At 56.1% G+C, this 56076-nt stretch carries 53 protein-coding genes and 22 pseudogenes (2 of these 75 only partly in view); 51 read left to right on the forward strand and 24 right to left on the reverse strand.

Translation table 11 applies throughout. From position 1 onward, the window contains the following. On the forward strand, positions 1 to 673 hold the 3' portion of the coding sequence (locus SOPEG_RS11750; RefSeq protein WP_025245487.1) for an Rpn family recombination-promoting nuclease/putative transposase. 254 nt of this gene lie to the left of the window's left edge; 673 of the gene's 927 nt are visible here — the last part of the coding sequence; its start codon lies beyond the left edge, outside the window; the stop codon is at positions 671 to 673. Positions 674 to 842: 169 nt separating this feature from the next. On the opposite strand, the pseudogene SOPEG_RS24720 reads toward SOPEG_RS11750, so the two are convergent. Then, a pseudogene (locus SOPEG_RS24720) lies at positions 843 to 2053 on the reverse strand (IS256 family transposase). A 167-nt stretch (positions 2054 to 2220) separates the two neighbouring features. Beyond that, a pseudogene (locus SOPEG_RS27500) lies at positions 2221 to 3242 on the reverse strand (IS256-like element ISSoEn2 family transposase); the annotation flags it as partial. Between the two features lie 163 nt (positions 3243 to 3405). Between SOPEG_RS27500 and istA (SOPEG_RS11775) the strand changes: the two are divergent. Both istA (SOPEG_RS11775) and istB (SOPEG_RS26335) read left to right on the forward strand, forming a co-directional pair. Beyond that, a pseudogene (istA, locus tag SOPEG_RS11775) lies at positions 3406 to 4956 on the forward strand (IS21 family transposase). Positions 4957 to 4967: 11 nt separating this feature from the next. Beyond that, positions 4968 to 5717: pseudogene (gene istB, locus SOPEG_RS26335) on the forward strand (IS21-like element ISSoEn3 family helper ATPase IstB). A gap of 208 nt (positions 5718 to 5925) precedes the next feature. Here the strand turns inward: istB (SOPEG_RS26335) and SOPEG_RS11790 are convergent. From SOPEG_RS11790 to SOPEG_RS28280, 5 genes are read right to left on the reverse strand one after another with little or no spacing between them, the layout of a single operon-like run. After that, positions 5926 to 6426: a hypothetical protein gene (locus SOPEG_RS11790; protein ID WP_335333605.1), complete on the reverse strand. Its 501-nt coding sequence runs from the start codon at positions 6424 to 6426 to the stop codon at positions 5926 to 5928. After that, on the reverse strand, positions 6426 to 6821 hold the full coding sequence (locus SOPEG_RS11795) for a gp16 family protein (protein ID WP_051420005.1): 396 nt from the start codon (positions 6819 to 6821) through the stop codon (positions 6426 to 6428). Before SOPEG_RS11795 ends, SOPEG_RS11790 begins: the two co-directional genes overlap by 1 nt. Next, complete coding sequence (locus SOPEG_RS30880; RefSeq protein WP_081742986.1) at positions 6805 to 7116, reverse strand: 3'-5' exoribonuclease domain-containing protein; 312 nt, start codon at positions 7114 to 7116, stop codon at positions 6805 to 6807. The genes SOPEG_RS11795 and SOPEG_RS30880 overlap by 17 nt, the downstream gene beginning before the upstream one ends. Next, on the reverse strand, positions 7014 to 7535 hold the full coding sequence (locus tag SOPEG_RS11800; RefSeq protein ID WP_051419652.1) for a 3'-5' exonuclease: 522 nt from the start codon (positions 7533 to 7535) through the stop codon (positions 7014 to 7016). The genes SOPEG_RS30880 and SOPEG_RS11800 overlap by 103 nt, the downstream gene beginning before the upstream one ends. A gap of 21 nt (positions 7536 to 7556) precedes the next feature. Next, positions 7557 to 7721, reverse strand: a complete 165-nt coding sequence (locus SOPEG_RS28280; protein ID WP_158382388.1) for a hypothetical protein — start codon at positions 7719 to 7721, stop codon at positions 7557 to 7559. A 26-nt stretch (positions 7722 to 7747) separates the two neighbouring features. On the opposite strand from SOPEG_RS28280, the pseudogene SOPEG_RS11805 reads away from it, so the two are divergent. From SOPEG_RS11805 to SOPEG_RS28785, 11 genes and pseudogenes are all read left to right on the forward strand, one after another. Next, positions 7748 to 8518, forward strand: a pseudogene (locus SOPEG_RS11805) (IS5 family transposase); the annotation flags it as partial. A gap of 53 nt (positions 8519 to 8571) precedes the next feature. Beyond that, a pseudogene (locus SOPEG_RS11810) lies at positions 8572 to 9780 on the forward strand (IS256-like element ISSoEn2 family transposase). Positions 9781 to 10097: 317 nt separating this feature from the next. Continuing rightward, positions 10098 to 11021, forward strand: coding sequence for an IS5-like element ISSoEn1 family transposase (locus SOPEG_RS11815; RefSeq protein WP_025245496.1), 924 nt, complete (start codon positions 10098 to 10100; stop codon positions 11019 to 11021). Between the two features lie 56 nt (positions 11022 to 11077). Then, positions 11078 to 11248 (forward strand): annotated as a pseudogene (locus tag SOPEG_RS24735) (tyrosine-type recombinase/integrase); the annotation flags it as partial. Positions 11249 to 11468: 220 nt separating this feature from the next. Continuing rightward, on the forward strand, positions 11469 to 11726 hold the full coding sequence (locus SOPEG_RS27515) for a hypothetical protein (RefSeq protein WP_148297064.1): 258 nt from the start codon (positions 11469 to 11471) through the stop codon (positions 11724 to 11726). Then, on the forward strand, positions 11723 to 12133 hold the full coding sequence (locus SOPEG_RS22920) for a hypothetical protein (protein ID WP_025245497.1): 411 nt from the start codon (positions 11723 to 11725) through the stop codon (positions 12131 to 12133). Before SOPEG_RS27515 ends, SOPEG_RS22920 begins: the two co-directional genes overlap by 4 nt. Before the next feature lie 264 nt (positions 12134 to 12397). Next, positions 12398 to 12745, forward strand: coding sequence for a purine nucleoside phosphoramidase (hinT, locus tag SOPEG_RS11825; protein ID WP_025245498.1), 348 nt, complete (start codon positions 12398 to 12400; stop codon positions 12743 to 12745). Between the two features lie 16 nt (positions 12746 to 12761). Continuing rightward, positions 12762 to 13139 carry a YcfL family putative periplasmic lipoprotein gene (locus SOPEG_RS11830; RefSeq protein ID WP_025245499.1) on the forward strand — a complete coding sequence of 126 codons (378 nt, stop codon included), beginning with the start codon at positions 12762 to 12764 and terminating at the stop codon, positions 13137 to 13139. Positions 13140 to 13160: 21 nt separating this feature from the next. Next, positions 13161 to 13745, forward strand: a complete 585-nt coding sequence (gene lpoB, locus SOPEG_RS11835) for a penicillin-binding protein activator LpoB (RefSeq protein ID WP_025245500.1) — start codon at positions 13161 to 13163, stop codon at positions 13743 to 13745. 16 nt (positions 13746 to 13761) lie between these two features. After that, positions 13762 to 13995, forward strand: a complete 234-nt coding sequence (locus tag SOPEG_RS28780; protein WP_051419654.1) for a protein kinase family protein — start codon at positions 13762 to 13764, stop codon at positions 13993 to 13995. Between the two features lie 60 nt (positions 13996 to 14055). Continuing rightward, positions 14056 to 14355 carry a hypothetical protein gene (locus tag SOPEG_RS28785; protein ID WP_025245502.1) on the forward strand — a complete coding sequence of 100 codons (300 nt, stop codon included), beginning with the start codon at positions 14056 to 14058 and terminating at the stop codon, positions 14353 to 14355. Here the strand turns inward: SOPEG_RS28785 and istB (SOPEG_RS11845) are convergent. Further along, a complete protein-coding gene (gene istB / locus SOPEG_RS11845) occupies positions 14352 to 15101 on the reverse strand; it encodes an IS21-like element ISSoEn3 family helper ATPase IstB (RefSeq protein WP_025245503.1) in 750 nt (249 codons plus the stop codon). The genes SOPEG_RS28785 and istB (SOPEG_RS11845) overlap by 4 nt on opposite strands. 11 nt (positions 15102 to 15112) lie before the next feature. Continuing rightward, positions 15113 to 16664 (reverse strand): annotated as a pseudogene (gene istA, locus SOPEG_RS11850) (IS21 family transposase). 193 nt (positions 16665 to 16857) lie between these two features. Here istA (SOPEG_RS11850) and SOPEG_RS11855 point away from each other — a divergent pair. The 11 genes and pseudogenes from SOPEG_RS11855 to SOPEG_RS11895 all read left to right on the forward strand — a co-directional run bounded on the left by SOPEG_RS11855 (position 16858) and on the right by SOPEG_RS11895 (position 22698). Then, positions 16858 to 17070, forward strand: a complete 213-nt coding sequence (locus tag SOPEG_RS11855; protein ID WP_025245504.1) for a hypothetical protein — start codon at positions 16858 to 16860, stop codon at positions 17068 to 17070. An 81-nt stretch (positions 17071 to 17151) separates the two neighbouring features. Next, complete coding sequence (locus SOPEG_RS11860) at positions 17152 to 17412, forward strand: hypothetical protein (RefSeq protein WP_038468687.1); 261 nt, start codon at positions 17152 to 17154, stop codon at positions 17410 to 17412. Further along, complete coding sequence (locus SOPEG_RS30230) at positions 17409 to 17696, forward strand: 3'-5' exonuclease (protein ID WP_051419660.1); 288 nt, start codon at positions 17409 to 17411, stop codon at positions 17694 to 17696. The genes SOPEG_RS11860 and SOPEG_RS30230 overlap by 4 nt, the downstream gene beginning before the upstream one ends. Before the next feature lie 40 nt (positions 17697 to 17736). Further along, positions 17737 to 17979 carry a 3'-5' exoribonuclease domain-containing protein gene (locus SOPEG_RS30235; RefSeq protein ID WP_158382390.1) on the forward strand — a complete coding sequence of 81 codons (243 nt, stop codon included), beginning with the start codon at positions 17737 to 17739 and terminating at the stop codon, positions 17977 to 17979. Between the two features lie 10 nt (positions 17980 to 17989). After that, a complete protein-coding gene (locus tag SOPEG_RS11870; RefSeq protein WP_025245506.1) occupies positions 17990 to 18859 on the forward strand; it encodes a DNA adenine methylase in 870 nt (289 codons plus the stop codon). Continuing rightward, the gene (locus tag SOPEG_RS28285) at positions 18837 to 19523 is read left to right on the forward strand and encodes a hypothetical protein (RefSeq protein ID WP_158382392.1); all 687 of its coding nucleotides are present in this window, start codon (positions 18837 to 18839) and stop codon (positions 19521 to 19523) included. Before SOPEG_RS11870 ends, SOPEG_RS28285 begins: the two co-directional genes overlap by 23 nt. Beyond that, on the forward strand, positions 19490 to 20023 hold the full coding sequence (locus tag SOPEG_RS22950; RefSeq protein ID WP_335334096.1) for a replication endonuclease: 534 nt from the start codon (positions 19490 to 19492) through the stop codon (positions 20021 to 20023). Before SOPEG_RS28285 ends, SOPEG_RS22950 begins: the two co-directional genes overlap by 34 nt. 47 nt (positions 20024 to 20070) lie before the next feature. Beyond that, entirely contained in the window at positions 20071 to 20994 is a 924-nt protein-coding gene (locus SOPEG_RS11880) for an IS5-like element ISSoEn1 family transposase (RefSeq protein WP_025243834.1), read from the forward strand. A gap of 24 nt (positions 20995 to 21018) precedes the next feature. After that, a pseudogene (locus SOPEG_RS11885) lies at positions 21019 to 22092 on the forward strand (replication endonuclease); the annotation flags it as partial. Between the two features lie 56 nt (positions 22093 to 22148). Beyond that, entirely contained in the window at positions 22149 to 22493 is a 345-nt protein-coding gene (locus tag SOPEG_RS11890) for a DUF4406 domain-containing protein (RefSeq protein WP_236851457.1), read from the forward strand. Next, positions 22486 to 22698, forward strand: a complete 213-nt coding sequence (locus tag SOPEG_RS11895; protein WP_025245510.1) for a TraR/DksA C4-type zinc finger protein — start codon at positions 22486 to 22488, stop codon at positions 22696 to 22698. The genes SOPEG_RS11890 and SOPEG_RS11895 overlap by 8 nt, the downstream gene beginning before the upstream one ends. 72 nt (positions 22699 to 22770) lie before the next feature. Here SOPEG_RS11895 and SOPEG_RS11900 read toward each other — a convergent pair whose 3' ends face one another. Together SOPEG_RS11900 and SOPEG_RS30595 are read right to left on the reverse strand one after the other, a co-directional pair. Beyond that, on the reverse strand, positions 22771 to 23025 hold the full coding sequence (locus SOPEG_RS11900; protein WP_236851863.1) for a hypothetical protein: 255 nt from the start codon (positions 23023 to 23025) through the stop codon (positions 22771 to 22773). Then, complete coding sequence (locus SOPEG_RS30595; protein WP_335333622.1) at positions 22973 to 23122, reverse strand: helix-turn-helix transcriptional regulator; 150 nt, start codon at positions 23120 to 23122, stop codon at positions 22973 to 22975. The genes SOPEG_RS11900 and SOPEG_RS30595 overlap by 53 nt, the downstream gene beginning before the upstream one ends. A gap of 148 nt (positions 23123 to 23270) precedes the next feature. Between SOPEG_RS30595 and SOPEG_RS11905 the strand changes: the two are divergent. Next, a pseudogene (locus SOPEG_RS11905) lies at positions 23271 to 24187 on the forward strand (Rpn family recombination-promoting nuclease/putative transposase). Between the two features lies 1 nt (position 24188). On the opposite strand, the gene SOPEG_RS11910 reads toward SOPEG_RS11905, so the two are convergent. From SOPEG_RS11910 to SOPEG_RS11930, 4 genes and pseudogenes are all read right to left on the reverse strand, one after another. Then, positions 24189 to 24404, reverse strand: a complete 216-nt coding sequence (locus tag SOPEG_RS11910) for a hypothetical protein (protein WP_025245511.1) — start codon at positions 24402 to 24404, stop codon at positions 24189 to 24191. Between the two features lie 77 nt (positions 24405 to 24481). After that, on the reverse strand, positions 24482 to 24910 hold the full coding sequence (locus tag SOPEG_RS28790; RefSeq protein ID WP_025245512.1) for a hypothetical protein: 429 nt from the start codon (positions 24908 to 24910) through the stop codon (positions 24482 to 24484). A 185-nt stretch (positions 24911 to 25095) separates the two neighbouring features. Beyond that, positions 25096 to 26142, reverse strand: a pseudogene (locus SOPEG_RS29555) (phage portal protein). After that, positions 26139 to 27884: pseudogene (locus tag SOPEG_RS11930) on the reverse strand (terminase large subunit domain-containing protein). The pseudogenes SOPEG_RS29555 and SOPEG_RS11930 overlap by 4 nt, the downstream one beginning before the upstream one ends. A 162-nt stretch (positions 27885 to 28046) precedes the next feature. On the opposite strand from SOPEG_RS11930, the gene SOPEG_RS11940 reads away from it, so the two are divergent. From SOPEG_RS11940 to SOPEG_RS12005, 16 genes and pseudogenes are all read left to right on the forward strand, one after another. Continuing rightward, entirely contained in the window at positions 28047 to 28883 is an 837-nt protein-coding gene (locus SOPEG_RS11940) for a GPO family capsid scaffolding protein (RefSeq protein ID WP_025245513.1), read from the forward strand. A gap of 22 nt (positions 28884 to 28905) precedes the next feature. Next, positions 28906 to 30018, forward strand: a pseudogene (locus SOPEG_RS11945) (phage major capsid protein, P2 family). A gap of 60 nt (positions 30019 to 30078) precedes the next feature. Further along, positions 30079 to 30723 (forward strand): annotated as a pseudogene (gene gpM, locus SOPEG_RS27540) (phage terminase small subunit); the annotation flags it as partial. Between the two features lie 30 nt (positions 30724 to 30753). Then, the gene (locus tag SOPEG_RS27545; protein WP_148297190.1) at positions 30754 to 31251 is read left to right on the forward strand and encodes a head completion/stabilization protein; all 498 of its coding nucleotides are present in this window, start codon (positions 30754 to 30756) and stop codon (positions 31249 to 31251) included. Continuing rightward, complete coding sequence (locus tag SOPEG_RS11955; protein WP_025245515.1) at positions 31251 to 31451, forward strand: tail protein X; 201 nt, start codon at positions 31251 to 31253, stop codon at positions 31449 to 31451. Before SOPEG_RS27545 ends, SOPEG_RS11955 begins: the two co-directional genes overlap by 1 nt. Beyond that, the gene (locus SOPEG_RS11960) at positions 31442 to 31744 is read left to right on the forward strand and encodes a hypothetical protein (protein ID WP_025245516.1); all 303 of its coding nucleotides are present in this window, start codon (positions 31442 to 31444) and stop codon (positions 31742 to 31744) included. Before SOPEG_RS11955 ends, SOPEG_RS11960 begins: the two co-directional genes overlap by 10 nt. Continuing rightward, a pseudogene (locus SOPEG_RS11965) lies at positions 31728 to 32273 on the forward strand (lysozyme). Before SOPEG_RS11960 ends, SOPEG_RS11965 begins: the two are co-directional and overlap by 17 nt. Then, positions 32270 to 32443, forward strand: a complete 174-nt coding sequence (locus SOPEG_RS28290; RefSeq protein ID WP_158382394.1) for a hypothetical protein — start codon at positions 32270 to 32272, stop codon at positions 32441 to 32443. Before SOPEG_RS11965 ends, SOPEG_RS28290 begins: the two are co-directional and overlap by 4 nt. Positions 32444 to 32549: 106 nt before the next feature. Beyond that, positions 32550 to 32816 (forward strand): Rz1-like lysis system protein LysC, encoded by a 267-nt coding sequence (gene lysC / locus SOPEG_RS26360; protein WP_025245517.1) that lies wholly within the window; start codon positions 32550 to 32552, stop codon positions 32814 to 32816. 31 nt (positions 32817 to 32847) lie between these two features. Next, positions 32848 to 33312, forward strand: coding sequence for a phage tail protein (locus SOPEG_RS11975; protein ID WP_025245518.1), 465 nt, complete (start codon positions 32848 to 32850; stop codon positions 33310 to 33312). Further along, on the forward strand, positions 33309 to 33947 hold the full coding sequence (locus SOPEG_RS11980; protein ID WP_025245519.1) for a phage virion morphogenesis protein: 639 nt from the start codon (positions 33309 to 33311) through the stop codon (positions 33945 to 33947). The genes SOPEG_RS11975 and SOPEG_RS11980 overlap by 4 nt, the downstream gene beginning before the upstream one ends. An 11-nt stretch (positions 33948 to 33958) precedes the next feature. Continuing rightward, positions 33959 to 34524, forward strand: a pseudogene (locus SOPEG_RS11985) (phage baseplate assembly protein V). Then, a complete protein-coding gene (locus SOPEG_RS11990; protein ID WP_025245520.1) occupies positions 34521 to 34889 on the forward strand; it encodes a GPW/gp25 family protein in 369 nt (122 codons plus the stop codon). Before SOPEG_RS11985 ends, SOPEG_RS11990 begins: the two are co-directional and overlap by 4 nt. Further along, positions 34876 to 35775 carry a baseplate assembly protein gene (locus SOPEG_RS11995; RefSeq protein WP_025245521.1) on the forward strand — a complete coding sequence of 300 codons (900 nt, stop codon included), beginning with the start codon at positions 34876 to 34878 and terminating at the stop codon, positions 35773 to 35775. Before SOPEG_RS11990 ends, SOPEG_RS11995 begins: the two co-directional genes overlap by 14 nt. Beyond that, positions 35768 to 36382 (forward strand): phage tail protein I, encoded by a 615-nt coding sequence (locus SOPEG_RS12000; protein ID WP_025245522.1) that lies wholly within the window; start codon positions 35768 to 35770, stop codon positions 36380 to 36382. Before SOPEG_RS11995 ends, SOPEG_RS12000 begins: the two co-directional genes overlap by 8 nt. Continuing rightward, positions 36379 to 36798: pseudogene (locus SOPEG_RS12005) on the forward strand (phage tail protein); the annotation flags it as partial. The gene SOPEG_RS12000 and the pseudogene SOPEG_RS12005, both read left to right, overlap by 4 nt. Here SOPEG_RS12005 and ttcA read toward each other — a convergent pair. Then, positions 36775 to 37455, reverse strand: a pseudogene (ttcA, locus tag SOPEG_RS24755) (tRNA 2-thiocytidine(32) synthetase TtcA); the annotation flags it as partial. The pseudogenes SOPEG_RS12005 and ttcA sit on opposite strands and share 24 nt — an antisense overlap. On the opposite strand from ttcA, the gene SOPEG_RS28515 reads away from it, so the two are divergent. From SOPEG_RS28515 to SOPEG_RS30240, 3 genes are all read left to right on the forward strand, one after another. Then, positions 37393 to 37881 carry a hypothetical protein gene (locus tag SOPEG_RS28515; RefSeq protein ID WP_162149700.1) on the forward strand — a complete coding sequence of 163 codons (489 nt, stop codon included), beginning with the start codon at positions 37393 to 37395 and terminating at the stop codon, positions 37879 to 37881. The pseudogene ttcA and the gene SOPEG_RS28515 sit on opposite strands and share 63 nt — an antisense overlap. An 81-nt stretch (positions 37882 to 37962) precedes the next feature. Further along, the gene (locus tag SOPEG_RS22955; protein WP_081742993.1) at positions 37963 to 38970 is read left to right on the forward strand and encodes a pentapeptide repeat-containing protein; all 1008 of its coding nucleotides are present in this window, start codon (positions 37963 to 37965) and stop codon (positions 38968 to 38970) included. Between the two features lie 52 nt (positions 38971 to 39022). Then, a complete protein-coding gene (locus SOPEG_RS30240) occupies positions 39023 to 40078 on the forward strand; it encodes a hypothetical protein (RefSeq protein ID WP_250635983.1) in 1056 nt (351 codons plus the stop codon). Between the two features lie 181 nt (positions 40079 to 40259). Here SOPEG_RS30240 and SOPEG_RS12025 read toward each other — a convergent pair whose 3' ends face one another. Next, a complete protein-coding gene (locus tag SOPEG_RS12025; RefSeq protein WP_081742994.1) occupies positions 40260 to 41177 on the reverse strand; it encodes a collagenase in 918 nt (305 codons plus the stop codon). A 24-nt stretch (positions 41178 to 41201) separates the two neighbouring features. Here SOPEG_RS12025 and SOPEG_RS12030 point away from each other — a divergent pair, with 24 nt between their 5' ends. Beyond that, a complete protein-coding gene (locus SOPEG_RS12030; protein WP_025244030.1) occupies positions 41202 to 42410 on the forward strand; it encodes an IS256-like element ISSoEn2 family transposase in 1209 nt (402 codons plus the stop codon). Here SOPEG_RS12030 and SOPEG_RS27550 read toward each other — a convergent pair. The 6 genes and pseudogenes from SOPEG_RS27550 to SOPEG_RS12055 all read right to left on the reverse strand — a co-directional run bounded on the left by SOPEG_RS27550 (position 42318) and on the right by SOPEG_RS12055 (position 50224). Continuing rightward, complete coding sequence (locus SOPEG_RS27550; protein WP_148297066.1) at positions 42318 to 42887, reverse strand: hypothetical protein; 570 nt, start codon at positions 42885 to 42887, stop codon at positions 42318 to 42320. The two genes, SOPEG_RS12030 and SOPEG_RS27550, sit on opposite strands and share 93 nt — an antisense overlap. Further along, positions 42887 to 43249: a hypothetical protein gene (locus tag SOPEG_RS12035; RefSeq protein WP_025245529.1), complete on the reverse strand. Its 363-nt coding sequence runs from the start codon at positions 43247 to 43249 to the stop codon at positions 42887 to 42889. Before SOPEG_RS12035 ends, SOPEG_RS27550 begins: the two co-directional genes overlap by 1 nt. A 94-nt stretch (positions 43250 to 43343) precedes the next feature. After that, positions 43344 to 44267 carry an IS5-like element ISSoEn1 family transposase gene (locus SOPEG_RS12040; protein ID WP_025245530.1) on the reverse strand — a complete coding sequence of 308 codons (924 nt, stop codon included), beginning with the start codon at positions 44265 to 44267 and terminating at the stop codon, positions 43344 to 43346. Between the two features lie 64 nt (positions 44268 to 44331). After that, on the reverse strand, positions 44332 to 44658 hold the full coding sequence (locus SOPEG_RS27555) for a hypothetical protein (protein ID WP_025245531.1): 327 nt from the start codon (positions 44656 to 44658) through the stop codon (positions 44332 to 44334). 495 nt (positions 44659 to 45153) lie between these two features. Beyond that, positions 45154 to 48707: pseudogene (gene nifJ, locus SOPEG_RS12045) on the reverse strand (pyruvate:ferredoxin (flavodoxin) oxidoreductase). Positions 48708 to 49236: 529 nt separating this feature from the next. Next, positions 49237 to 50224 (reverse strand): annotated as a pseudogene (locus SOPEG_RS12055) (2-hydroxyacid dehydrogenase). Positions 50225 to 50358: 134 nt separating this feature from the next. Between SOPEG_RS12055 and SOPEG_RS27560 the strand changes: the two are divergent. From SOPEG_RS27560 to SOPEG_RS26365, 4 genes and pseudogenes are all read left to right on the forward strand, one after another. Then, complete coding sequence (locus SOPEG_RS27560; RefSeq protein WP_025245534.1) at positions 50359 to 50553, forward strand: hypothetical protein; 195 nt, start codon at positions 50359 to 50361, stop codon at positions 50551 to 50553. 19 nt (positions 50554 to 50572) lie between these two features. Then, positions 50573 to 51808, forward strand: coding sequence for an intermembrane phospholipid transport protein YdbH family protein (locus SOPEG_RS27565; protein WP_470252317.1), 1236 nt, complete (start codon positions 50573 to 50575; stop codon positions 51806 to 51808). 11 nt (positions 51809 to 51819) lie between these two features. Further along, positions 51820 to 52251 (forward strand): intermembrane phospholipid transport protein YdbH family protein, encoded by a 432-nt coding sequence (locus SOPEG_RS28295; protein WP_470252318.1) that lies wholly within the window; start codon positions 51820 to 51822, stop codon positions 52249 to 52251. A 55-nt stretch (positions 52252 to 52306) separates the two neighbouring features. Then, positions 52307 to 52474: pseudogene (locus SOPEG_RS26365) on the forward strand (YnbE family lipoprotein); the annotation flags it as partial. A gap of 13 nt (positions 52475 to 52487) precedes the next feature. Here SOPEG_RS26365 and SOPEG_RS12070 read toward each other — a convergent pair. Further along, a pseudogene (locus tag SOPEG_RS12070) lies at positions 52488 to 52910 on the reverse strand (NAD(P)H-dependent oxidoreductase); the annotation flags it as partial. 221 nt (positions 52911 to 53131) lie between these two features. On the opposite strand from SOPEG_RS12070, the gene hrpA reads away from it, so the two are divergent. Then, positions 53132 to 56076, forward strand: partial view of an ATP-dependent RNA helicase HrpA gene (gene hrpA / locus SOPEG_RS12075; RefSeq protein WP_025245536.1) — the 5' portion only. 943 nt of this gene lie beyond the right edge of the window; the window shows 2945 of its 3888 coding nt (coding positions 1-2945); the start codon lies at positions 53132 to 53134; its stop codon lies off the right edge, out of view.

Below are 56076 nucleotides of genomic sequence, written 5' to 3' on the forward strand. Positions count from 1 at the left end.
GACCCCCGACAAGCTGATGGCCTGGCGGTTGATGCGCTATTGCATGGCGGCGATGCAGCGGCATCTGGAAGCCGGGCATGATAAACTGCCTCTGGTTTTTCCGGTACTGTTCTACTGCGGCGAAAAAAGCCCGTATCCGTACAGCACTAACTGGCTGGATTGTTTTGAACGGCCTGATATCGCGGCGAAGATTTACAGCCAGCCGTTCCGATTGGCGGATGTGACCACGCTCGGTGATGATGCCATCATGCAGCACCGACGCATGGCGCTACTTGAACTCATCCAGAAGCACATTCGCCGCCGGGATATGACGGAGTTGCTGGACAGTATTGTTAAACTGCTGTCGTACAATTATTATACGGATACGCAGGTCATCACGATGATGAACTATCTTATCCAGGAGGGTAATGCGGCTTCGCCACGCACGTTCATTACCGAGATAGCCAAACGGGCAGAGAAACACGAGGAGGCGCTTATGACCATTGCCGAAGCTCTGAAGCAGGAAGGGAAACAGGAAGGCTATCAGATTGGCCGTGAGGAAGGCATGCAGCAAGGCGAGCATACTGCTGCGATGAAAATTGCACGACAGCTTGTCAGTAACGGTGTTGACCGTGTCATTGTTAAAATATCTACCGGCCTTTCTGATCATGAATTGGATAATTTAATACAGTAAGCCAGGTAATTCAGGCTGATTACGTCAGCCTGAAGGTGGTTCATTTAATGAAAAATCTATTTCCAAAGGTACAGGTGATCCAGTAAAAGGCGCTAGCAAAAAACAGTGAATTAAGTGATGGGATTCCCCAATGAAGAGCCCGTACCGGATTCTGTGTAAATGCCTTTTCTCAGAAGTGACCGTCCAGACGTTCACCGAACTCGATAATAAAGCGGCTCATTGCCATGCGCCAGTCCCTCAAAGGCATTGTCCATTTCTGTGAGGCCGCCTGTATCGCCAGCCACACCACCTTTTTCACTGCGTCGTCGGTCGGGAACACCTTGCGCTTTTTGATGGCATGCCGGATCACGCTGTTTAACGCCTCGATGGCGTTGGTCGTGTAGATCACCTTGCGGATGTCCGTTGGGTAGGCAAAGAACGTGGCCAGATTGGCCCAGTTTGCCTGCCAGCTTCGACTTATTTGCGGGTAGCGGATGTTCCAGGCACTGGAGAACGCTTCCAGCGCCTGCAAGCCGGCTTCTTCCGTAGGGGCCTGATAGATAGCTTTCAGGTCGCGGGTGACGGCCTTGTAGTCCTTCCAGGAGACGAACCGCAGGCTGTTGCGCACCATATGCACGATACACAGCTCTGGAGCCGCGCCTCCGGATACACCGCGTTAATAGCGTCAGGGAAACCTTTCAGCCCGTCTACGCAGGCGATAAGGATATCGTTCAGGCCGCGGTTTTTCAGCTCTGTCAGCACGTTCAGTCAGAACTTTGCGCCTTCATTTTCGGCCAGCCACATACCTAGCAACTCTTTCTGGCCTTCGATGTTGATGCCCAGCGCCAGGAACACAGATTTGTTGATGATGCGGCTGTCCTGCCGGACTTTTAGAACGATACAGTCAAGATAAACAATGGGATAGACTGCATCCAGAGGCCGGTTTTGCCATTCAACAACCTGCTCCATGACCGCATCGGTGACCTTTGAGACCAGCGCCGGCGAGACAGCGGCGTCATACAGCTCTTTGAACGAGGCGGCGATCTCGTGGGTGGTCATCCCTTTGGCGTACAACGATAAAATCTGGTTATCCATCCCGGTAATCCGGGTCTGGTTCTTCTTCACCAGTTGCGGTTCAAAGGAACCGTCACGATCGCGCGGAGTACGCAGCGCCAGCGGGCCATCGCCAGTGGTAACGGTTTTTGTGGAATAGCCGTTGCGGGCGTTGGTCCCCGGTTTAGGCTGATTTTTATCGTAGCCGAGGTGATGGGTCATTTCGGCATTGAGAGCTGCTTCGACGCTAATTTTTTTCAGCAGCCGATCGAAGTGACTGAGATCTTCAGGGGTTTTGAGATTTTTGGCCAGTTCGTTAGCCAGAGCCTGCAACTGTTTTTCGTCCATAAATTAACCTGTTTTTGATGTTGGATTGAACATATCAAAATCAGGCAAATACACAAATTTCTAAACAGGCTCTAAAATAACAGTGACTCTTCTAGATGATGAAAAAGGCACTCATGCAAATGTCCGTGCTAAAGACCCTGTACACGATTCTGTGTAAATGCCTTTTCTCAGAAGTGACCGTCCAGGCGGTCACCGAACTCGATAATAAAGCGGCTCATTGCCATGCGCCAGTCCCTCAAAGGCATTGTCCATTTCTGTGAGGCCGCCTGTATCGCCAGCCACACCACCTTTTTCACTGCGTCGTCGGTCGGGAACACCTTGCGCTTTTTGATGGCATGCCGGATCACGCTGTTTAACGACTCGATGGCGTTGGTCGTGTAGATCACCTTGCGGATGTCCGTTGGGTAGGCAAAGAACGTGGCCAGATTGGCCCAGTTTGCCTGCCAGCTTCGACTTATTTGCGGGTAGCGGATGTCCCAGGCACTGGAGAACGCTTCCAGCGCCTGCAAGCCGGCTTCTTCCGTAGGGGCCTGATAGATAGAGCTTTCAGGTCGCGGGTGACGGCCTTGTAGTCCTTCCAGGAGACGAACCGCAGGCTGTTGCGCACCATATGTACGATACACAGCTGGAGCCGCGCCTCCGGATACACCGCGTTAATAGCGTCAGGAAAACCTTTCAGCCCGTCTACGCAGACGATAAGGATATCGTTCAGGCCGCGGTTTTTCAGCTCTGTCAGCACGTTCAGCCAGAACTTTGCGCCTTCATTTTCAGCCAGCCACATACCTAGCAACTCTTTCTGGCCTTCGATGTTGATGCCCAGCGCCAGGAACACAGATTTGTTGATGATGCGGCTGTCCTGCCGGACTTTTAGAACGATACAGTCAAGATAAACAATGGGATAGACTGCATCCAGAGGCCGGTTTTGCCATTCGACAACCTGCTCCATGACCGCATCGGTGACCTTTGAGACCAGCGCCGGCGAGACATCGGCGTCATACAGCTCTTGGAACGCGGCGGCGATCTCGCGGGTGGTCATCCCTTTGGCGTACAACGATAAAATCTGGTTATCCATCCCGGTAATCCGGGTCTGGTTCTTCTTCACCAGTTGCGGTTCAAAGGAACCGTCACGATCGCGCGGAGTACGCAGCGCCAGCGGGCCATCGCCAGTGGTAACGGTTTTTGTGGAATATGCTGGTTCCGGTCACATCCGATCACTGATTCCGATTTCACCCGATCACTAATTCTGATTTCATCCGATCACTGATTCCGGTCGCCCGATCAGCGATTCCGATTCTGTCCGATCGCTCATCTTCTGTTCCGCCATACTCTGGAGACTTTTAGCTTCCGGGGGCATGGCACGTAAAAAGAAGAAAGCGAGAACGGAAATGTGCATCTATATTAATGTATTACGTATGAAATTCGAGCAGCGTCTCTCGAATCGCACTATCGCAGCAGCGCTCGGCATAGGCTGTACTACCGTGCACGATATCCTCGGCCGATTCACGGTAGCTAACCTGGTCTGGCCATTGCCGGCGGAACTGTCCCCCGTCGACCTCGACCGCCTGCTCTATCCCGGCAAATCCGGAAAAGTTATCAATACCTTACCCAGCTGGCTTGATATCGATACCGAGTTAAGCCGCAAGGACATGACCAAGCAGCTGCTCTGGATGGAATATCAGTCCGCCGTGGGCGGTGATGCCCTCGGTTACTCACAGTTTTGTGCACTGTTCCGTGACTGGAAAAAGAAGTAGCGGCGTTCCATGCGCATGGAGCACAAGGCTGGCGAAAAGCTCTTCATCGATTTCTGTGGCCCCACCGTACCTATCGTCAACCCTGCGACCGGTAGCGTACGCCAGGTCGCTATCTTCGTCGCTGCCATGGGCGTGTCAGGCTATGCGTATATCGAAGCCTGCGAAGGCCAGGACATGGCATCGTGGCTCAACGCCAATAGCCGCTGCCTGCACTTCATGGGTGGGGTTCCGGAGCTGATGATACCTGATAATCTGCGCAGCGCTGTCAGCACCCCTGACCGCTATGAGCCGGTCATAAACCAGAGCTACCAGGCGCTGGCAAATCACTATGAGACAGTGGTGCTACCGGCGCGCCCGAGAAAACCGAAAGACAAGGCGAAGGCAGAATCAACTGTGCAGCTGGTAGAACGCTGGGTTTTGGCCCGGTTGCGTAAACGTAGGTTCTACTCACTGGCCGAACTCAACCAGGTGATACGAGAACTCAATCATGAGTTGAATCTGCGCCCGATGCGTCATTACGGCGGACAAAGTCGCCTTGAACGCTTCGAGCAGCTGGACAAACCGGTTCTTGGGCCTCTACCGCCCACACAATGGGAATACAGTGAGTATCTCGTTGCCCGAGTGGGACCTGATTACCACATAAACTACGGCAAAAACTGGTACTCGGTGCCACATCCGCTGGTTGGCGAGCGCGTTGACGTCATCGCCACCCAACGGCTGGTGCAAATCCACCATAAGGGCGTCTGCGTGGCTACGCACCCTCGCAGCGATAACGCCTATAGGCACACGACTCAGGCGGCGCACATGCCGGCTAACCATAAGGGGCAGAGTCAGTGGACGCCGGAAAGGCTGTGCAGTTGGGCGCTGTCGGTGGGTGTGTGCACACTGAAAGTGGTCGAGTCCATCCAAAAGAGCAAAGCCCATCCGGAGCAGGCTTACCGCTCCGTGCTGGGGCTACTCAATCTGCAACGGCGCTATGAGACGACGCGACTGGAGAAGGCCTGCGCGCTGGCGTTGGAGAAAGGGTGCATTAACCGCTCTTTCATAGCCAACGTATTGAAACACGGTCGTGAAAGTGAGGTCACCCAGGACGGAGCCGGCGTATCAATGCTGGTTCACGAAAACCTCCGAAGTCCGGACAGTTATCACTAAGGAGAATAAATATGGATACACTGTTAATGGCTCTGCGAGAGCTGAAGTTGTCGGCAATGGTCCAGGCGTTGGAGACGCAACGCGAACTCCCGAGGAGTTATGGGGAGCTGGGGTTCGAGGAGCGGTTGTCGCTAATGGTAGAAGAGGAAAATTTGCATAGAAAAAACAACCATATATGCCGTCTGCGACGGCAATTGCAAATGCGCTTGCAGGCAAAACCGGAAGATATCCGTTATATCCCTAGCCGAGGAGTGACACCGGAGCAGATGCGAGATCTGCTAGGGGGACAATATCTGAAATATCAGAAAAGCATACTCATCACGGGGCCGACAGGTACGGGCAAAACCTGGCTCAGTTGTGCGCTTGGTGAGCAGGCATGCCGGCAGCAATATAGCGTGCGTTACTGGCGAGTGGGTCGGTTGCTGGCCCATCTTCACCAGTGTCAGGTAGACGGGACCTATCTAAAACAGCTTAAGTAGTTAGAAAAAATAGAGTTACTGATCTTGGACGACGTGGGCCTAGAATCAATAAGTCCGATGCAGGCAACGATGCTGTTGGAGGTGATGGAAGATCGCTACGACAAAAGCAGCAGCATCCTGATCAGTCAACTGCCGGTGAAAAAATGGTATGGACTGATAGAAAACCCCACGACAGCTGACGCGTTACTCGATCGGTTAGTACACCCCAGCTATAGACTGGAACTTAAAGGCGAATCACTACGCAAAGAGCAAGGAGTAGCCAGCACAGGAAAAATAGACTAAACCCGAGTCAGAAGATGAGCGAACACGTGATCGAATATCACTGGAATGGGTGATCGGAAAATATCGGAATAACTGATCGGATGTCGCCGGAACAGCTGATCGGATACGTCGGAATCTGCAAGGCGTCGGCCATTGGGCGTGGCGGCGCAGTGAATGATGATGCGATGAATGACGCGGGACATAAAAAAACCTCATGCAGAACATGAGGCTATTGTGGCGAAAGGCGGCCGGCGGTGCCGGTAACGGGGGCGTAGAGGGTAATACTCAGAACAGGGTGGGTTGCTCGGGCGGTGGTCCCGCCTGACGCTGGCGCACCAGTTCGCGGGCGCGGGTCGCGGCGATGCCATAGCGCGGGCACAATAGCGTCAGGGCCATGGTGGTGGACTCCCCCCTGCGCCCGCAGCCGGTCCAGCTCAGCCAGGAAGCAGCGGTTACGCCAGGCCATGTCACAGCGGGGGATATACAGCTCCTCGCCGCCAAAATGGCGCATCAGCAGCGCCACCTGCGAGGGCGTCAGGACGTCTTGCAGCAGGACAATGCGTCGCTCCCCCGCGCCACGCAACCCCTTGCCGATGCGAAACGGCACCCCGCCGAAATGGCGAATAAGCGACTCGGTGGCTGGGAAGCCTATCAGGCCGGCAATCTGCTGCACCGACTCTGGCAGCAATGCCTGCACCTCAGCGTAATCCGGCTGCAGCGACGGTTGCATCACAGCCTCCCGTGCCGTTTGGCGTCCATAATCAGCATTTGCATCAGCCGGCACACCTGCGCATCATCGAGCCATTCTACGGGCTTTTTTCCGCCCAGCATACGCGCAATCATGCCATCGAGGTAGCCCCAGGGCCGCCCGGCGCTGGCGAGCAGCGCCTCAATTTTGCTGAGCATCCCCTGACGTCCTGCCGCCACACGCGGCTTGCGGCCCTGTTTGGGTAACGAGGTAAAGCCCTGACGGCGCATATAGCGCACCACCCGCGCCAGCTCGGCGGCAGTACACTCCTTGGCGCTTTGCTTACCGGTCTCGCGCAGCAGGACGCCCCGGTAGGTCTCTTCATCCCAGCCGAGTGTATTTTTACCCGTGTGCACAATTTTAATCAGATTTTTCATGAGCATCACTCCGAAGGTTAACCGCATGATGATGGTGTCCCGGCGAATGCCTCTCCCTCTCACTGAAGAAAGACACTGGGGGCAATAACCCCAGTGCGGTCAAGGCGCGCTGGCATTGGGCTAGTTGGTATTCGGTTACTGACGCATAAGACGTGCCCTCATCAGGAAATAATCGTTGCCAGGCGGCATGCGCTATCTTGACCTGGTGCAGCGCATCGGCCAGCGCATGATGCTTTTCCCCGTCAAACGGGATAGCGCGCACATCAATGCCTGACAGCCGTACCAGGGTGCGCAGGTCGGCGACATCCCTGAATGACCAGGGGTAGCGGTCATTGCCCTGTCGTCTTTTTGCGGGTCAACGCGGTCGAACCAGCTTTGCAGCAGGGCAATATCGAATACCGCGCCGTTACTCCAGGGCACACAGGGCTTGGCGCAGTGGGTGGAGATGAACGTCCGCAAGGCGCGCGCCACAACATCGGGACGCGCCTTACCGCCAAAGGCTTCGTGACGGGCGTCATCGCTCTGTTTTTGCCACCACAGCAGGGTCTCTTCCTCTGGCTGGCCGTATTGGATTGCGGCCTGATAATCGATACGCGCATAAAACGTCTGTCCAACCAGCCCCGTTGCCGGCTCAAACATCACCGCCGCCACCGACAATATCGGGCAACCGGCTTTTTTACCCAGCGTTTCGATATCGAGCATCACGTTATTCATGGGTCTGTTCATGATTTTTCCTCAATGCTGTTTTTTATAAAGCATGACCGCCTGTTTCATTTGCTGCCGAATAGCATCTGAATAAATCATGCATTGCCGCGCGTCATAAAAACGCAGGCTGAAGGGCAGCGGGACGAGGCTTTGTTGAATAAATCGAACTTTTAGGTGACTGGCGGCTCTGATCACTACATTCGTTTTAACATCAGGTCCCCATGGCAAAGCAAAAGTTTAAAATCACCAACTGGCCCGCATACAACAATGCGCTCAGGCAGCGGGGAGACCTGACAGTACGGCTTGATGAGTCAGCCATTGCTGCATGGACTGAGAGTACACCACCTGAACATCGTGGCCGGCCGCTTCACTACACCGATATGGCCATTACCACGGTTCTGATGATAAAGCGCGTGTTTAACCTTTCGCTCCGGGCGTTACAGGGTTTCGTTGACGCGATTTTTAAACTGATGGGGCTGTCGCTGCGCTGCCCAGATTACTCTCTGGTCAGCCGGCGAGCAAAAACCGTCGACATCAGCATAAAAACGCCAACCCGCGGCGAAATCTCACACCTGGTCATCGATGGCACCGGCCTGAAAATCTTCGGCGAAGGCGAATGGAAAGTCAGGCAGCATGGGGCTGAGAGGCGCAGAGTATGGCGCAAGCTTCATCTGGCAGTAGATAGCGCGACACATGAAATTATCTGTGCCGATTTATCGCTAAGCGGTACGACAGATGCGCAGGCGCTGCCCGGGCTGATTAACCAAACCCACCGGAAAATCAGGGAAGCGTCGGCTGACAGTGCTTACGATACGCGTTACTGTCATGATGCTCTGCTGAGGAAAAAAATAAAGCCGCTTATCCCACCGCGAAGTGGTGCGCAATATTGGCCAGCTCGATACCATAAGCGTAACCATGCGGTGGCAAATCAGCATCTGAGCGGCAATAACGATACCTGGAAAAAGAAAGTAGGGAGCCTGTTTAGAAATTTGTGTATTTGCCTGATTTTGATATGTTCAATCCAACATCAAAAACAGGTTAATTTATGGACGAAAAACAGTTGCAGGCTCTGGCTAACGAACTGGCCAAAAATCTCAAAACCCCTGAAGATCTCAGTCACTTCGATCGGCTGCTGAAAAAAATCAGCGTCGAAGCAGCTCTCAATGCCGAAATGACCCATCACCTCGGCTACGATAAAAATTAGCCTAAACCGGGGACCAACGCCCGCAACGGCTATTCCACAAAAACCGTTACCACTGGCGATGACCCGCTGGCGCTGCGTACTCCGCGCGATCGTGACGGTTCCTTTGAACCGCAACTGGTGAAGAAGAACCAGACCCGGATTACCGGGATGGATAACCAGATTTTATCGTTGTACGCCAAAGGGATGACCACCCGCGAGATCGCCGCCGCGTTCAAAGAGCTGTATGACGCCGATGTCTCGCCGGCGCTGGTCTCAAAGGTCACCGATGCGGTCATGGAGCAGGTTGTCGAATGGCAAAACCGGCCTCTGGATGCAGTCTATCCCATTGTTTATCTTGACTGTATCGTTCTAAAAGTCCGGCAGGACAGCCGCATCATCAACAAATCTGTGTTCCTGGCGCTGGGCATCAACATCGAAGGCCAGAAAGAGTTGCTAGGTATGTGGCTGGCCGAAAATGAAGGCGCAAAGTTCTGGCTGAACGTGCTGACAGAGCTGAAAAACCGCGGCCTGAACGATATCCTTATCGCCTGCGTAGACGGGCTGAAAGGTTTCCCTGACGCTATTAACGCGGTGTATCCGGAGGCGCGGCTCCAGCTGTGTATCGTGCATATGGTGCGCAACAGCCTGCGGTTCGTCTCCTGGAAGGACTACAAGGCCGTCACCCGCGACCTGAAAGCTATCTATCAGGCCCCTACGGAAGAAGCCGGCTTGCAGGCGCTGGAAGCGTTCTCCAGTGCCTGGGACATCCGCTACCCGCAAATAAGTCGAAGCTGGCAGGCAAACTGGGCCAATCTGGCCACGTTCTTTGCCTACCCAACGGACATCCGCAAGGTGATCTACACGACCAACGCCATCGAGTCGTTAAACAGCGTGATCCGGTATGCCATCAAAAAGCGCAAGGTGTTCCCGACCGACGACGCAGTGAAAAAGGTGGTGTGGCTGGCGATACAGGCGGCCTCACAGAAATGGACAATGCCTTTGAGGGACTGGCGCATGGCAATGAGCCGCTTTATTATCGAGTTCGGTGACCGCCTGGACGGTCACTTCTGAGAAAAGGCATTTACACAGAATCGTGTACAGGGTCAGGTAAATTAGGAAATAAGATCACCTATCTCAACACAAAAAACAACAAAAACAGGGCAGTTCCCATTTCCACTGAACTTTGTGCTCAAATCACAGACAGTATTCAGAACGGCCGGCTATTTGCAAATCTCAACTATCGATATGTAAGAGACTGCATTAAAGAAATCGCCCCCAACCTTCCAGCAGGTCAAGCAGTGCACGTTCTGCGCGGCTTTGTTGAATAAATCGAACTTTTAGGTGACTGGCGGCTCTGATCACTACATTCGTTTCAACATCAGGTCCCCATGGCAAAGCAAAAGTTTAAAATCACCAACTGGCCCGCATACAACAATGCGCTCAGGCAGCGGGGGGACATGACAGTATGGCTTGATGAGTCAGCCATTGCTGCATGGACTGAGAGTACACCACCTGAACATCGTGGCCGGCCGCTTCACTATACCGATATGGCCATTACCACGGTTCTGATGATAAAGCGCGTGTTTAACCTTTCGCTCCGGGCGTTACAGGGTTTCGTTGACGCGATTTTTAAACTGATGGGGCTGTCGCTGCGCTGCCCAGATTACTCTCTGGTCAGCCGGCGAGCAAAAACCGTCGACATCAGCATAAAAACGCCAACCCGCGGCGAAATCTCACACCTGGTCATCGATGGCACCGGCCTGAAAATCTTCGGCGAAGGCGAATGGAAAGTCAGGCAGCATGGGGCTGAGAGGCGCAGAGTATGGCGCAAGCTTCATCTGGCAGTAGATAGCGCGACACATGAAATTATCTGTGCCGATTTATCGCTAAGCGGTACGACAGATGCGCAGGCGCTGCCCGGGCTGATTAACCAAACCCACCGGAAAATCAGGGAAGCGTCGGCTGACAGTGCTTACGATACGCGTTACTGTCATGATGCTCTGCTGAGGAAAAAAATAAAGCCGCTTATCCCACCGCGAAGTGGTGCGCAATATTGGCCAGTTCGATACCATGAGCGTAACCATGCGGTGGCAAATCAGCATCTGAGCGGCAATAACGATACCTGGAAAAAGAAAGTAGGTTATCACCGGCGTTCACTGGCTGAAACGGCCATGTTCCGGTTTAAAACACTTCTGGGTGGTCATCTGAGTCTGCATGACTATGACGCGCAGGTAGGTGAGGCTATGGCAATGGTCAAAGCGCTTAACCGGATCACGCTGTTAAGAATGCCAAACAGCGTCCGTATCATGTAACAATCGCCCTGATAGGGAGGAAGTCGTCACAAATTTCGGATTTATTCAACAAAGCGGTTCTGCGCCATACATTTGCCAGTCACTTTATGATGAATGGAGGGAACATCCTAGCCCTGCAAAGAATTTTGGAACATTCAAGTATTTTACAAACGATGGTTTATGCGCATTTTGCTCATGATTATTTAGAAGATGCCGTCAGATTTAATCCGTTGGAGAATCAGCAATGATTAAAACTAAGAAACCAACCGAAGAGGAGCTCCGCAATTTTCTTATGCGTAAGTTTCTTGAAGAGCAACTGAATAAAAAAGCTAAAGAACGCAAAAATAAAAAAAATTAACTGATTATAAACAAAATATTATACAAGTTACCCCAGTACTTTTCCGTAAGTTTCTTGCTGAGAAAGGGGTTTCTTTATGTTGCCCTTCATGTGGTTCTGAGGAGTTGACGGTGCCTGAAAAAAGACTCTTGCAGAGAAAAAAATTCGCATCTAATTTTAACAGATTACCGGTAGCTGAGAAGGAAGACGCCCTAATTAGTTCTTATGTTTCATATCTAACTTGGGGTGATGAAAGCTGCGTATCCGGCCTGATAAAAAGCTACTATCAAGTACATTGTTTGAACTGTGGTCACCTCAGCCTTTATCGTTCTATCGTTGTTTTACAATGGATTGCAAATCTTGAAAAAGCATGCGAGGTGAAAGAATGACAGGTAAAATAATAGAAAGGGATTTTCCTTTGTATCTAGTGGGTGATAGTAATACACGGCGAAGCAATGAGACTATAATCAGACATGGTAACGGGGGAGGGGGAGGAGGAGGCATGCAGGACAGACTAGAAAAACGAGTTGAGCGCTTAGAGGCTGATGTAGTCGAGATAAAAATGGATTTGACAAAGCTTACTACCCGCTCTGAGGAATTTTCAACCAAAAGCGATTTGCTCTCTCTTAAAGCTGAAATCAATAAAGAATTTGGCTTGCTCAACAAGGAGTTTGGCGTTTTTCACAAAGAATTCTCCACTATTCATCAACAGATTGCTAACCAAACGAAATGGATAGCAGGGATTGTATTTACCGCTCTTGGTTTAGGCATCGCAGCAGTCAAGTACCTTTTTTGATGATCCACAAATTGACCCAAACGTACACGCTATGTTCGTTTTAAACACGCAGTTACAGGCATGTAACTCACTGATTTTATGGAACTATTTGTTTTCATTAGTGCCAAAATGGGGGCTTTCGCCTCCCTGTTTGCTATGGTTAATACGTCCACGTCGCCATTGTGCGCCCTAAGTGACTATTTTAATGCTGCGGCCGGTTGAAAAGCAGGGAGTTCCTCACTCATACTTCCGTTACCAACCAGTCAGGAAACAAGGAACGCCGCCATGGCCGAAGAAACCATTTTTAGTAAAATTATTCGCCGGGAAATACCCGCTGATATTCTCTATCAGGACGATTTGGTTACCGCTTTTCGCGACATCAGCCCCAAAGCGCCCAGCCATATTTTGATCGTGACCAATCTGCTTATCCCCACCGTCAACGATGTCACCGCCGACCATGAAGCGGAGCTGGGACGGTTGTTTACCGTGGCGGCGAAAATAGCCCAACAAGAGGGCATCGATGCGGACGGCTACCGGCTAATCGTGAATTGCAACCGCCACGGCGGCCAGGAAGTGTATCATTTGCACATGCATCTTTTGGGAGGCAGGCCGCTTGGCCCGCTGGTGGCGTGATGGGTTGGGGAGAAACATGCGTTTAGCACCCTGGATGGTCGCGCTGTTGCTGTTAACCGGCTGCAGCGGTAGCCGCGATCCCGCATTGATCATCAATAATCAGCAATCGCTGGTGATGGACCCGTCGGTGCTCAGCGCCGGCATTACCGCCGCGCCGCCGTCGCTTACCACCGATCGGGGGCGATTGCGCGCCTATAGCATCCTGAGCAACGATCATCCCGCTCTGGTCACCGTGTATTACCGTTTCTATTGGTACGATGCGCAGGGATTGGACGTCATACCGTTCGCCGCGACGCGCATGCTGATCGTGCCGCCTGGCGGGGAAGCCCGGGTGGAGGCGGTGAATGGTAATCCGGAGGCGAAGCACGCTCGTCTCTATTTGTTTTTGCAATAAAGAGTCAACGTCGAGTCTACAATGAAAAAGACAGCCTTAATCGTCCTTGCAGCGCTGGTGCTGGCCAGCTGTACCACCCGAACTCCAGAGCCGCCCCCGGCCACCGTAGAGCCCGCGCCGCCGCCGACTACGGTACCGGTACAGCCGCCGCCGGTCACCAGCGAGCCGGTGCCCTTGCCACCGAAAATCAAGACCATTGACTGGCCGGCCAGCCTGTCGCCCATGGTGCAGCAAATGTTGCAGGTGGACGGCGTCAACGATGGCAGCGTGCTGCTGGTAAATACCTTAAAAAACGCCACTAACGGCAGCGTGCAGACCGGTAAAGCCACCGCGGCCCTTACTCGCCTCATTGCACAGGGCGGCGGCAAATTTCAGGTGGTGGGCGCCGATAAACTGAACTCGGCGCGCCAGACGTTGGGGCTTTCCTCCGACGACAGTTTGGAGTCGCTCAGTAAAGCGGTGGGACTGGCTCGCTATCTCAACGCCCAGTACGTGCTGTATAGCGCCGCCAGCGGCGATGTGAAAGCACCCACGCTCGATCTGCAACTGATGCTGGTGCAAACCGGCGAGATCATTTGGTCCGGTAACGGCGTTGCCCAGGATTGACGATGGGCTGCGCTCGATGTTGGCGCAGTTACTGCCGCGTGCAACGTTAGACAGTGTCAACCCCCTGCCGGTCAGCGGTCTAACCGGCGAAAGCTGGCGATTGCAGGGAGCCGGTGTTGATTTGCTGGCGCGCGAAGCCAGCGGGCAGAAAATCCAGCTGGGCGTTGACCGGCGTCGGGAATTTCGCCTGTTGCGCGCCCTTAACGGCAGCGGCCTGGCGCCGCGTCCGCGGGGCATCACCGCCGGCTGACTGCTGGTGGAGTGGCTATCCGGCGCACCGTTAAATACGCAGGGCTGGCAACAGGCGCTGATGACGGGCACGCTGGCGGGTCTCCTGGCCAGGCTGCACCAGCAGCGGCGCAGCGGCTACCCGCTGAACCTACAGGCGCGCTATGCGCGCTATTGGCAAACCAGCGACCCGGCGCACACCGGCCTGGCTGAGGCTACACAGGCGGTTTTTGCGCCGGCGTCCGCCGACGGCCCTGCTGCAGATTCCGACGTATCCGACCAGCTGTTTCGGCGACATCCGATCAGTTATTCCGATATTTTCCGATCACCCATTCCAGTGATATTCGATCACGTGTTCGCTCATCTTCTGACTCGGGTTTAGTCTATTTTTCCTGTGCTGGCTACTCCTTGCTCTTTGCGTAGTGATTCGCCTTTAAGTTCCAGTCTATAGCTGGGGTGTACTAACCGATCGAGTAACGCGTCAGCTGTCGTGGGGTTTTCTATCAGTCCATACCATTTTTTCACCGGCAGTTGACTGATCAGGATGCTGCTGCTTTTGTCGTAGCGATCTTCCATCACCTCCAACAGCATCGTTGCCTGCATCGGACTTATTGATTCTAGGCCCACGTCGTCCAAAATCAGTAACTCTATTTTTTCTAACTGCTTAAGCTGTTTTAGATAGGTCCCGTCTACCTGACACTGGTGAAGATGGGCCAGCAATCGACCCACTTGCCAGTAACGCACGCTATATTGCTGCCGGCATGCCTGCTCACCAAGCGCACAACTGAGCCAGGTTTTGCCCGTACCTGTCGGCCCCGTGATGAGTATGCTTTTCTGATATTTCAGATATTGTCCCCCTAGCAGATCTCGCATCTGTTCCGGTGTCACTCCTCGGCTAGGGATATAGCGGATATCTTCCGGTTTTGCCTGCAAGCGCATTTGCGATTGCCGTCGCATACGGCATATATGGTTGTTTTTTCTATGAAAATTTTCCGCTTCTACCATCAGCGACAACCGCTCCTCGAACCCCAGCTCCCCATAACTCCCCGGGAGTTCGCGTTGCGTCTCCAACGCCTGGACCATTGCCGACAACTTCAGCTCTCGCTGAGCCATTAACAGTGTATCCATATTTATTCTCCTTAGTGATAACTGTCCGGACCTCGGAGGTTTTCGTGAACCAGCATTGATACGCAGGCTCCGTCCTGGGTGACCTCACTTTCACGACCGTGTTTCAATACGTTGGCTATGAAAGAGCGGTTAATGCACCCTTTCTCCAACGCCAGCGCGCAGGCCTTCTCCAGTCGCGTCGTCTCATAGCGCCGTTGCAGATTGAGTAGCCCCAGCACGGAGCGGTAAGCCTGCTCCGGATGGGCTTTGCTCTTTTGGATGGACTCGACCACTTTCAGTGTGCACACACCCACCGACAGCGCCCAACTGAACAGCCTTTCCGGCGTCCACCTGACTCTGCCCCTTATGGTTAGCCGGCATGTGCGCCGCCTGAGTCGTGTGCCTATAGGCGTTATCGCTGCGAGGGTGCGTAGCCACGCAGACGCCCTTATGGTGGATTTGCACCAGCCGTTGGGTGGCGATGACGTCAACGCGCTCGCCAACCAGCGGATGCGGCACCGAGTACCAGTTTTTGCCGTAGTCCATGTGGTAATCAGGTCCCACTCGGGCAACGAGATACTCACTGTATTCCCATTGTGTGGGCGGTAGAGGCCCAAGAGCCGGTTTGTCCAGCTGCTCGAAGCGTTCAAGGCGACTTTGTCCGCCGTAATGACGCATCGGGCGCAGATTCAACTCATGATTGAGTTCTCGTATCACCTGGTTGAGTTCGGTCAGCGAGTAGAACCTACGTTTACGCAACCGGGCCAAAACCCAGCGTTCTACCAGCTGCACAGTTGATTCTGCCTTCGCCTTGTCTTTCGGTTTTCTCGGGCGCGCCGGTAGCACCACTGTCTCATAGTGATTTGCCAGCGCCTGGTAGCTCTGGTTTATGACCGGCTCATAGCGGTCAGGGATGCTGACAGCGCTGCGCAGATTATCAGGTATCATCAGCTCCGGAACCCCACCCATGAAGTGCAGGCAGCGGCTATTGGCGTTGAGCCACGATGCCATGTCCTGGCCTTCGCAGGCTTCGATATACGCATAGCCTGACACGCCCATGGCAGCGACGAAGATAGCGACCTGGCGTACGCTACCGGTCGCAGGGTTGACGATAGGTACGGTGGGGCCACAGAAGTCGATGAAGAGCTTTTCGCCAGCCTTGTGCTCCATGCGCATGGAACGCCGCTGCTTCTTTTTCCAGTCACGTAACAGTGCACAAAACTGTGAGTAACCGAGGGCATCATCGCCCACGGCGGACTGATATTCCATCCAGAGCAGCTGCTTGGTCATGCCCTTGCGGCTTAACTCGGTATAGATATCAAGCCAGCTGGGTAAGGTATTGATAACTTTTCCGGATTTGCCGGGATAGAGCAGGCGGTCGAGGTCGACGGGGGACAGTTCCGCCGGCAATGGCCAGACCAGGTTAGCTACCGTGAATCGGCCGAGGATATCGTGCACGGTAGTACAGCCTATGCCGAGCGCTGCTGCGATAGTGCGATTCGAGCGACGCTGCTCGAATTTCATACGTAATACATTAATATAGATGCACATTTCCGTTCTCGCTTTCTTCTTTTTACGTGCCATGCCATGCCTCCGGAAGCTAAAAGTCTCCAGAGTATGGCGGAACAGAAGATGAGCGATCGGACAGAATCGGAATCGCTGATCGGGCGACCGGAATCAGTGATCGGATGAAATCAGAATTAGTGATCGGGTGAAATCGGAATCAGTGATCGGATGTGACCGGAACCAGCACCTGTCACCATCAAGGATTTTTATTATGAATACCGACGATATAACCCAAATTCTCTATCATGTATTGCCCGCCATGCAAAACGGTTTTTCTATTCGGGCGCAGGGTAATTACGCCTATTTTTATGTTGACCCACAAAAGCCTTACGCACAGGAATTTATTGCCGGAATAGAAAAGGATTTGAGGGAGCGCATAAAGTGGTTAATGGAGAATCACGTTAATCGCTTAGTACCTCAGTAAATTATTACCTGCCATTAAAGTGAAATAAAAACGGCGCATGACGCCAGGGCTTCGCACGGCCTGAATAAAAGAGAACTCACCATGACTGAAATAATCCACACCCGTCAGGACAGCTCGCCAACTCGCATTCGCCTGACGCCCGGTTTAACCGATCCGGACTTCATGACCATCGGTCTGGCGGCCAGAAAAAGCGAACGCGAACACCTGCTTGGCATGCTCAGTGCCTTTCTGGAATCGCAACGCGCCCGCGCTGTACCCGCAGACAAAATACTGAACGAGCTGAATGACTGGATAGCGCTGCGTTTGTCAGCGCTTGATATGACCGAGGAGTTACCACGATGAATCATCTCATGATTGATATTGAAACCCTCGGCGTTCGCGCCAGTGCGCCACTGGCAGCGATAGGTGCCGTCTTTTTTGAACCCTCTACCGGCCAGCTGGGCAAAGCGTTTTATGCCCGCGTTGACTCGCGCAGTGATGAGGTTGCTGGCGCCCGTGCGGAAGTCGATACGGCATTGTGGTGGTTACGTCAGGATGCCGACGCGCGCGTCGAACTGATTATTGAACCGCGCTCTTCTGCGCGAGATGCCCTGAATGCGTTTTTGAATTACATCAACGCCAGTTAGATACCTGCTGGCCGCAAGCACCTGAATATCTGGTGCAAGGGTGGCGAATTTGACGTGGGGGATTTTGGGCGCGGCCTTTGAGCGCCATGGCCTGCCCATCTCCTGGTATTACTCGCGTATGCGGGATATGCGCACCCTGCAATCTCTGGCGCAAGCAACCGGCTATTGCTCACCCGCGCGCCAGACTCTGAAGCACCACGCCCTTGAGGATGCCTGCTATCAGGCACAGGTAGTGGCGGAAATTTGGCAGCGTCATTCCGACGCTTTTATCGAACATTGCTGAGGACGCGCAGATGAAACCTATCCTGAAATGGGCGGGCGGCAAGTCTCGCCTGATGCCCCGCTTGCGCCCCTTCCTGCCGGCGGCTGACTGTCTGGTTGAACCTTTTGTCGGCGGTGCCTCGGTTTTCCTCGATACCGACTACCCTCGCTATGTACTGGCAGACATTAACCCCGACCTTATCAATTTCTACCAAACGGTCGTTGATAGCCCGGAAAGCGTCATACAGGCCGCACTACCGCTATTCAAGCACGCCAACACCTCTGTTGACTATTTTCGTTACCGCACCGATTTCGCCCAATGGCGGGCGACCAGGGGCCTCAACCGTGCCGCCGTGTTCCTTTACCTGAATCGCCATGGCTACAACGGCCTGTGCCGTTACAACCTGCGTGGCGAATTTAATGTCTCGTATGGCCGTTACAAAAAGCCCTATTTTCCCGCCGCAGAAATCCGCCTGTTCGCCGAAAAGGCCCGCGATACCCATACCCGGTTTGTCTGCCTGCCCTTTGAAGAAACGCTGGCGTTTCATGTAGATGAACGCTGCGCAGTTTATGCCGATCCACCTTATCTCGACTGCTTCACAGGGTATTACATCGCGCCGTTTCAGGACGAAGAACATCAGGCGTTGACCGATGCCCTGACGGAGACCCACCTGCGCTGGGACGTCCCTGTGGTGCTCTCGGGCAGCAATACCCCCAAGACCCACGCCGCCTATCGGGGTTTTACGTTTCACTACACGCACACCCATTGCAGCAGCGCCGCCAAGGGGGCTAGCCGGGGTAAAGCCGGGGAAGTGATAGCCACATTGCCGGTGCGGCAGTCTCGCCCGTCGACCTCCGAAGCAGATGGTTTCCTTATGGATGAGTGGCTGGAGTTTGTCTGATATGCCGCAGTCCAGCGTCGTCTACCCCTGGAACAATAAGCCTCTGCTGCCAATTGATCGGGGTATTCCAACCCATGAGGAGATGCGCCTTGCTGAACTTCGCCGCAAGGACTATCTTCAGGCGAAAAAGCAGGTTGACGACCAGCTGGAAACGGTCAGTTCAAGCATTTACTGGCGCTTTGACCAGCGCGAGAAGCAAAAGGGCTTTGACAGCGCCCGCCGCTGGTTAACTGAGTCCGTGGTTAAGGTGATGTTGTCGCGCATTGCGCGTGTAAACGCCGGTTACCGCCTGGATGAGATAGCCGACGACGATTTCTGTGCGCTGTTTGGCGACCGCGCAACCCAATCCCCCCAGCATAATGGCGTGGTGGCCTTTTTGCGTCTGCGCACCCAGCGTCAGCGCCTGCCCGCCCTGGACAGCCAGGCGCTCAAGTCCCTGGCGAACGCCGCCGCCCATGTTGCCGCCACGGAAGTGGCCCACCTGACCCACGCGCAGGGCGATAAAAGCGAATGGCGCATTGTCTATGACCACTATCACCACCTGGCCCGGATCACCGCCTGCTGGGCCTGCAACCGCCGCTCTGGAACAAGCTGGAAAAATGTTTTGTTCCCTTTTATGCCCAACCGGCCATCAGGCGGATGTGTGATGCGCGGTGGTGGCTGAACAGCCTGCGCCGGACCGCTAACCGCTGGCGTGAACATCTGGCTATCGCCATGGGGTATGTCCATAAGCACGCCTCCCCGAACGTCAGCACAACCGCCTTGCGTGACTGGCACGAACAGCGTTACCGTACCAACGAGTGGCGTAAATGCATGGAGCTGGAAGACGAAGAGGGTAACCGTATCAGCCTGATGGATGGCTATGCCGCCAGCCAGGCCAATCCCGCCATCCGACGCACTGAGCTGATGGTACGACTACGGGGGTATGAAGACATTGCCAACGCTCAGGGCTATGTTGGCGAATTTGTGACCATTACCGCGCCCTCAAGCCATCACGCCACGCTAGAAAATGGGCGCGTTAACCGTAAATGGAACGGGGCCAGCCCGGCAGATACCCAGCGCTATCTCAATGGCGTCTGGGCCTGCGCCCGCGCCAAATGCCATCGCCAGAAGCTGCGCTTTTTCGGACTGCGTGTGGCTTTGTTGAATAAATCGAACTTTTAGGTGACTGGCGGCTCTGATCACTACATTCGTTTCAACATCAGGTCCCCATGGCAAAGCAAAAGTTTAAAATCACCAACTGGCCCGCATATAACAATGCGCTCAGGCAGCGGGGGGACCTGACAGTATGGCTTGATGAGTCAGCCATTGCTGCATGGACTGAGAGTACACCACCTGAACATCGTGGCCGGCCGCTTCACTACACCGATATGGCCATTACCACGGTTCTGATGATAAAGCGCGTGTTTAACCTTTCGCTCCGGGCGTTACAGGGTTTCGTTGACTCGATTTTTAAACTGATGGGGCTGTCGCTGCGCTGCCCAGATTACTCTCTGGTCAGCCGGCGAGCAAAAACCGTCGACATCAGCATAAAAACGCCAACCCGCGGCGAAATCTCACACCTGGTCATCGATGGCACCGGCCTGAAAATCTTCGGCGAAGGCGAATGGAAAGTCAGGCAGCATGGGGCTGAGAGGCGCAGAGTATGGCGCAAGCTTCATCTGGCAGTAGATAGCGCGACACATGAAATTATCTGTGCCGATTTATCGCTAAGCGGTACGACAGATGCGCAGGCGCTGCCCGGGCTGATTAACCAAACCCACCGGAAAATCAGGGAAGCGTCGGCTGACAGTGCTTACGATACGCGTTACTGTCATGATGCTCTGCTGAGGAAAAAAATAAAGCCGCTTATCCCACCGCGAAGTGGTGCGCAATATTGGCCAGCTCGATACCATGAGCGTAACCATGCGGTGGCAAATCAGCATCTGAGCGGCAATAACGATACCTGGAAAAAGAAAGTAGGTTATCACCGGCGTTCACTGGCTGAAACGGCCATGTTCCGGTTTAAAATACTTCTGGGTGGTCATCTGAGTCTGCATGACTATGACGCGCAGGTAGGTGAGGCTATGGCAATGGTCAAAGCGCTTAACCGGATCACGTTGTTAGGAATGCCAAACAGCGTCCGCATCATGTAACAATCGCCCTGATAGGGAGGAAGTCGTCACAAATTTCGGATTTATTCAACAAAGCGACTGCGTGTTGCCGAGCCGCATCATGACGGTACGCCGCACAGCCATTTACTGATATTTGCCCGCCCGGAAGACATGCCCCGCATCCTGGAAATCCTACGCGACTATGCCATGGCGGCAGACTGTGAGGAATTACGCAGCGCCGTCGCGGCAAGCGCCCGGTTTGACGCCAAAGCCATTGACCCGGAAAAAGGCAGCGCCACCGGGTATGTTGCCAAATACATCTCGAAAAACATCGACGTCTATGCCCTGGACGGTGAAACCGACGACGAAAGCGGCAGGCCGATAAAGGAAAGCGCGCAACGCGCCACCGCCTGGGCTTCACGCTGGGGCATTCGTCAATTTCAGTTTATTGGCTGCACCCCCGTCACCGTCTGGAGGGAGCTGCGCCGCCTGAATGACAGCGAAACCGCGCACGGCCTGAGTGTGGAATTTGCCGCCTGCCACGATACAGCCAACGCCCCCGACTGGGCCGGGTACGTCAATGCCCAGGGTGGGCCACTGGTCAAGCGTGATGATCTGGCGGTGCGCACCTGGTACCAGCCCGCCGAGGTACTCAATCAGTACGGCGAGGAGATGCTCAGTATCCGCGGCCTGTTCGATACGGTCGTTGGCGGGGACTCGCCGATCCTGACCCGGTTGAAGCAGTGGAAGATTGTGCCGAAGTTAGCCGTTGACGTGAGCAACGCGGACGCGTTGCCTCGGAGTTCTGTCGATAACTGTACGGGGGATCCAGGACCGCTAACCTCAGATTGGCGCACAACGCCACCCTTACCGCCCCCCGAGGCGGCCTTAAATACCCGCATTAAGAAAATTTATCGCCATGCAGCAGAAAAAGGCCTGGTTCTGAGTCCTGGGGACGCCCGATCTTTGGCTGAAGGTAAGGTGATGAAAATTGACGGTCAGCGTTATTGCGCCCTGGCAACCGGCGTATTGCTTTCTCGTGCGCCCAGCGCTGCTGAAAAAGCCAAAGCATTGATGCAGAGCGTCGCGCAGCTATGCAAACGGAAGGTGACATCAGGTTTGTATAATCCCGCCGGCTAACATGACCGCCGGGCGACCTGATGAAAATATATGCAAATAAAACAGATGGATAAACAATGAATATTCAAGATACTGACATGCAAACAAAGGTGATATACATTGCCGGTCCCATGACCGGAAAACCCGATTTCAACCGGACAGCTTTTTCCCTGGCCTATGTTCGGCTATCCGCTCAGGGCGCTATTCCACTCAATCCCGCCATGCTACCGGAGGGTCTTTCCGAGGCTGACTACATGCGCATCTGCCTGGCCATGTTGCAATGCGCCGACGGAATTTACCTGCTGGACGGCTGGCAGGACAGCGCGGGCGCCTGTGCTGAAGCGGCACTGGCTAAAAAGCTGGGCCTGGTCTTCCTCTTTCAGGCAACGCAGGCGGCCATGAAGGGGCGACCTGATGCCTGACATTATCGATATTGCCAGCGAGCGGGAGGAGTTGTTCCGTGAGCGCGCGATTGCTGAAGCTCGGCGGCGTTATCGTCCGATGCCGATCACGGGCCGCTGCTACCATTGTGAAGAGAAAACGCCTGGCAATTTTTGCTGCTCGGAATGCCGGGATGATTGGGGGAAACGCCAGTATGCCGAGCGTCAGCGCGTTCGCGGCGCATAAAAAAGCTGACCAGATAGTCAGCATCATAGGCAAATGTTTAATTTGACCTGGCGTTGGAGGGATGAGTTATGCTCATCCCTGTAACGTTTTTTTAAGCCCCCGTACCTGTTCAGGGCTAAGCTCCTCAAGTTTTCTGGCAAAAAACAGAAAGACTTCTTTGGTCTGCTCATTCACCCTCATGAGATTAATTTTTATTGATGGTTGAGAAAGGTCTGCTAATTTTTTTAATTCCTCCAGCGCCTCACCCTTAATTTTAAAATGGTTGGCAATACCTTCAATGAAAGGGGGTGGGGGCTGCGCGCTTACCCAGTTCGATCGCGGATACATAGGCAGCGCTTATGCCCAGACAATCGGCCATGTCCCTAAGCGTCATGTCGTGATCTATTCTTAGTTTTCTAAGATATTTTCCCAGATTGCTCACCATGCTCTCTTCTCTCTATATTCATCCGGTATACAGAGAAGCATGGTACAAAAAATCAACAAACATGGCTATTTTTATGCATAAAAATCAAGCGTATTTTCCGTGATAAATGTCGATGGCTGTTGCTTTCGGATGCCGCTATACTGCATCCATGACAAAAATACCTTCACATCACGACGCACTGTTCAAAAAATTCCTTGGTAATATCGAGGTTGCCCGCGACTTTCTCGCTATCCATCTGCCGCCCCATCTTCGGGAGCGTTGCGATTTTGCTACCCTTGCAATGGAGTCCGGTTCGTTTATCGAAGATGACCTGCGCGCACAGTGTTCCGATATGCTCTACTCCGTGCAGACCCCTGTGGGGAAAGGGTATCTCTACCTGCTACTTGAGCACCAGAGCCGACCAGAGAAACTCATGGCCTTCAGGCTGCTAAAGTACGCCGTCGCCACCATGCAGCGGCATCTGGAGCAGGGCAACGACACCTTGCCGGTCGTCATTCCTTTGCTCTTTTACCATGGCCGCACCTCACCTTACCCTTACACAACCCGCTGGCTGGATTGCTTTGCCGATCCTGAGCTGGCAGAATCAGTCTACAGGCAAGCTTTCCCGCTGGTTGATATTACCGCCATGCCGGATAATGCGATCTTAACCCACCAACGTGTCGCTTTGCTGGAGCTTGTCATGAAGCATATTCGCACAAGGGATATGCTGGAGTTGGCCGAAGAGATTGCACGATTGCTGAATCAGTGGACGCTGCCGCAAGAGCAGTTTCGTAGTCTGATGTACTATCATTGTCGGTCGAGGCGAAACATCAGATACCAGGCAGTTTTTGCATACCATAGCAGCACAGACACAGGATTATCAGGTGGATGTTATGATGATTGCGGAACAGTTACGGCAGGAAGGCATCAATAAGGGCATCTAGCTTGGCGAGCGGAAAGGCCGGCAGGAAACCCGTATCCAGATCGCTCGCCAGCTTATCGCCAATTGGCGTCGATCGTGCCATCGTCAGGATCTCCACAGGATTGACTGATAACGAGCTGGATAATCTGCCCAACCTACAATAATTCAACAAACTGTTAATGCTTCCTGATTTTCATCGATCTGTGCATGGAGCTTATTGCATTCATTATTCGCATTTTTGTTCCGTTGATCTAACCAATCAAGCACAGGGTGAATGGCAAGATGGCTGGTGAAACCGCAGTTTTTGCAGATAAGGCGATATTGGTAGTCAAGCACAGGATCGTGAGGTGCGCCGTTGGCATTAATAGTGATGTAATCCACATAGATAGGTAGGTGGCCGTCTATCGGTAGTTCCTAACCCTCACCCTCAGCGTTGCCTTGCCAGACCTGCGGTATGCTCATCTCTGAACCATGACAGATTGGGCAACGTAACTCAGAAATGCCTCTTTCGGATAAAAACAAGCAAACAGGTCAGGCGAAATTTTTTCCAGTCTTGAGCGCGTTGAGGGTTGCCCGCCTTCGCCCTGATGCATATTGGTTGGCATTGAATACCTCGTAAAAATACAAAACGTGCGGCTCACTTTATAGCGTTTGGCGTTCGCCTGGCAATAGCGATACTTCTGGCGTCGCGTCCAATTGTTTGGGCTGCACAAAAGTGCACAATTTTGCACGATTTTTTCACTGCGATTTTTCCCCTTTCCGCCCAGTGCGGGCGCGGGCTGGGCCGGGATCGGCCTCTGCACAAAAAACGAAGCGAATGTCGCGCGCAGGTGACGGGGAGACAGCCCGCAAAACGGGGTGCCAAAGGTAATGCGTGGACGCGCCATTATTCGCCGTCTGGCGGTTCTCTGTGCGTCTATGGGGCTGGGCTGGGAGGGTAAAAGGAGGGTGTCGCGTTGCGCCCGTCAGAATGGCGCTCAGGCGGTGATAGCGGGGTGTGATGCGCGGGTCGTCAGTGACGGGGGAATGCTCTGTGGCAGGCCGCGCCGGGCAGCGCGGCAGGGGGAATGGGTTAGTCGTCTTTAAGCAGGACGTAGGGTGTGAAGCGGATCACCTCCTGCCCAAGCCAGTCATTGATGTGTTTCAGTGCTGCCATGACCGACATCAGTTCATTAATGGCAAAAACGCGCGCCGCTTTCTCGACATCGCCAAACGAACCTTTCTCGCCGGGCATGGCCCCATCAACTGCGGCGGTACGCGGTGCGCGGCAAGGATATCGTCACGCGACACCGACTTGACGTTCAGGAATTCATCCTTGGCAGTGATCTGCTGGAACGGCAGGATTTGCACGCCGTCCTTGCCGCCGCCGGGGGAATGTATCAGCAGGTTTTTGAATGCGCCCTTTCCCCGTGAATCCGCCAGCGTTTTTTTCACGACCTCCATACTTTCAAGGTCAACCTGGGTGGCACCCACGTAGATAATGCACCCGGCATGAGAGCCGTTGTCGTAATAGAGCTTGCGAAACATATCCGCCGAGTGGGACAGGCTGGCGGAGAGTAACGCCCCCAGGTATTCCGGCATGCCGTAAATCTTCTGGTTGATATCGGGATTCAGCACATGGCAAATGCTGCCCGTTCTGAAAGGGTGCTCGTCCTGCCATTGCCGAACGAGCCAGTAGGTGTCCAGATCGTTACCGCGCCGGACATAGCGGGCGGGGGCATGCCGTAACGTCAGGGGGCTGCCAAGTTGATTGCATCGCAGTTCAAGGTAGGCATTCCCGAAAACGAACCAGTCCAGCGCCAGTGCGGAGAAGGTTTGGCGGGACAGTAAAGGGTTGGGGAATAAAGCAACCCGTCAGCACGTTACGTTTGAAGTACAGCGCCGACTGATGCCATGATGTCTGCCGGGATGCCTTCGCCAGTCCGCCCCAGTCAATGGGCGTCTCGTAATACCGGCCATTGTTCGCGCAAGCCGTGTTATCCAGCAGATCGTAATCTTCCGCCAGATAAGGGCCGTCAAAACTAAAAGCGCTCAATGCGGGATCCCTTTTTAGCGCGCCGGCGAGATCAGGATGTCTGACTGTGGTCGGCAAATTTTTTTTTCTGTTTTTCTTCATCAGAACTCCATGGCGAATCCACCGCCGTCGTCTCGTTCCTGGCCCAGCGGTTCGTTAATAATAGCTAGCATGGTGGCCCAGGCCAGATCGCCATGGCTCACGCCGCGGGCGCGATCGATGTCATAGGTGATAAACCCGCCCGGCGTTTTTACCTTGCGCACGGCATTAAAGGCGTTAATCAGGGCGCGCTCACTGCGATCATATTCCCAGCGCCCGGCGCGTATAATCTGCAACATCTTCAGTACCAGGGCGCGCTTGGACGACAGCGACAGGGTGTAGGGCATCGCCATCGGAAAGAATTTCTTCACCAACTGGTAAACGGCCTCGCCGTTGCCGCCCGTCACGTCAATGCCAATATGCTGTACGTGATACTTGAGGGTGAAGTTTTCAATAACCTTTGCCTGCGCTTCAAACTCCAGCCCGCGCACCTGCTCCGTTTCCACCGTGCGGAACTTGCCGCCGGGCACCAGGGGCGGCACTACCACGGATACCGCACCGCTATCGCCGTTGCCGCTGCTGCCATTGACATCGTAGCCCAGCCATACCGGGCGGTTGCCCATGGGGCGTGAGGCGAACGGCTTCCAGTCCGGCCACTCGTCGTAGCCGTCCGTCCCGCAGCTTATCAGGGCGTTAAAATTAAAGGCGGATTCGCCATCGCGAACGAACTCGCACAGGTAAAGATTGCGAAATTCATCCTCGCTGTTTTCCTCCTGGATGTCGGCAAGACGGGTATATTCCCAACCGCGATCGATAACGTCCTTCAGGGTAACAATCTGGCGCCAGGTTTTATCCGGGCACAGCAACCCGCTGTTGAGCGCTTTCCACGACACATCGAAGGCGCTGCGCCCTGGGGCGCTTCTCGTTCCAGCGTTCTCCGGTCCAGAACGGGTAAGCCTCGTGTGTTTCGGCTGACGGCGTGGAAAAGTAGGGGCGTGTCAGTCCTGTTAGCGTTGCCATGGCTGCCGCCACCTTGCGCAGGTTGGTAAAGTTACTGACCCAGAAAAATTCATCAAAATAGAAGTTGCCCGTATACGACTGTGCCGTCGCCGCCGACGTCCCCAGAAAATGCAGCTCGGCCCCGTTTGAGAGGATGATGCGATCCCCCCCTTTCAGGTCAACGTCCACCGCCTGCGCCGCTTTCTGGATCGTGTTTTTGAACCGGTACGCCTGACGCCGCGACGCGGACAAAAAAATCTGGTGGCGCTGCCAGGGGTGTGTCACTTCGGTCTCCAGTGCCCGCAGCAGGGCTTCCTGCGCGAAATACCAGGTTGCGCCTATCTGGCGTGACTTCAGTATCATGCGGTTGCGACAGTCTGCTTGCCGACACACCTCAAGGGAATCAAACTAGGTCCGCTGGTGTGCGGCGAGTGAGTCCATGATGTTGACCCGCAGCGCGGCAATCTGCGCCTCGCTGAAGTGGTTTTTCGGCTTGCGCTGGCGTGGCTTTTGGCGGCGTCAGCCTCTGGTCGTGGTCCGTCCGACAGTTTTTTCAGTTGCCGGGTCAACAGGTCAATCTCCTTGAAATCCCCGCCGGTTTTATCCTGCTTGCCCGTCAGCTGGACCAGGCGCGCGTCAATGGACTGGCTCACAGGCTGGACAGGCGGCGCGTTATCCCATGCGTCGTGTTTTTTCCAGGCGTAAAGGGTGTTTTGATTGATGCCCATCATGCGCGATATTTCCGCCGGCGGATAACCCTGCCAGTAAAGTTGTTTTGCCCGCTGGCGTATAAAAGCGTCTTGTATCATTGGTCCTCCCCGTTCATGACAGGCAGATGACCGCGTGCGCACGGGCGCTTGCGCCCCCTTTCGGGTCTGGCCCGTCTCCGACAACAACGCCGCATTGAGACGGCACTCAACGCTTGCCATCATGGGCAGACAGCACACACACCACTTAACAGGAATACCGACATGGCCAGCGCCGCTAAACCCGCTCGCAAAAAATTCCGCGTCGCCGTTTCCGGGGGTACCGTTGACGGGCGCGAAATCAGACCTGATCACCTCCGTGACGCCGCTGCACATTACAGCCCGGACGTTTACGGTGCCCGCGTCAACGTGAAGCACTACCTTTCGCCGGTCCCCGGCAGCGATTTCGGCGCCATGGGGGATGTGACGGCGTTAAGTACCGAAGAGATAAGCGACGGGCCGCTCGCAGGACGTACTGCCCTTTATGCCGAAATTGCCCCCTCCGAGCGCATGAGACAGCTCACTGAGGAGGGCAAAAAAATCTATTCCAGCATTGAGCTGCATCCACAGTTTGCCCTTAACGGCAAGGCGTATGTGGTCGGGCTGGCGATGACGGACACCCCGGCAAGTCTGGGCACCCAGCGCCTGAAGTTTGCCGCGCAGCAGCGGGCGCAGGTGATGACCTTTAACAATCAGCAGGGCGACGCGCCGCTGTTTACCGATGCTATCGAGGCGGAATTAATCGAGCTGGCAGAACAGCGCAGTGATGAAGGCAAGCAGTGGTTTGGCCGCATCATGGCGATGATTGGCGCAGGCCGGCACAGCGACACGGCGCAGTTCAGCCAGGTGCGCGACGCCGTTGAGCAGGTTGCGCAGTCTCACGCCGATCTGGTTGACCGCGTGGCCGCGCTGGCGCAACAGCATACCCGCGACAGGCGTCAGATCACCACACTGAACAATGAGCTGACTGCCCTGCGTGGACAATTACAGCGGCAGGATGGCGATCCGGTTTCGCGTTTTGCCGTCACCGGCCAGGCCAGTGAAACATTGGTAGATTACTGATCCACAACGAAGGGATAATACAATGAGCTTCGCACTTGCAGGCAATGCCCGCGCGACACTTGACCGGTATATGGCGCGTCAGGCGCAACTTAACCATGTGTCGGTCGGCGCGCTGGAAAAGCGCTTTACGGTCGCTCCGGCCGTCCAGCAGCGTCTGGAAAACGCCCAGATATTGAGCAGTGATCTGCTGCAAAAAATCAACGTGATCGGGGTAAAAGAGCAGGAAGGCGAAAAGGTGCTGATTGGCACCACCGGTCCGATTGCCCGCACTAACAGCACCAGTGACGGCACTCAACGCCGTAACCCGGCCACAGTGCATGATCTGGAAGCACGGCGCTACCGCTGCGACCAGGTGAACTACGATACCGCCATTGGCTATCCCCAGCTGGATGCGTGGGCGGGGCATGCCGATTTTCCGTTGCGAATCAGTCAGCAGATCGCCCGCCAGGTGGCCCTTGACCGCATCATGATCGGGTTTAACGGCACCTCCCATGCGCTGATTTCCAACTTTGCCAAAAACCCGTTGCTTCAGGACATTTTACCCGGCTGGCTTGCACAGATCCGCCAGAAGGCACCGCAGCGCGTGATGTCCGATGTCACCATTTCTACACGCGACATGACCAACAAGGTGGTGGGTGAAGGCAAATACAGTAACCCGGATGCACTGGTGCAGGATGCGCGGTCGTCCCTGCTGGAGGAGTGACATAAGGAAGCCCCGGATCTGGTGGTACTGATTGGCCGCGACCTGCTGAACTCGCTGCGTCTGCCGTATATCAACACCCTGAGCGCCACCAGTCCCAATGTTGAACTGCTTGCCGGTCAGTTGATCCTGTCTTCCGAAATGATTGGCGGTCTGCCGGTCTATGTCGCGCCGTTCTTCCCGAAAGATGCCATGCTGATCACCGCCTTTAGCAACCTGTCGATTTACTACCTGCTGGGTGGTCTGCGCCGGTTGATGCGTGAAGAGCCGGAATACAACCGGCTGGCGGTATACCAGTCCTCGGTCGATGGCTATGTTGTCGAGGCTTTAGGCAAGGTGGCGCTGATTGACAAGCTGACCTTTGCTAAACCAAAGCCGCAGGAGCCGGCCACCGATACGCAGAAAAAAGGACAGACGAGGCAGGACGGAGTATAATGCTCCCCGCTGTTGCAGAGCGGGCGGGGTGCGCCCCGCCATGAATGGAGAAGAGCAACGATGTTAACACCGGCACAGGCGCACTTTCAGCGCGTCATGGCACAACGGCGCGGGGAATCGGACGGCGCGGGCCGCACGGCGCACGGAGCGATCCTGCACCGCTTGCGGCTGGCTCAGTCGCGCCTTAAGGGGATCCAGTCCAGGGCCGTCAAGGTAGAGGTCAAGAAAACACTGCTGCCCGAGTTTTCCGGCTGGATAGAAGGGACGCTTGAGAGCGATAGCGGTCGCCAGGATGAGGTGATCGTGACGCTGATGGTGTGGGCAGTGGATTGCGGTGATCTGGCGCTGGCACTGCGGCTGGGTGCTTATGTGGTGCGTCATTGCCTGACACCGCCCGATAATTTCGGGCGCGATGCCGCCACCCTGCTGACGGAAGAAATCTGTAACCCGATCCTGACGCTGGCCAGTACCGAGCCGAATGCAGATTTATCCGGCTTCATTGCGCCGCTGGACGCGTTGTGGGACATCGTGAGGCAGCAGGATATGCCCGATGAGGTGCGCGCCAAACTGTGCAAGGCCAGTGCGTTCTCACGCCGTGCCAGCACGGATCCGGAGACTCAGGGAGACGCCCTGAAGCTGTTCCGCGAGGCGATGCACCTTACCCCTGGCGCGGGCGTCAAACGTGACATTGCCACCCTCGTGCGCCCACCGCCTGATTTTTCAGGAGAGAAACACATGGGCAGTCTTGTCGCGGGAAAACCCGTTTTGCCTGCAAAAGGGGATACCCCTGATGTGGATGATGGGCAAAGTGCCGTCAGCGCCGGGGATTTCTGGCCGCTGATCGTCCTGCGCGACCTGCGCCTGGCCGACCGCATTACCGGGGGGATCACCACTTCCAGGCTGATGCACGTCACGACGGAAGCCGTCGCGCATGTGACCGATCAGCTTCAGGACTGGCAGGCGCACCAGACGGCATCCGGCTACTCCCGCTTGCAGGCCGTGCCGTCAGCCCACATCAATGGCGAAAGCAGTAAGGTGTATCGCTACCGGCGTGCCGTGTACGCCATCGCCCGCGCTCTGGTGCTGGAAGGCTATCGTGATGTCGATACCACCGCGAAAGGGGATAAGGCCGCCGACGCGCTGGACGCCCAGCGTGATGATCTCTGGCGCGATGCGCGCTGGAGTATTTCGGATATCCGGGGCGTCCCGCGCCTCTATGCGGAGCTGTGCTGATGAAAGTGAAAGCCTTGCAGGGGGATACCGTGGACGCGCTCTGCTGGCGGCATTATGGCGCGACCTGTGGCGTTACCGAAACGGTGTTATCTGTCAATCCTGGTTTAAGCCAGGCAATCGCTCTGGATGCAGGCCAGGAGGTGGAGCTGCCGGATATTGCGCGCGACACACAACAGGAGCGGGTGCAGCTATGGGAGTGAGTCTTTTTCAGCGGCTGGGTGACTGGCTGACCTACGGCATGTCAGCGTGGGTGACCAGCATTGGCGTGATGACATTAAACGAAAAAATGGCGCTCGCCGGTATGCTGGTCGGTCTGCTCTTTGGGGCGCGCGGCTGGCTGCATCGTGTTCGCATGGAGAGAGGGTTGGCGCGCCGCAACGACCTGATTGCGCAGATCCTGGCACAGGCTTCGCGCCGCCCGTTGAGCCACGCCGAACGCCAGTCGCTCAGCCAGCTACAGCAGGATGTGCCGGACGATGAAACGGGTTATTAAAAAATGCGCGATTGGGGTGATCCTCGCGCTGGGTCTCACCCTGAGTCCGGGCGCGTTGCGTACCTCTCCCGAGGCGCAGCGGAAGATTGCCACCTGGGAAGACTGCCGGAATACCCCGTATTACTGCACGGCAGACGTACTGACGGTAGGGATCGGTTCAACGGGTGGGGTTGAAAACAGGACGTACAGCGATGCGGAGATTGCCCACCGCTGGGTGAATGACCTGCAACACGCTGAGAACTGTATTAACCAGCACTTTGAGGGTGAACACATGCCGCAATCGGCCTTTGAGGCAATGACTGACGCCGGACTGAACGTCGGCTGTACGGGCCTGATGTGGTTCACCAACCGCCAGGGTAGAAAACAGCGTACGACGCTGTGACAGCGGGCGCAGGCGCATCAGTGGAAAGCCATGTGTTACCGCCTGACGGATTTTGTTAACAGCGCCGGAAGGCGAAACCCTGGCCTCGTTAACCGCAGGAAAGATTTCAGGGGCTGGTGTTTGCGCGATACGCGGGAGGTGTCGTGAAGCTGGCGGGCATCCTCTGCGTACTGCTGGCGCTGACGGCGGGCGGGCTGCTCTGGCAGACGCAGCGGCACGGGGAAGCGCATACCCGCTACGCGTCGCTGTCTGATGAAATGCAGCATAACCGTGTGGTGATGGACGAATTACGGGCCATGACGGCGGACGCCCGCTAGGCGCTGGCGCAACTGCGGGCAAGCGAACAACAACGACAGAAACAGGGAGAAATCCGGCGTGAACAGATACGTAAAGCCACTGACAACGAGACGTGCGCTCGTACTGTTGTCTCTGCTGCTCTCAGTGACAGCCTGCAAAACCGTCAGCCCGCCCCCGTCGCTTCAGGTCATCTACGAACCCGTGCCGGAAAGCCTGACGCTGGCGACCTCCGTCCCGCCGCTGAGAGCACCGGTGACCTGGGGCGCGATCGCCCTGTGGAGCGATCGCCTGCGCGACGTGCTGGACACCTGTAACGCCGATAAGGCGACGATTGTCGATCTTGAGCAACACAGACTGACGCGGCTGACCGAGTACGCGGAGAGCGCGCGATGAGCGTACCCGCTGTAACGAAAAGGAAAACCCTATGCTAAAAGCCGATTCACTGCGTGACACCCTGACACACTCAATCCCCTGGTGCCGGGCGAACCCGGAAGCCTTTACGGTGTTTGTTGAGGCGGGGCATATTGAAACGACCGGCGAAACGCCGTCGTTTATGTACAGTTATACCCTGGTGCTGTTTGTGATGAACTTCGCCGGGGATATCGATGATTTTACCCTGCCGTTACTGGCCTGGCTCTGGCACAATCAGCCGGCGCTGTTGCTGAACCCGGAGAAAAACCGGCAGATAGCCTTTACTACGCTGATTAATAACGACGACACCGCAGATATTCTGTTTGAGATGCCGATAAGCGAGCGCGTGAAGGTGACGCTGGATGCACACGGCATTCCCCGTGCTGAGCATCTGCCTGAGCCGCGTCCACGCCTTCACGTCATGCAAGGCGGCTGGGGTGACCTCTTTGAAGGCGCATCGCGGGAGGCAGCAGCATGAGCCACGATCGTTTGCGTACGCTGGACGGTATTTTCAGCGACATCCTGAACGCCGCCTCGCCATCCGGCCGGACGCGCACCGCGCGCGCCATCGGCCAGGCCTTGCGGCGCAGTCAGCAGCAGCGCATCAAGGCCCAGAAAAACCCGGATGGCTCGCCGTATTGCGCTCGCCGCCGCAAGGTGTTGCGCGCCCAGCAGGGGGTGGTGTTTGCCTGGCGGGGGGAGATCCGGCGCCTGAAGAACTGGCACGGTGCACGGGGTCAATACGGGCGCACCCTTACCGGCTTTGATGAAGATCGCAACGCCATTCGCACCTTTTACCGCCACGATATTGAGCGCTACATCGAGATTAACACTCAGTCGGTACGCCGCAATACCACAAAGAAGGCGCCTCTGTTTCAACGGTTGCGTCGTTATCGCTTTCTCAGGATGCGCGCCGATGCCGGGGGGGCTAGCGTAGGTTTTGATGGAGTGGCCGCGCGTATCGCCCGTGTGCATCAGTTTGGCCAGCGTGACCAGGTTGGGCCAGGCACTTTCGCACACTATCCGGTGCGTGAACTGCTGGGTTTCACGTCAGCAGATGAACAACACATCACCGAGCAGGTGATTAACAGCCTGGGGAGGTTAGCGCGGTGAACGCTGAACTGATCCGTCTGCTGGAAAACCTGCTTCGTGTCGGCGTGGTGGTCGCCGTGGATGAAAAAAGCGCCCGTGTACGCGTGCAAAGCGGCGAGCTGCTGACCGACTGGCTGCGCTGGAACACCCTGCGCGCGGGCGCGTTCACGCTCTGGGCACCGCCTTGTGTGGATGAACAGGTCTGGCTGGGGTGATTGGGCGGCAATCCTGAAACAGCGGTCATCATCGGCAGCCTGTATAGCCACGATCACCCGGCGCCGGGCAGCAGCCTGAAGGACATCATACTGACCGCGCCAGACGGTGCGCGTTTAGCTATGACGCTGACGCCGGCGCGCTGTACGCGCAGGGCATGAAGACCGCCCACATCGTCGCTGAGACCCGCGTAACGCTCGAAACGGCCGTGGTGGAATGCACGGCGCATCTGAAGGCGCGCACGTTTGAACTGACGGCAGGCGGCACAATGAAAGGCGACATTGTGCATTCTGACGGCGCGCTGTCCTCTCACGGGGTGACGCTGCATACGCATGTGCATGGCGGCGTGCAGGGTGGCGGCGGCAACACCGGGGGGCCGACATGACCGTTCGCTATACCGGCATGAACCCGGACAGCACCGGACTGCTTATCGATGCCGACCACCTGTGGCAGGCCGTTCGTGATGTGCTGACCACGCCGTTGGCCAGCCGTGTGATGCGCCGGGACTACGGCAGCCTGCTGCCTGATTTGCTCGATGAGCCGGAAAACGACATCACCCGCCTGCGCTGCATGAGTGCAGCAGTGGTCGCGCTAGCCCAGTGGGAGCCACGCATTGCCCTGAAGGGTATCGCTGTCCATTACTCAAAAATGGGCGCGGTGAAGGTTGAACTCGCCGGGATCATCACTGAAACCTTGCAACCCGCCAGCACGACACTGACGCTCAGGAGTGGTCGCCATGTCAACCGTTGACCTGTCTCAGTTACCGCCGCCACACATCATTGCCGTGCCGGCATTTGAGCGCATTCTTCATGACATCAAGATTTTCATGATCGCAGCCTTTCCGAAGGCGCAGCAGGCGTCGGTTGCGGCGGCGCTAGCGCTGGAATCCGAGCCACTGAACGTGATTGCCCAGGTGGTGGTTTACCGCGTGATGCTGCTTGAGCAGCAGATCAATGACGGTGCGCCGGCCTGTATGTTAAGTCATGCGGTGGGCGCCGATCTGGATTACCTGGCGGCTAACCTGAACACCAGGCGTCTGGTGGTAACGCCTGCAACGCAGACCGACTCCGCCGTGATGGAAAGCGACACCGCCCTGCGCCTGCGGGCGCAAGCGGCCTTTGATGGTCTGAGTGTTGCCGGGCCGTCGGGTGCCTACGAATACTTTGCCAAAAGCGCCAGCAGCAAGGTGGCCGATGCAAAAGCGACCAGCCCATCCCCTGCGGTGGTGGTGCTTTCGGTACTCTCCACAGAGGGGGATGGCACTGCTGACGCGTCGCTCCTGGCGAGTGTGACGCGCGCCTTATCCGCGGAAGATAAGCACCCTCTTGGTGATCGCCTGACGGTGCAGTCGGCCAGCATCGTCACTTATCAGATTGAGGCGCGTCTGCATTGCTACCCCGGCCCGGAATCTGAACCCATTCAGGCCGCCGCGCAGGTGTCGCTTAAGGCATGGCTGGCACAGCAGGGAAAAATTGGCTGTAACGTGGCCCGCTCCGCCATTATGGCCGCGTTACATGTGCAGGGTGTACAGCGCGTGGAAGTTCTGACGCCTGCCGATGAAGAAATCGTGATTGATGATACACAGGCGGCGCGCTGCACCGCCTTCACCATCAACATAGGGGGCACGGATGAATAACGCTCTGCTACCGCCGTCAGCCAGCCACTTTATGCGTCATACCGAAAAGGTGACAGCGCGGATCAGTGATATTCCCGTTGAACTGCGTCAGTTATGGGACGCGGATACGTGTCCGGCGGCGCTACTGCCTCATCTTGCCTGGGCGCTGTCTGTTGACCGTTGGGATAAAAACTGGCCGGAGTCTGTCAGACGGCAGGTGATTAAAGCCGCCTGGCAGATCCACCGGCAAAAGGGCACTATCGCCGCCCTGAAGCGCGCGGTAGAGCCGCTGGGCTATATCATCCGCGTGATTGAATGGTGGCAAACTGGTGAGGCGCCGGGCACCTTCCGGCTGGATGTGGGCGTACTGGAAAACGGCATTACCGAGGCCATGTACCAGGAGCTGGAGCGCCTAATTGCGGATGCCAAGCCGGTCAGCCGCCACATGACCGGGCTGTCGGTCAATCTCGACGTTAACGGGCAACTTCCGGTCGCCGTCGGCAGCTACGACGGCGATATCCTGACCGTTTACGCCTATACCCCTGAAACCCTGAGTGTCACCGCCTCGCTCCCCGGCGCGGCCGGCACGCAAACCGCTGATACCCTGACCGTGAGCATCACATCATGAGCATCAAATTTTTTGGCATCCTGACCCACCAGGGCGCGGCCCGGCTGGCGAACGCCGCCGCACTGGGCACCAAGCTTGACTTAAGTATCATGGCGGTCGGGGATGGCGGCGGCAGTCTGCCGTTTCCTGAGCCGACACAAACTGCGCTCAAAGGCGAACGCCGCCGCGCGGCCCTTAACCATCTGAGCATTGACCCGCTTAACGGCAACCAGATTATCGCCGAGCAGGTCATTCCGGAAAATGAAGGCGGATGGTGGATAAGGGAAATGGGCCTGTTTGACAAAGACGGCACCCTGATAGCGGTAGCCAACTGCCCGGAAAGCTACAAACCCCAGATGCAGGAAGGCAGCGGGCGCACCCAGACCATCCGCATGATCCTGATCGTCAACAGCACCGAGGAACTGGCGCTGAAGATTGGGCTGCGAACCGCACAGGTTGCAGGGAATAATCGGAAATTGGCGCGCCTGCGCGAAGCGGGCAATGTCCTTTTCGCGGCAGTAGGCCAGGGGTCGGATGACGATATGCTTGCCGTCGTCGCTCATAAGCTTGGGCGGCATCCCTTTGAGTTTGCCGCCGTAAAACATATTCAGAAACAGGGTTTGCAGAATATCGTCGCGATGGTGGCCGAGCGCGATGCGCGTCGCACCCAATTCCGTGGCGGTGCGGTAAAGAATGCCCCGGCGCAGACGTGAGCAGAGCGAGCACGTGGTTTTACCCTCGGGAATTTTGTTCTTGACGATACGGTAGGTATCTTCGGTGACGATATGATATTCGACGCCCTGTGACGCGAGATACTCGGGCAGCACATGCGCCGGGAAGTCGGGTTGTTTCTGGTCCAGATTGACGGCAACCAGGGAAAAATTGACCGGCGCGCTTTGCTGCAAATTGCTCAGGATTTCGAGCAGGGTGTAGCTGTCCTTGCCCCCGGACAGGCAGATCATGACGCGATCCCCTTCCTCAATCATGGCGTAATCGGCAATCGCCTGGCCTACGTGGCGCCGCAGGCGTTTTTGAAGTTTATTAATGTTGTATTGCTGCTTTTGCATGACCACGGCGTTCTCAGCCTTCCTCATAACGTGATGACGTTGCGCGCGCCAGAGGTTTTCCCGGGGCGGCATTACCGGCGTATGGTACGGATTGTACGCGATAATGCCAGCATCGACAGACAAAAAATGCAGCCGCCGGCGGTTTTACCCGCCTTCTCGCGGCTGCCAATCAAGGCGCCCTATTTCTCTCGCCCTGGTGGGATGGGGCGCAGCGAAGGGGGGTATGTGCATTGCTGTCTCGCCGCCAGACCGCTCGCGACCCGTTTTTCGCGCTATCCGGGTTGGGGATTAACGGCGACTCAGCAATTCCTTGCCCGCTTAAATCGTCTAAAACTGCAATTTCGCTGCCGCAGAGATATTTCGCCCCTTCCACTTAATCGCTATGGTAGTAAAATGGATCCCCCCTGGGATGCCGTTCAGGGGCGGGGCGTATCAGGCAACGCGGCGGGATGACGCTCAGGGGGGGCGCATCGCGTAACAGAGCGGGATGACGTTTAGGAGAGCGACTTATTCGAGCCAACGCGGAGGGGGACTATGTTCAGAGCAATGACTCATCCATCGGATCGTGCAGGTGCAGATCCTGCACTTGCCGAAGGTGCTAAAACCACGGCCAGGATGATATTAAGCCGCACCGTTCCTGACGCCTCGAGCAAACCGCATAAAGCCAAGTGGCAAAAGGCCAAATGGTGGGTGTTGAAAAATCTCATGGCGGCCAGTAACCGACATATTGGCGCGTTGGATCTCCCCCATCTTATCATGAGTGATATGACCCTGCCGCGAAGATTAAATCTCACCGGCGCGAATCTGCGTAAAAGCGAATTTAACCGGGTCACTATGACGGCCGTGCTATTGTGCCAGAGCGATCTAAGCCACGCGAATCTCACCAGCTGTAACATGCGGCGGGCTAAATTGCGCCACGCAACGCTGTATCGCGCACGGTTGGACAAGGTCCTGTTACGTCGAGCGGATTTACAGTATGCCGATTTAAATCAAGCGCAACTGAACCATGCCGTATTGGATTTCGCCAAGCTACATAATGAATGCCAACTTCAAAATGCCAACTTCAAACTCACCAGCTTCTACCGCGCCAAGTTGCGGCATGTCGATCTCAGCGACGCCTACCTTAAAAAGGTCGATTTAAGCGGCGCCTGCCTCAGATATGCCAATCTGCGCAATGCGGATTTGCGCACTACTCACTTTCGCGGCACCTGTTTGCGCAACGCCAATCTGAGCGGCGCGCATATTTCTCCTGGCGGCATGTGCAATATGAATTTCCAAGGGGCCATTATTGAAGGGGACCTTAAACTGGATCTGTCAGCTGGATGGAGTCAAAAAAACGCCCTCGATAATTATCTTAATCCAAGCAATTACGCCAAAGGCGGTGGCGTCTTGCAGGCCATTGACAGTATCAGCACGGTTTATCAGCCGCTGAAAATCACGTTAATGCGGCAGATAATGGTTTCACTACAGCAAACCGACCTTTCCCTGGCCACCGTCGCCCCCGCGCGATTAGATAAACTGTCCAGCGCGCCTTATTTATGATGAACCGGATATTGCCCGCTGGTCACAGGAAATCGGCTCGCGCTTTATCAGCATCTTCGACACGAAAATTATGCGCCGGCAACAAGAAGAGGTGCTGCGCGTCATACTCGATACCTTCAGCCGTTACCCGGAGAGTATGGTTATCCATAGCGCCGCCTTTATCCAGACGATTGCCCAGGCCATCTATGCTCGCCGCGCGTCGGCGACGGTGCAGCAGGCGAAAACGCTGTATGCGCGTTATCTCACCCATCGCCGGATAGCGCCTTATGCCTTGAAGGAGGAATTTGGTGATCGTGCGAAACATGCACCCAACTGGCAGGATAAAAGCGCGGCCAATTATGTTTTCCTCGCCGGCAAACGCTCCGCCTACGCCCTGTTGTTATCGCAGGAGGGGCTTGAAAGCTTACTCGGTAGCGATCATAGCGCTGCGGACTACCGGCATTATTACCTTTACCGCGATGGCGTCCCCGTGAACCGGCAGGAGTATTGCTGGGAAACCTTGCGCCAAGAGCGCTTTCCGCTGTTCCAGTCGGGTTATCTGCGCCGGCTTAGCGAAAAACATATTATTGAGGTCTTGGCCCGCTTAAATCTGAGTGCCGCCACCCAGCAGTTGTTTGTGGAAACGACGAAACAGGCGTACTCAAACATTAAACTGGTGAGTCCTGAGAAGCAGTTGCTGATGCACGGCTTATGGGTGAACAGGGTTTATCGGTTCGACACCGACGGCAACTGTACGCTTGATGAGGGTTTTTATGCACGGCTGATGCAGTTGGCGCTGTTGGTTGACCGTTCACCTGCTGAGCGGGCGCAGGTGACGTTTTGCCTAGCCGCGCTCTTTGCCAAATGTGCCTCGAACAGCCTATTCGGGACCGAGGATGATTCGCCTTATGCATTACGCAGTCTCGCCTGCGCCTTCTTGGATCGGGCCTGTACGCTGCTGAGCCGCATCGCTCACGCCGCACGCGACTTCACCGTCTGGAAAAACGCTTTGCTTGGCCGCCAAGGTGAAGCCACCTGCGCCTCCGTCGTGGCCAGTGAGATGTTAGGATACGGGACGACGCATTTTCCAGAGGTATTAAAGCAGGTCATGCCGGTCGAGTGGCGCTAGCGCCACAGGTGGCGAAAGGCTTGGTACAGGCTTTGTCGTCATTATCTCAGCCGCGGCGCGTGTCGTCGCGCACTGGGCAGTAGCCGCCTCGACGGCAGGGGCCAGGAGCCGCAAAGGGTACTCATGACGCAGGCGATGGCCTGCCTCGATGCGCTAGCGCGCAAGTGCTGAAAACAGGGCTTTACGCGCGTGCGGCCGCGGCGGCACGGGGTGCGTTAGCACCCTCGCGGGCGGCTTTGGCAAGGATAGCCTCTGTGTCTAACCAGGCGTTGAACCGATCGGCATGCGCCGTCACAAACTCGGTCAACACACGTTTATAAGCGCCGCCATGGTCCGGCTTCCCGAGCGCTATTGCTAATGCGCTCCTGATATCTTTGGTCTCGGGGGTGCTCGCGAGATATTTAAACACATAGTAAGGCCAAACGTACAGCCTGTCGCTGTGCCCGTCGGCGGAATAGGCGTTGATATCAACAAGTTGCGATAAACTGGGGCGCTGGCCGTCAGGATCGCGCCGCAATGCCGCCGCGGCATAAGCCTCACCCTGACCGGAGAGATATTGTGCTACGCCCTCTTGCCAAAAGGTCACCCATTCTGAGGGGAGATAGGCGCTGTTGCCATAGGTAATGTATTTATTATCGAGAAAATGCACAAACTCATGGCAAAGATTAAGGATTTTTCCTTCCTGGTAATACACATATAGGCTTGGCTGATTGTGAGGACTGCTCGGTTCGCCTTTGACGAAGAGTCCACCGTTATTAGTGTTAATGCGGTAAGGATAATTACCATAACATACGTATTGCTTTCTCTCTTTGAAGACAACCATCCGCAGCGGTTTAGAGACATAATCCATCACCGTTTTTTTGCCAAACAGTGCAACAAATTTTGCGACTGTTTTTTCGAGTTCCCTACCAATCTCATCGCGTTCACAAGGAGAGAGCGCGAGCTGCGATTGCAGCTCGCCGCCGGTTGATAATGGGGTTTTGTGCGGGACAAGGGTACGGTGATTAAGCGGCTTGAACAGCCCGTGAAAGTAGTGACGAGATAATTCAGTGAGCCTGTTTAGAAATTTGTGTATTTGCCTGATTTTGATATGTTCAATCCAACATCAAAAACAGGTTAATTTATGGACGAAAAACAGTTGCAGGCTCTGGCTAACGAACTGGCCAAAAATCTCAAAACCCCTGAAGATCTCAGTCACTTCGATCGGCTGCTGAAAAAAATCAGCGTCGAAGCAGCTCTCAATGCCGAAATGACCCATCACCTCGGCTACGATAAAAATCAGCCTAAACCGGGGACCAACGCCCGCAACGGCTATTCCACAAAAACCGTTACCACTGGCGATGGCCCGCTGGCGCTGCGTACTCCGCGCGATCGTGACGGTTCCTTTGAACCGCAACTGGTGAAGAAGAACCAGACCCGGATTACCGGGATGGATAACCAGATTTTATCGTTGTACGCCAAAGGGATGACCACCCGCGAGATCGCCGCCGCGTTCAAAGAGCTGTATGACGCCGATGTCTCGCCGGCGCTGGTCTCAAAGGTTACCGATGCGGTCATGGAGCAGGTTGTCGAATGGCAAAACCGGCCTCTGGATGCAGTCTATCCCATTGTTTATCTTGACTGTATCGTTCTAAAAGTCCGGCAGGACAGCCGCATCATCAACAAATCTGTGTTCCTGGCGCTGGGCATCAACATCGAAGGCCAGAAAGAGTTGCTAGGTATGTGGCTGGCCGAAAATGAAGGCGCAAAGTTCTGGCTGAACGTGCTGACAGAGCTGAAAAACCGCGGCCTGAACGATATCCTTATCGCCTGCGTAGACGGGCTGAAAGGTTTCCCTGACGCTATTAACGCGGTGTATCCGGAGGCGCGGCTCCAGCTGTGTATCGTACATATGGTGCGCAACAGCCTGCGGTTCGTCTCCTGGAAGGACTACAAGGCCGTCACCCGCGACCTGAAAGCTATCTATCAGGCCCCTACGGAAGAAGCCGGCTTGCAGGCGCTGGAAGCGTTCTCCAGTGCCTGGGACATCCGCTACCCGCAAATAAGTCGAAGCTGGCAGGCAAACTGGGCCAATCTGGCCACGTTCTTTGCCTACCCAACGGACATCCGCAAGGTGATCTACACGACCAACGCCATCGAGTCGTTAAACAGCGTGATCCGGCATGCCATCAAAAAGCGCAAGGTGTTCCCGACCGACGACGCAGTGAAAAAGGTGGTGTGGCTGGCGATACAGGCGGCCTCACAGAAATGGACAATGCCTTTGAGGGACTGGCGCATGGCAATGAGCCGCTTTATTATCGAGTTCGGTGACCGCCTGGACGGTCACTTCTGAGAAAAGGCATTTACACAGAATCGTGTACAGGGTCAATTCAGTCGGGTTTTGCCCGGTATCCGCCACATATTTCGCCAGCACCACGCGAATCTCTTCTCTCAGCGGGCTCTTTTCTCCCAAATCCTTATAAGCCTTAAGCCAGTGGGTAAGTTGTCGGTTAAGCGGCTTGAGTAACGAACCTTGGTCATGCATATGGCTGTACTTTATTACTCTGACGCCAATGGCGGTATAAGCATCCATCGCGCGACGCAAATGATCCAAAGCATAGACATCTGATCCTGTTGCGACAAATTCCAGTGATGCTCGGATCGTTTGCTTGATAACGCTCTTGAGCTGCTTTTGCTTGGTATATAAAAATTGATCATCGCGGCTGTGTGGGGGCACACTGTTTATGAGATCGCAAAGTGCAATAAAGCAGTTGCTGGAGGCATAATCACTCATGCGTTGGAACTGTGCGCAGGTCAGGAATTGCGTCATCAACATGCGCAGATTTTTATAATTTTTTTTGACGTTGTCGCCGGGGTCGGGTGATTTCGTACCATGATTCCCAACGCTTGCAGCCAGGTTTTCGCCAATATCAGCAGCGGCGGGTCGACTAGGTCAGCGCCTGTTTCGCGGGCGCCCGGATCCGCTGAGATAAGCTCCTTTTTCCTGGCCGTCAGGCAATCCCCTAATCTTGATAACGCCATGGAAGCGGCTTGGCGGGCGTCTTCACGTTCGCCGGCGAAGGCGTCGGGGAGCGTGACACGTTGATAATCACTTTCGATATATTTGGTCAACAGGCGCAGATCGGCGATGTCCGCGTCAAATAGCCTGCCTGTACCGAGTCGATCATTCATTTCCTGCACCGCATAGCGAAGTTTTTGCGGGCTATGGCCGCTTTGTTGAATAAATCCGAAATTTGTGACGACTTCCTCCCTATCAGGGCGATTGTTACATGATACGGACGCTGTTTGGCATTCCTAACAGCGTGATCCGGTTAAGCGCTTTGACCATTGCCATAGCCTCACCTACCTGCGCGTCATAGTCATGCAGACTCAGATGACCACCCAGAAGTGTTTTAAACCGGAACATGGCCGTTTCAGCCAGTGAACGCCGGTGATAACCTACTTTCTTTTTCCAGGTATCGTTATTGCCGCTCAGATGCTGATTTGCCACCGCATGGTTATGCTCATGGTATCGAGCTGGCCAATATTGCGCACCACTTCGCGGTGGGATAAGCGGCTTTATTTTTTTCCTCAGCAGAGCATCATGACAGTAACGCGTATCGTAAGCACTGTCAGCCGACGCTTCCCTGATTTTCCGGTGGGTTTGGTTAATCAGCCCGGGCAGCGCCTGCGCATCTGTCGTACCGCTTAGCGATAAATCGGCACAGATAATTTCATGTGTCGCGCTATCTACTGCCAGATGAAGCTTGCGCCATACTCTGCGCCTCTCAGCCCCATGCTGCCTGACTTTCCATTCGCCTTCGCCGAAAATTTTCAGGCCGGTGCCATCGATGACCAGGTGTGAGATTTCGCCGCGGGTTGGCGTTTTTATGCTGATGTCGACGGTTTTTGCTCGCCGGCTGACCAGAGAGTAATCTGGGCAGCGCAGCGACAGCCCCATCAGTTTAAAAATCGCGTCAACGAAACCCTGTAACGCCCGGAGCGAAAGGTTAAACACGCGCTTTATCATCAGAACCGTGGTAATGGCCATATCGGTATAGTGAAGCGGCCGGCCACGATGTTCAGGTGGTGTACTCTCAGTCCATGCAGCAATGGCTGACTCATCAAGCCATACTGTCATGTCCCCCCGCTGCCTGAGCGCATTGTTGTATGCAGGCCAGTTGGTGATTTTAAACTTTTGCTTTGCCATGGGGACCTGATGTTGAAACGAATGTAGTGATCAGAGCCGCCAGTCACCTAAAAGTTCGATTTATTCAACAAAGCCGGCTATGGCCAAAGCTGATTTTCAAGAACGGGTCGTAGTCGCTGTGCATATCCTTCATCAATTGTTTCCTGCCGGTGAGAATGATTGCGCGCTGTTGCGCGGTTTTTGCCACCGCGGTTTCGTTTACGGAGGGAAAAGCCCATTGCCGGGGAGTGTTCACGGGCGGCGCCCCGCTGTGGGTAACTTGTTCGGGTACGGTCGCAAGGCGCGTTAACTGCGCCAGTTTTTGCGAGCGTGGGGAGACAGAAGAGTCCGTCGCCGAAGGGGAGATCGATTTCTTGACAGAAAGGGCGGTTATTCGTTCCTGAATTGGCATTCATTTTCCTTGATATTTAACAGTGATCCGAAAACATTTGGTCCGTGCCGTCGCCGGTTGGCGCGGCCTTAGCGCCGCACCTGCCATGGTGGGTATCGTTTACATGCCGGAGGGAAAGGTAGCGATCTGTTGTCCGAATAGTCGTACTAACATAACGGTCGGTTTCCTTATTCATAAGAGATAGAGTTACTCTTGCCGTGCGGGTGCAGTCTGGATAGGAGCAGTGAGATCTCTTAGCGCCAAGCGTGAATATCGACCTTTAATACAATGAGTTATCTACACTTATTGAGATGGGATGGCATGCTTTTGGAAAAAATAGCGCGTTGTGGATTTCATTCTGACGCGGCAGCGGCGGGAGCATTGCCAAAAAAGGGAGGACGTCGCAGGGGATGGCACGGGGAAAAGAGATAGAAAACGGTTTCGCACGGCGGCGCGCGGGTGGGGCTGCGACGGCCCTACCCTGTGAAAAGCATTACTCAGGGGAATGCGTAGGCGTCAACCGGAGGTTTCCGCCTTACCGGCCATCCGCGCCAGGAAATCATATTTCTGCTTCAGTTCTTTTTCCGCCGCCTGATATAGGGCGCTGGCGACGTCCGGCTGTTGGGTATTCAGCCGACGGAACCGCTGTTCGTTAAGCAGCGTGGCGGACAGATCGCTGGAGGGGGGCCGGGAGTCCAGCGCCAGCGGTAGTTTGCCTTCTTCGCTGCGACGAGGGTCGAAGCGATACAGCGGCCAGAAGCCGGTGGCGGTCAGTTGGCGCATCTGGTCATGGCTCAGCGCCAAATCATAACCATGCTCTTAGCAGGGGCTATAAGCGATGATCAGGGACGGGCCTGGATAGGCCCCCGCTTCCTGTATGGCTTTCACCGTTTGATTCAACTGCGCGCCGAGGGAAATCTGTGCCACATAGACATGACCGTACATCATCATGCTAACGCCAAGATCTTTACGCGCCTTGCGCTTGCCCTGTTCACCGAATTTGGTCACCGTGCCGAGGGGCGTGGCTTTGGACTGTTGTCCGCCGGTATTGGAATAGCATTGGGTATCCAGGACCAGCACATTGACGTTTTCGGTCAGGCTCATCACATGATCCAGACCGCCAAAGCCGATATCGTAGGCCCAGCCGTCGCCGCCGATAAGCCAGATGGACTTATCCACCAGGTAATCGGCGTCCCGCGCCAGCTGACGCGCCGTGGTCTCTGCCGCATTGCCCAGCAGACGGCGCAATTCGCCGATGTGCCGCCGGCGTTCTTCCACCGGCGCCTCGGCGACGCGCAGGCCTGCCACCAGCGCATCAGGTAACGACCCGGCGTGCTTATCCAGCAGACGCAACACCCGCTGGCGGTGGCTATCCACCGTTAGACGAAAGCCCAGGCCGAATTCCGCATTGTCCTCGAACAGCGAGTTGGCCCAGGCCGGACCGCGGCCGTCGGCGTTAGTGGTATAGGGCGTGGTGGGCAGGTTGCCGCCATAAGTTGCTCTTCTGTGGTGGGCAGGTTGCCGCCATAAATCGGTGGCGTTGGCGATAAGCAACCGGTCGCCATACAGCTGGGTCAGCAGCTTGATATACGGGGTTTCGCTACAGCCGGAGCAGGCGCCGGAGTATTCAAACAGCGGGGTAATCAGCTGCGAGGTGCGGATATCGATGCGCTCAAGCGTGCGGGTGTCGATTTCAGGCAGGTTGAGGAAAAAATCATAATGCACCTTCTCCTCTTCCACGTGCGCCAGACGCGATGCCATGTTAATCGCTTTGATTTCCGGGTTTTGCCGGTCTTTAGCTGGACAAACCTCAACGCACAGATTGCAGCCGGTGCAATCTTCCGGCGCCACCTGCAACACATACTTCTGGCCGCGCATATCGCGCGCCTTAACCTCAAGAGACGCCAAACCCGCCGGCGCTGGCGAGCAGCGCCTGTGGCGGGACGACCTTGGCGCGGATCGCGGCGTGGGGACAGGCGGCGACGCAGTGGTTGCATTGGGTACACAGCGACGGTTCCCACAGCGGAATTTCTTCGGCGATGTTGCGCTTTTCCCAGCGCGTGGTGCCCATCGGCCAGCTGCCGTCCGGCGGCAACGCCGAAACGGGCAGGGCGTCGCCCAAACCGGCGAGCATGGCGGCGGTCACCACTTTGACGAAATCCGGCGCCACATCGGAGACGACCGGTGGGCGCACGGGGCTTGCCCCGTCGACCGGTTGCAGCACTACATTAAACAGCGCCTCGCGGGTCGCCGCCAGCGCCTGCCAGTTGCGCTCCACCAGTTCTTGTCCCTTGCTACTGTAGCTTTTGGCCACCGCCTGTTGCAGGGCGCTTAACGCTGTGTCCGGCGGTAAAATACCGGACAGCTGGAAGAACGCCATCTGCATGACGGTGTTAATACGCGCGCCCAGCCGGCATTCGCGGGCAATCTGCTGGGCATTAATGACGTAAAAACGCGCCTGGCGCTCATTGAGCAGCGCCTGTACCTCTTGCGGCAGGCGCGGCCAGATTTCATCGGCGCCGTAGGGGGTATTCATCAGGAAAATACCGCCGTGACGCAGGCGCTCCACCATCTGATATTTATCGATAAATTGCGATTGGTGGCAGCCGACAAAATCCGCCTCACCCACCAGATAGGCGGAATTAATGGGGTTCTCGCTAACCCGCAGATGGGAAACGGTTAATCCCCCCCGCCTTTTTTGAATCGTAAACGAAATAGCCCTGGGCGAAGAGCGGCGTGGCGTTACCGATAATCTTGATGGAGTTTTTGGTCGCCGACACCGAGCCATCGCTGCCCAGACCGTAAAACAGCGCCTCCAGCCGCGACTGACGCGGCAGCGTCGCCTCGGGCAACGGCAGCGAGAGCTGGGTAACATCATCATAGATACCCACGGTAAAACGCGGCCGCGGCGCCGCCTGCGCCAGCTCGTTAAACACTGCCAGCACGCACGGCGGATCGAACTCTTTGGAAGACAGACCAAAACGGCCGCCGATGGTACGCGGCAGCGCGTCGCGTTCGCCCCGGCTGTAGGCTTCCGCCAGCGCGGTCATCACATCAAGATACAGCGGTTCCGCCTGTGCCCCCGGCTCCTTGGTCCGGTCCAGCACCGCAATCGCCTTAACCGTCTGCGGTATGATCTCAAGCAAATGGCGGGCGGAGAAGGGGCGGAATAGCCGCACCTTGACCACCCCGACCTTTTCACCGCGAGTGAGCAGGGTATCAATCACCTCTTCACAGGTACCGGCGGCGGATCCCATCACGACAATGACCCGCTCGGCCTGCGGATGACCATAATATTCAAACGGCTTGTAGTGCCGGCCGGTGGCGGCGGCGAAGTCGTCCATTGCCTGCTCCACCTGCCGATAGGCGTCGTTGTACCAGGGGTTGGTGGCTTCCCGTGACTGGAAATAGGTATCGGGATTGGCGGAGGTGCCGCGGATCATCGGATTATCCGGCGTCAGCGCGCGGGCGCGGTGGGCGTCGATGGCGTCCTGGGGCAGCAGCGCTTTTAATGTGTCATCCGACAGCGGCGCGATTTTGTTAATTTCGTGGGAGGTGCGAAAGCCGTCAAAAAAGTGGATGAAGGGCAAACGGCTGTTTAGACTGGCCACCTGGGCAATCAGCGCGAAGTCCTGTGCTTCCTGGGCGTTATTGGCGCACAGCATGGCGCAGCCGGTCTGGCGCACCGCCATGACGTCCGAATGGTCGCCAAAAATCGACAGCGCGTGGGTCGCAACGGTGCGCGCCGCCACATGCAAGACAAAAGGGGTCAACTGGCCGGCCAGCTTATAAAGAGTCGGGATCATCAGCAATAATCCCTGAGACGACGTGAACGAGGTGGACAGCGCGCCGGTTTGAAGCGCGCCGTGCACCGTGGCGATGGCGCCGGCTTCGGAATGCATCTCCACTACCCGCGGGGTGTCGCCCCAAATATTGGGCGTGCCGGTCTCGGACCAGGCATCGGCCTGCTCGGCCATGGTAGAGCTGGGCGTGATGGGGTAGATGGCGATAACTTCGTTAATGCGGTAGGCCACCGAGGCGACTGCATTGTTCCCGTCTGTGGTGATCATGAGGACCCTTATCTGTGCTGCGGATGATAGCCGTGAAATCATTGGCTTATCATGAATTGCCGCAAGTATAGCAGCACTAACCCTGGGGGATTTTAGCTTTTGTGTGATGCAAGAAACGCGAGGAAAGACAGATGAAGTGTAAAGTCAATTGGCGGGTTCTCGACGAAAGCGCCCGCTGCCGCTACACTGGCTCTTCCAGACTATTCCTATTTTATCCTTGCGGAGCCCTTTGATGACGTTATCACGGTGGTTATTGGCGACCTCAGTCGTGTTACTGGTGGCGTGCAGCAGCGATCCCAGTGTCAATGACGAACCCGAACAGCAGGGGACGACGGTACGTATGCCGCGCCCGGTGCTGAGCCAGGCGGAACAGGCCGCCTGCCGGCGCGCTGAGCCGGCAAATCGGGCGCGCAATGCCTGTTCTCCTGCCGGCAAGCGGCGTTGGTGAGTGGGGCGCCTGCCGGGCGCCCTCGCGTTTAACGCCGGCCCGGGTTGATGGCGTCTACGCCGACGCTATGCGCGCCCGACGTTACGCGTTTACGAGGTTGGGGCATTCTTCTCCCCGCGCCAGCCGTTGGATATTCTGTAGCGTGGTCTGGCCGATATGCGTCAGCGCCTCTTCGGTCAAGAAGGCCTGATGGCCGGTGAACAGTACGTTATGGCATGCCGATAGCCGCCGGAACACATCATCCTGTATGACGTCGTTGGATTTATCCTCAAAAAACAGATCGCGCTCGTTTTCGTAGACATCCATCCCTAGCGCGCCAATCTTTTGCATTTTGAGTGACTCGATGGCCGCCTGGGAATCGATAAGGCCACCGCGGCTGGTATTGATGATCATGACGCCATCTTTCATTTGCGCGAAGGCCGCGCGGTTGAGCAGATGATGGTTTTCCGGGGTCAGCGGGCAATGGAGGGAAATGACGTCCAAGGCGGCATAGAGGCTCTGCAAATCCACATATTCGGCGCCCAGCTCCAGCGCCTGGGGGTTAGGATAGGGATCATACGCTAGCAGCCGCATGCCGAATCCGCGCAAAATACGCATTGCGGCGACGCCTATCTTGCCGGTGCCGATAATCCCGGCGGTGCGCTGATGCATATTGAAACCAATAAGCCCTTCAAGAGAAAAGTTGGCATCGCGGGTGCGCTGGTACGCCCGGTGAATGCGCCGATTAAGACACATCATCATGCCCACCGCATGCTCCGCCACCGCTTCCGGTGAATAGGCGGGTACCCGCACCACCTGAATGCCTAACGCCCGCGCTGCCGCGAGATCGACATTATTAAAGCCGGCGCAGCGCCAGGATGGTGATGCCCAACGCCGCCAACTACTCTAGCACCTCCCGGCCGCCGTCGTCGTTGACGAAAAGGCAAACCGCGTTGCAGCCCTCGGCGGTTTTGGCGGTGCGGGGCGCTAGCAGGAAATCGAAATATTCCATCTCGAAGCCGAACGCCTCATTAACCTGGGACAAATATTTATGATCGTAATTTTTGGTACTGTATACAGCGACTTTCATTATTTCGTCTCCTTGGCAATCCGGCGAGCGTAGCAGATGGCCATTACAGGCACAATGCGGCGTCGGTTATCGGCAATATAGTCCTCTGGTAGGATATGTTATTGTGGGCGGGTTTGTCAGCCACAAGGACTGTCATGCCCCGGACATTAATACCGCTCGGCGTTTTGCGCCGCCCCTTGCGCAATGTTGCGCTGATGCTATTGCTGCTCTTTCTGCTGCTGCTCGCGCTATGGCTCACCCTGCCGCGCTGGTTACCGACGCTGGCCAATAGGGCGCTGCCCGACGATCTGCAATTAGGGCGCCGTACAGCTGCCGGCCTTTCGCCTTAGCCGTCCCGATTGCGTCTGGCTGCGCAGCGACGGCGGCGATCTGACCCGCCGCGCCGGCGCCTGGCGGTTGCATCTCATAGACCTGCGTCTAGACACCGCCTGCGTAGACCAATCGACGTCAACGGCCTCCGCACGGGATCCGCTTGCGCAATGGCAAGGGTTGCCGGCATTTAGCGTGCTTATCGACCGGCTGACGGTAGCCCCCTGGCAGGAGTGGGCAGGCCGCCTGACCCTGACGCATGCGGGGCCAGGCACCCGGCTCGCTTATCAAAGCGATAAACTGGCGGCCGAGCTGGCCCTTGACGATCACCAATTGACCCTGGAGCGCCTGTCCTTGAACGGCGCGCCCGCTCCCGCGCCGGTAGTCTTACAGGGGAAACTCACCCTGGCCCCCGGCGCCCGGCTGCTGCCCGAGCGCGGGACCGTGCAGGATGGCCTTACCCTGGCGAACGGTACGGCGCTCACCTTTGATCTCAACTGGCGTCAACAGCAGGGTGTGCTGTCGATTACCGATAGCCAGAACGGCATGACGCTGGTGCATCTGCCGTGGCGCCTTTCCGCACGAGAGTGGGTGGTGAGCGATGGACGGTGGCGTTGGCCTTACGCCACCCAGGCGCTGGCGGGGGGAATTGCCCTGACGCTGACCGACTGGCGCGACGGTCTGGCCGGCCTCGGCGTCAGCGCGCGGCTCAACGTGCTGACGCAGGGATTACGTGGGCGCGCCAACGCGGTGTTGAATATCGATCCTGGCCCGCTGCGGCTGACGGATAATCGCCTGCCGTTTCGCCTCAACGGCATGGTAAATGACAACACTCTTTCGCTGGATGCCGCTATCCCCGGCGAATTGCGCGGCGATGTTATCGCCCCGTATCTTGCCTTGTTGCCCGGCGCGCTTTTGTGTCTGGTCGGGGGCGTGTCGGACGTGTTTGACATCGATAGCGCGCGTTTGCCCCTAGCCTGTGTTCAGCTGTCCTCCGCGGGGGTGAACGGCCGGCTACAGGCCATTTTACAGGCCAGAGCCGGAAACCATGGGCGTTTTACACTGCATTTGGACGGTAAAGCGTTGAACTTCTGGCCCGACGCCGGCGATTGGCGGTGGCGGCTGTGGGGCAATGGCGAGCTGTGGCCGTTTGACGCTAGCTGGCGCATTGCCGGTCGTGGTGCCTGGCAGGACCACATTCTGCGTCTGAGCGCGGCACAGGGGGAAATGGATCGTTTTCGCTATGGTCTTATCGATGCCCGCCCCTGCGGTTGACCGCGCCGCTCGTGTGGCGCCGCGGCGACAGCCGTTTGGTCGGCGTTCGGCTGTCGCTATCCTACCGCCTGGCGCAAAGCCGTTGGCAGTTAGGGATCCGCCAGCCGGCTGCATTGCACATCGATGAAATCATCTTCCCTATAGCCTTGTGTGAGCTGGATACCGGCCTGAAAGGTTTCTATCCCTTTGATGACGACCATCCGCTCACCTTAACTCACATGACGTTGAAAACTCTTGGCGGTCAGGTATCTTTAACCCCGCTGCGGCTGCCGCAGCACGCGCCAGCGGTGCTGAAGGTGCAGGGTGTGGAAATGAGCGAGCTTATCACCGCGTTAAAACCCAAACAGTTCGCCATGTCCGGGCGGGTAAGCGGCGAGCTGCCGCTGTTGCTTGATGATGCGAGTCAGCTTATCCCCGCGGTTGGATTGCCAGCGATAATTTGATGACATTGCGTCTGGATCCCCAGTTCGCCGAAGCACCTGCCGAAGGGGAGCCTTAATGCGTTGGATCAAGAGCCTGATTGCGCTACTGTCGCCGTTGCTTTTTACGCAGTGCGTACCGCGTATTGAAATCGCCACGCCGACCGCGCCGATAACCATTAACATCAAAGTCAAGGTCGAGCACGATATCCTCATAAAGGCCGACCCGCAAAGCGAGGCGCTGCTAAATCGCGATCGGGCCGCATCCGAGACATCAGCGCGCGTTTGTTTTTTACCAATCCTTCCGGACCCTGTTCGCTGTAGCGGAAGGTCACGCCGGCGCGGGCGATCAAATCGGAGTAGTTTTTCAACTGGCTGGGGATCGCGAAGTTGTACATAGGCGCGGTCAACACCAGCACATCATTAGCCTGCAATTCATTCATCAGCGCGTCGGATAATTCCAGCGTCTGCTGCTGACGCGGGGTTAAGGTGGCGTCGGAAGGACGCAGCGCCCCGACCAGTTCACCATCCAGCTCCGGGACCGGCTCGGCGCCCAAATTGCGCACGGTAATCTCGTCGCCTGAATGCTGCTGGCGCCACTGCTCAATGAAATGGTCAGCCAACGGATTTGACTGGGAAAAGGTGGCCAGAATACTGGACTTGACTACCAAAACTTTGCTCATGGATATTCCTTAATGAAGACGGGTTCAACAACCTGACGTTTACTCTAGGCAACTTAGCGCCGGGATGAAAGCGCAATAATTCGAGTTGTTCATTCGAAAATACTGAACAACACCGGGAACCCTAGGGCGCCGCGCCGGATTATGGTAGAATGGGGGCCAATAAGTTGAAGAGAACGGCTGGCCGGGCGCGCACGTCCGGCCGCAGGTAGAGGAAAGACAACGTGAATTCACCCCTTGCGGCACTGACCGCCACGCTGGACGATGTCATGATCCGCGACAAAACGGTGCTTAAACGCCGCCTGCGGGGCGCCGCAAAACGGCCGTTGTCCGGCGAGCAGCAGCAACGCTGGCAGCGGGAAATGGAAACCGCCATTGCCGCTTCGCGGCAGCGGGTGCTGGACCGCCGCGCGGCCGTGCCCTTCATCACTTACCCAGAAAATTTACCCGTCAGCCAGAAACGTCAGGCGATTCTTGAGGCGGTACAGGACCATCAAGTGGTCATCGTGGCGGGTGAAACCGGTTCAGGTAAAACCATGCAGCTGCCAAAAATCTGTCTGGCGCTCGGGCGGGGCGTTACCGGCATGATCGGCCATACGCAGCCGCGAAGGCTGGCGGCGCGCAGCGTGGCCGATCGTATCGCCGGCGAACTGGAGACCCCGCTCGGGGGCGCCGTCGGCTACAAGGTGCGGTTCAACGATCAAATTGGCGACAATACTCTGGTGAAGCTGATGACCGACGGCATACTGCTCGCGGAGATCCAGCAGGATCGCCTGTTGCTGCAGTACGACACGCTGATTATTGACGAAGCCCACGAGCGCAGCCTCAATATCGATTTTATTCTCGGCTATCTGCATCAGTTGCTGCCGCGTCGACCCGATTTGAAAGTGATCATTACCTCCGCCACCATCGATCCGGAGCGCTTCTCGCGCCACTTTCATCACGCGCCGATTATTGAAGTTTCCGGGCGCACCTATCCGGTGGAGGTGCGCTACCGCCCGCTGGCGGAACAGGCGGACGACGAGGGGGATCAGGCTCAGGGCATCTACGATGCGGTGCAGGAACTAGGTAAAGAAGGGCCGGGAGACATTCTGATTTTCTTGAGCGGCGAGCGGGAAATCCGCGATACCGCCGACGGCCTCAATCGGCTCAATTTGCCCCATACCGAGGTGTTGCCCCTGTACGCGCGCTTATCCAACGCCGGACAGAATCGGGTGTTTCAATCCCATTCCGGGCGGCGCATCGTGCTGGCGACCAACGTGGCGGAAACGTCGCTGACGGTCCCCGGGATCAAATACGTCATTGACCCCGGTACGGCGCGGATCAGCCGTTACAGTTTCCGAACCAAGGTACAACGCTTGCCTATCGAGCCGATTTCCCAAGCGTCGGCCAATCAGCGAAAAGGCCGCTGCGGCCGCGTGTCGGAAGGTATCTGTATCCGCCTCTATTCCGAGCAGAATTTTCTCTCGCGCCCGGCCTTTACCGACCCCGAAATACTGCGCACCCATTTGGCGTCCGTCATACTGCAAATGACGGCGCTGGGGCTCGGTGATATCGCTGCGTTTCCGTTTGTGGAAGCCCCCGATAAGCGTCATATCCAGGATGGCGTTCGGCTACTGGAAGAACTGGGCGCGCTGGAGGGCGAAACGGCCGAGGGATATCGCCTGAGTCCCCTTGGCCGGCAATTGGCCCAGTTGCCGCTGGATCCGCGCCTGGCGCGCCTGGTACTTGCGGCCCGCAGCGGCGGCTGCGTGCGTGAGGTGATGATTATCGCTGCCGCGCTGTCTATCCAGGATCCGCGCGAACGGCCCATGGACAAAAAGCAGGCATCGGATGAAAAGCACCACCGCTTCGCGGACAAAGAGTCTGATTTTCTCGCTTTTGTCAATTTGTGGGATTACCTCCAGACGCAGCAAAAAGCATTATCCTCCAGCCAGTTGCGCCGCCAGTGCCGGGTGGATTTTCTCAGCTATTTGCGCGTGCGGGAATGGCAGGACGTCTATACCCAACTGCGCCAGACCGTTAAAACTCTGGGCCTGCCGATCAATGCCCAACCCGCCGATTATCGGTCGCTGCATAGCGCGCTGTTGACCGGCTTATTGTCCCATATTGGACAAAAAGACACCGATAAACCGGAGTACACCGGTACCCGCAATGCCCGTTTCGCGCTTTATCCCGGCTCTGCGTTGTTCAAAAAACCGCCCAAATGGACCATGGTCGCGGAGCTGGTAGAAACCAGCCGGCTATGGGGCCGGATTGCCGCCCGCATCGAACCGGAGTGGATAGAGCCGCTGGCGCCTCACCTGGTGAAACGCAGTTACAGCGAACCCCATTGGGAGAAGGCCGCCGGCGCGGTCATGGCCGCGGAACGGGTGACGCTTCTGGGGCTGCCCATCGTCATCGGCCGGAAGGTCAACTATGGCGCCATTGATCCGGCGCTTTGCCGCGCGCTGTTTATTCGCCATGCGCTGGTGGAAGGGGATTGGCAGATCCGTCATCCCTTTTTCCGCGCCAACCGGCGGCTGCTCGATGAGGTTGAGGAGCTGGAGCATAAATCCCGGCGCCGGGATATTTTGGTGGACGATGAAACGCTGTTCGCGTTTTACGACGGGCGTATCGGTGAAGAGGTGGTATCGGCGCGCCATTTCGATAGTTGGTGGCAGCGGATGCAGAAGGCCGATCCCGAGCGGCTCAATTTTGAAAAAACCATGCTGGTACGCGCGGGGGCGGAAGCCATCAGTGCGGTTGACTATCCTAATATTTGGCGCCAGGGCAGCCTGAAACTGCAGCTGAGTTACCAGTTTGAACCGGGCAACGATGCTGACGGCGTCACGGTGCATATCCCGCTGCCGCTGCTGAATCAAGTTTCGCCGCAGGGGTTTGACTGGCAAATTCCCGGCATACGGCGGGAGTTGGTGATTGCGCTGATTAAATCGCTTCCTAAACCGTTACGGCGTAACTTTGTTTCGGCGCCGAATTATGCCGAGGCTTTCCTTGAGCGTGTGACGGCCGGCGACACGCGGCTGCTGGACGTCCTGGAGCGCGAACTGCGGCGCATGAGCGGCGTGACCATCGAGCGAGAGGCCTGGCAACTGGACCAGGTGCCCGATCATGTGAAAATGACCTTCCGGGTGGTGGATGAGCAACAAAAAACCCTGGCCGAGGGCAA

It is taken from the genome of Candidatus Sodalis pierantonius str. SOPE (assembly GCF_000517405.1).
Lineage (GTDB): Bacteria > Pseudomonadota > Gammaproteobacteria > Enterobacterales > Enterobacteriaceae > Sodalis_C > Sodalis_C pierantonii.

Bases quoted from the DNA above. Each gene is read 5' to 3' on its own strand.
- SOPEG_RS11790 (WP_335333605.1), bottom strand. From the start codon at position 6,426: ATGCAACCGTCGCTGCAGCCGGATTACGCTGAGGTGCAGGCATTGCTG.
- SOPEG_RS11795 (WP_051420005.1), bottom strand. From the start codon at position 6,821: ATGAAAAATCTGATTAAAATTGTGCACACGGGTAAAAATACACTCGGC.
- SOPEG_RS11800 (WP_051419652.1), bottom strand. From the start codon at position 7,535: ATGAATAACGTGATGCTCGATATCGAAACGCTGGGTAAAAAAGCCGGT.
- SOPEG_RS11815 (WP_025245496.1), top strand. From the start codon at position 10,098: ATGGCAAAGCAAAAGTTTAAAATCACCAACTGGCCCGCATACAACAAT.
- SOPEG_RS22920 (WP_025245497.1), top strand. From the start codon at position 11,723: ATGACAGGTAAAATAATAGAAAGGGATTTTCCTTTGTATCTAGTGGGT.
- hinT (WP_025245498.1), top strand. From the start codon at position 12,398: ATGGCCGAAGAAACCATTTTTAGTAAAATTATTCGCCGGGAAATACCC.
- SOPEG_RS11830 (WP_025245499.1), top strand. From the start codon at position 12,762: ATGCGTTTAGCACCCTGGATGGTCGCGCTGTTGCTGTTAACCGGCTGC.
- lpoB (WP_025245500.1), top strand. From the start codon at position 13,161: ATGAAAAAGACAGCCTTAATCGTCCTTGCAGCGCTGGTGCTGGCCAGC.
- SOPEG_RS28780 (WP_051419654.1), top strand. From the start codon at position 13,762: ATGTTGGCGCAGTTACTGCCGCGTGCAACGTTAGACAGTGTCAACCCC.
- SOPEG_RS28785 (WP_025245502.1), top strand. From the start codon at position 14,056: ATGACGGGCACGCTGGCGGGTCTCCTGGCCAGGCTGCACCAGCAGCGG.
- istB (WP_025245503.1), bottom strand. From the start codon at position 15,101: ATGGATACACTGTTAATGGCTCAGCGAGAGCTGAAGTTGTCGGCAATG.
- SOPEG_RS11855 (WP_025245504.1), top strand. From the start codon at position 16,858: ATGAATACCGACGATATAACCCAAATTCTCTATCATGTATTGCCCGCC.
- SOPEG_RS11860 (WP_038468687.1), top strand. From the start codon at position 17,152: ATGACTGAAATAATCCACACCCGTCAGGACAGCTCGCCAACTCGCATT.
- SOPEG_RS30230 (WP_051419660.1), top strand. From the start codon at position 17,409: ATGAATCATCTCATGATTGATATTGAAACCCTCGGCGTTCGCGCCAGT.
- SOPEG_RS11870 (WP_025245506.1), top strand. From the start codon at position 17,990: ATGAAACCTATCCTGAAATGGGCGGGCGGCAAGTCTCGCCTGATGCCC.
- SOPEG_RS28285 (WP_158382392.1), top strand. From the start codon at position 18,837: ATGAGTGGCTGGAGTTTGTCTGATATGCCGCAGTCCAGCGTCGTCTAC.
- SOPEG_RS11880 (WP_025243834.1), top strand. From the start codon at position 20,071: ATGGCAAAGCAAAAGTTTAAAATCACCAACTGGCCCGCATATAACAAT.
- SOPEG_RS11890 (WP_236851457.1), top strand. From the start codon at position 22,149: ATGAATATTCAAGATACTGACATGCAAACAAAGGTGATATACATTGCC.
- SOPEG_RS11895 (WP_025245510.1), top strand. From the start codon at position 22,486: ATGCCTGACATTATCGATATTGCCAGCGAGCGGGAGGAGTTGTTCCGT.
- SOPEG_RS11900 (WP_236851863.1), bottom strand. From the start codon at position 23,025: ATGTATCCGCGATCGAACTGGGTAAGCGCGCAGCCCCCACCCCCTTTC.
- SOPEG_RS30595 (WP_335333622.1), bottom strand. From the start codon at position 23,122: ATGGTGAGCAATCTGGGAAAATATCTTAGAAAACTAAGAATAGATCAC.
- SOPEG_RS28790 (WP_025245512.1), bottom strand. From the start codon at position 24,910: ATGGCGCGTCCACGCATTACCTTTGGCACCCCGTTTTGCGGGCTGTCT.
- SOPEG_RS11940 (WP_025245513.1), top strand. From the start codon at position 28,047: ATGGCCAGCGCCGCTAAACCCGCTCGCAAAAAATTCCGCGTCGCCGTT.
- SOPEG_RS27545 (WP_148297190.1), top strand. From the start codon at position 30,754: ATGGGCAGTCTTGTCGCGGGAAAACCCGTTTTGCCTGCAAAAGGGGAT.
- SOPEG_RS11955 (WP_025245515.1), top strand. From the start codon at position 31,251: ATGAAAGTGAAAGCCTTGCAGGGGGATACCGTGGACGCGCTCTGCTGG.
- SOPEG_RS11960 (WP_025245516.1), top strand. From the start codon at position 31,442: ATGGGAGTGAGTCTTTTTCAGCGGCTGGGTGACTGGCTGACCTACGGC.
- SOPEG_RS11975 (WP_025245518.1), top strand. From the start codon at position 32,848: ATGCTAAAAGCCGATTCACTGCGTGACACCCTGACACACTCAATCCCC.
- SOPEG_RS11980 (WP_025245519.1), top strand. From the start codon at position 33,309: ATGAGCCACGATCGTTTGCGTACGCTGGACGGTATTTTCAGCGACATC.
- SOPEG_RS11990 (WP_025245520.1), top strand. From the start codon at position 34,521: ATGACCGTTCGCTATACCGGCATGAACCCGGACAGCACCGGACTGCTT.
- SOPEG_RS11995 (WP_025245521.1), top strand. From the start codon at position 34,876: ATGTCAACCGTTGACCTGTCTCAGTTACCGCCGCCACACATCATTGCC.
- SOPEG_RS12000 (WP_025245522.1), top strand. From the start codon at position 35,768: ATGAATAACGCTCTGCTACCGCCGTCAGCCAGCCACTTTATGCGTCAT.
- SOPEG_RS22955 (WP_081742993.1), top strand. From the start codon at position 37,963: ATGTTCAGAGCAATGACTCATCCATCGGATCGTGCAGGTGCAGATCCT.
- SOPEG_RS12030 (WP_025244030.1), top strand. From the start codon at position 41,202: ATGGACGAAAAACAGTTGCAGGCTCTGGCTAACGAACTGGCCAAAAAT.
- SOPEG_RS27550 (WP_148297066.1), bottom strand. From the start codon at position 42,887: ATGACGCAATTCCTGACCTGCGCACAGTTCCAACGCATGAGTGATTAT.
- SOPEG_RS12035 (WP_025245529.1), bottom strand. From the start codon at position 43,249: ATGAATGATCGACTCGGTACAGGCAGGCTATTTGACGCGGACATCGCC.
- SOPEG_RS12040 (WP_025245530.1), bottom strand. From the start codon at position 44,267: ATGGCAAAGCAAAAGTTTAAAATCACCAACTGGCCTGCATACAACAAT.
- SOPEG_RS27555 (WP_025245531.1), bottom strand. From the start codon at position 44,658: ATGCCAATTCAGGAACGAATAACCGCCCTTTCTGTCAAGAAATCGATC.
- SOPEG_RS27560 (WP_025245534.1), top strand. From the start codon at position 50,359: ATGCCCCGGACATTAATACCGCTCGGCGTTTTGCGCCGCCCCTTGCGC.